Here is a 57,671-nt window from a genome sequence, read left to right on the forward strand (position 1 = left end):
ACTTTTATATAATAATTGAATTACTTGATAAGTTTACTTTTTTTATCTCAGGCTTAATTAATTTAGTTTTATATAGACAGGAAATCGATAGCCGGAAATCGTTTACATTATTTACTAAAACGAATAAAAGACAGCATATCTCAAAATTGTTCATAAGTTGTTTAGATGAATTTACATATATGAATAATTATTGCAATAGTTTATTGAACGTTATATCCGACTTCTAAAAAATTGTTTAGAAAAAAGATAGGTCTACCTTATAATTTTGCATATTTTTGAAACTGATATGGAACAACTAGAATCTAAATACAATAAAATTCCTAAATCCAACAAAATCATTAACTTAGAAAAAGGAAAGCTTCCCCCTCAAGCTATTGATTTAGAAGAAGCTGTACTAGGTGCCATGATGATCGATAAAAAAGGGTTAGATGAAATTATAGATATTTTATCTCCCGAAGTATTTTATAAAAGAGAGCACCAACTAATATATGAAGCCATTGAAGATCTTTTTAAGCAAACAGACCCTATTGATATTCTTACTATATCCAATAAATTACGATCTCAAGGTAATTTGGACGCTGCAGGAGGCGATTTTTATTTGATTCAACTTTCCAACAAAATATCTTCTTCGGCTCACATTGAATACCACTCAAGAATTATTCTTGAAAAATATATACTTAGGAAACTCATTGAAATATCATCTAATATGATTGAAAAATCGTATGATGAAACTTCAGATGTTTTCGATTTGTTGGATTATTCTGAAAGTCAGTTATACGAAATTACCAACGGTACTTTGAAACGAACATTCAATGAAGCGAAAAATTTAGTTTCCAATGCTTTAAAAAAGATTAAATCTTTAGAATCTAAACAAGGGATGAGCGGTATCCCTTCAGGATTTAAGCATGTGGATAAAATTACTGCCGGTTGGCAACCTTCGGATCTTATAATTATTGCAGCAAGACCCGGTATGGGTAAAACGGCTTTTATTCTTTCCATGGCCAGAAATATTGCCATAGGGGCTGAAACTCCTATCGGTGTATTTTCATTAGAAATGTCCGCAGAACAATTGATGATGCGTATGATATCCAGTGAAACAGGAATTGAATCTGAAAAGTTGAGAAAAGCCAATTTATCCGAATTAGAGTGGCAACAACTCTATTCCCGTGTTAATAAATTGGAAAATGCGCCGATATTTATAGATGATTCTCCCGGGATTTCTGTTTTCGATTTGAGGGCTAAAGCTCGTAGACTTGTTTCTCAGCATGGAGTAAAAATGATTATGATCGATTATCTTCAATTAATGTCGGCAGGAGGAAAAGGTATAGGAAATAGGGAGCAAGAGATCGCTACGATTTCTCGTTCATTAAAAGCTATTGCTAAAGAGCTTGAAATACCTGTTATAGCACTTTCGCAGTTATCCCGTTCTGTGGAAACTCGAGGAGGAAGTAAAAAACCTTTACTTTCGGACTTGAGGGAATCGGGGGCTATTGAACAGGATGCCGATATAGTAACCTTTATATATCGACCGGAATATTACAAATTAGATACTTGGGAAGATGGAACACCTTGTACAGGTCAAGCAGAATTTATTATTGCAAAGCATAGAAACGGTGCTCTGGAAGATGTTCGATTACGTTTTACGAGTTCTCAGGCTAAATTTTCGGATATAGATGAAGATTATTTTTCCGTACAGGAAAGTATAAGTTCTACCACTTTTGAAAGTAAAATCAATGATGAAACTTCATTTGACAGTTCCATAAATATTCCATCTATTAATCCTAGCGATTCGTTTGGAATTGATGATACTATTGATGATCAGGATTCTGATATGCCTTTTTAAAACTTTGGCAGCATCTTGTGAGTCTTCTGCGTATTTTGAGCATTTAAATAAAGTATACTAAAAATAAAAAACACTCACTATATAGTGAGTGTTTTTATTATGATAACGAAAATATTATTAAATTTATTTTTTTACAGTATCCACAACCGCTTTGAAAGCTTCTGGATGGTTCATAGCTAAATCTGCAAGAACCTTTCTATTTAAATCTATATTTTTTTCTTTTAGTAAACCTATAAATTTAGAATAAGAAAGACCGTATTGTCTGACACCTGCGTTAATTCTCTGTATCCATAAAGCTCTGAAATTTCTTTTCTTTTGCTTTCTACCTACATAGGCATATTGCAAACCTTTTTCAACAGCATTTTTCGCTACTGTCCAAACATTTTTTCTTCTCCCATAATAGCCTTTAGCTAATTTTAAGACTCTTTTTCTGCGCGCTCTTGACGCTACTGAATTGACTGATCTTGGCATACTTTTTTGTTTTTTTGAAGTGGGTGGAAGTATTTTTTATCTTCTCTTCTTTTACCCAATCCAGGGTTAAACTTTTAAATGATTTTTAAAAAACCGGAATATCTTTAAAAAGATATTCTCTCTTACTTAATTAATAATTGTCTTTTAACGCTTTTTTCGTCTGCAATATCTACTAAAGTAGAATACGTCAGATTACGTTTACGTTTTGTGCTTTTTTTAGTTAAAATGTGACTTTTAAATGCATGTTTTCTTTTAATTTTACCTGATCCGGTAATTGAAAAACGCTTTTTAGCACCTGATTTTGTTTTTAATTTTGGCATTTTCTTATTTATTTACCTCGTTATCAATGGTACAAAATTAGATATTTTTCAAAAAATAAACAAATCATTTAGACTTTAGCAAAATTTTTTGTTTAGACTATCCTTTTCTATTCTGATATTTTATTTTTAAAATTCCCGGATGATAAATTTATATCATTAAAAAAATACAATATAATATATTAATAAAACCAATGAATTTCCTTATCAATGGTTTAATTACAGTTATTTATGAGTAAAATAACCATATCTAAAAAAATTATGAAAATAAATTACGTATTCTTTGAACATGGAAAAAATAACATCCAAGTTAACTAACTAATTATTGTAAAAAATTATATAAGTCTATAGGTATCAATTTTAAATTTAAAATTGATGTTTTATCTTACTCAATTGATAAGTAATACAAATTTAGTTACTATCAAGATAAGAATAAAAAATAAAGAGCTCTTTTTATGTATACTTACTATAAAAGAATAAATAGCTATTTTTATAGCCATTTATTTTTATCTTATTTTTTGGGAGACATCATCATAATCATTCTTTTCCCTTCGAGCTTTGGCATTTGCTCTACTTTACCCCATTCTTCTAATTCTTGCGCTAATCTTAATAATAAAATTTGTCCTTGGTCTTTAAAAACAATGGAACGCCCTTTAAAGAAAACGTAAGCTTTTAATTTAGAACCTTCTTCCAAAAATTTTTGAGCATGTTTCTTTTTAAATTCGAAATCATGTTCGTCGGTTTGTGGTCCAAATCGAATTTCTTTAACCACTACTTTGGTTTGCTTGGATTTAAGTTCTTTTTGCTTCTTTTTCTGTTCGTACAGGAATTTTTTATAATCAACAACTCTACAAACAGGTGGATTTGCACTTTCTGTGATCATTACCAAATCCAACTCTAAATCTTCGGCAATAGCTAATGCTTCTTTTATAGGATAGATTCCTTGAGTAACATTATCTCCTACTAAACGAACTTCCGGAACATCAATTTTTCCGTTAATTTTGTGTTCTGGCTCTTGCTTCTTTGGGATATACTTCCCTCTTGAATTATTTCTGTTAAGTGCTATGGTATTTAAATTTTATTGATTATTTGTTGCTTTTTTCATCATCGTTACTACTTTTTCTAAAGAAAAAGTACCTAAATCTCCTTCTCCACGTTTACGAATCGACACAGTGTCGGAGGAAGCTTCCTTCTCTCCTACTACAAACATGTAAGGAATTTTATTGATCTCTGCATCTCGTATCTTTTTACCTGTCTTTTCGTTACGATCGTCTATTCGTCCGCAAATATCCGAATTTTCCATTAAATCCAAAACTTTTTTTGCATAATCTACATACTTTTCACTAATAGGAAGTATAATAAATGGTTCAGGACTTAACCATAAAGGTAAATCTCCGGCAGTGTGTTCTAACAGAATGGCTACAAAGCGTTCCAAAGAACCGAAAGGCGCTCTGTGTATCATTACAGGACGATGTTTTTCATTATCTGCTCCTATGTAATAAAGATCAAACCTTTCCGGCAAATTATAGTCTACTTGAATAGTACCTAATTGCCAGTTTCTACCTAAGGCATCTTTAACCATAAAATCGAGCTTTGGCCCATAAAAAGCTGCTTCGCCATATTCAACAACCGTTGGCAATCCTTTCTTTTCGGCTGCTTGTTTAATCGCATTTTCAGCTTTCTCCCAATTTTCATCACTTCCAATGTATTTTCCTTTATTTTCTTTATCTCGCAATGAAACTTGGGCTGTAAATTCGTTAAATCCTAAGGATTTAAATGTATATAATACGAGATCAATTACATTTTCAAACTCCCCGATCAATTGATCCGGAGTACAAAAGATATGGGCGTCATCCTGAGTGAATCCTCTTACTCGGGTAAGTCCATGCAACTCTCCACTTTGCTCATATCTATAAACGGTTCCAAATTCTGCGAATCGTTTCGGTAAATCTTTATACGACCAAGGGGAAGATCGATAAATTTCACAGTGGTGTGGACAATTCATCGGTTTTAATAAAAACTCTTCACCCGCATTAGGTGTTTTTATAGGTTGGAAGCTATCTGCTCCGTATTTTTCGTAATGTCCGCTGGTAACATACAAATCTTTATGCCCGATATGAGGGGTTGCTACAATTTCATATCCTGCTTTTCGCTGTGCCGCTCCTAAAAAGTCAATAAGTTTTTGTCTTAGTTTTGCTCCTTTTGGTAACCATAAAGGTAATCCTGCTCCAACTTTTTCAGAAAAAGTAAATAATTGAAGCTCTTTTCCTAATTTTCTATGATCACGCTTTTTTGCTTCTTCTATTCTTTCTAAGTATTCAGTTAATTCTTTTTGTTTTGGAAAAGAAATTCCATAGACACGAACCAACTGTTTATTTTTCTCATCGCCTCTCCAATAAGCTCCTGCTGCATTTAATACTTTTACGGCTTTAATTATTCCGGTAGAAGGAATATGTCCACCTCTACATAAATCAGTAAAATTATCGTGTGTTACAAATGTGATCGATCCATCTTCTAAATTTTCAATTAATTCAGTTTTAAACGGATTATCTTTATAGGCTTCTAATGCTTCATTTTTGGAAACAGAACGGATTGCGAATGTGGAGTCTTTTTTGGCATTTTCCAACATTTTCTTTTCAATTTTTTCAAAATCTTTTTCTGAAAAAACTTCATCTCCAAAATCAACATCATAATAAAATCCATTTTCAATGGCCGGACCAATAGTTAATTTGGCATTTGGATAATATTCCATAATCGCCTGTGCCAATAAGTGGGCAGAAGAATGCCAAAACGCTTTCTTTCCTAAATCATCATTCCATGTTAATAATTGTACCGTTGCATCCTCCGTAATAGGATCGTTAATTTCAACTTGTTTACCATTTACTATTGCAGAAATTGTATTTCTAGCCAAACCTTCAGATATGGATTTGGCAATGTCCAACGGTGTTACGGAATTTTCAAATTCTTTCACACTTCCATCAGGAAGAGTAATTTTTATCATTCTTCTAAAATTTTTAGGATACAAATTTACGAAAGTTTTATAAATGAAATTATTGCGTTTTTTAAATATATCGAAAATAATTTTTTATTTATTCTTGGATTGTAATTATCTCTTTACTAAATTGTTATCTTTATACTAAAACCTTTTTTTTTTATGAACACAAAAAATATTTATTGATTTTATTCAACTGTTTTTAAATATTTTTGCTTGAAGGAGTTTGATTAAATCTTGTGGATTTAGTTGAATTTGTAATCCTCTTTGTCCGGCACTAATGTAAATGGAATCGAAATTCAAGCAGGATTCTTCTATATAGGTTGGAAATAATTTTTTCATGCCTATGGGTGAGCATGCTCCTCTTATATAGCCCGTTAATCCTATTAGATTTTTCATCGGAATTAAGTCGCATTTTTTATTACCGGATAATAATGCTATCAGCTTTAAATTAATATCTTCATTTCCGGGAATTACACAAACAAAATAACCGTTTTTATCCCCTTCCAATACCAAAGTTTTAAATACCTGATTTATATTTTCACCTAAAGTCTCTGCTACATGTATGGCGCTTAGATCTTTTTCATTTACTTCATAGGGAATAAGATCATATGTAATTTTATGTAAATCTAGTAGTCTGGCCGCATTCGTTTTATGTATTTTCTTCTTACTCATGCAAATATTTCCCAGACTTTAATTCTTTACTTAATTTTTTATACAATTTTATCTTTCAAATTCTAATGCCATTCCTCTTACTTCTTTTACTTCCCCTTCACTGTAAGCCAATTTTCCGTTCAAAAAAGTTTTTTCAACGGATGAACTAAAAGTTATATTTTCTAACGGTGACCATCGACATTTGTAAAGAATGTTTTCTTGTGATACTTTATATGGCTTTTCAGGATTAATCAAAACTAAATCTGCATAATATCCTTTACGTATATAGCCTCTTTTTTTAATCTGATACAGTTGAGCCGGGGCATGACACATTTTAGTAATAACTTTTTCTTTGGTAATTTTCCCTTGTTTAACCAATTCTAACATCATCACTAAAGAATGTTGTACTAAAGGACCTCCTGAGGCAGCTTGCAAGCATCCGCCTTCTTTTTCACTCAATAAGTGCGGAGCGTGATCAGTTGCAACAACATCTAATCGATCTTCTACAACTGCTTTAAGTATAGAATCTCGGTCTTTTTTTGTTTTTACTGCGGGATTCCATTTAATTTTGGATCCTAATTTTTCATAATCTTCGTCGGTAAACCACAAATGGTGTACGCAAGCTTCTCCGGTAACTTTCTTTTCTTCTAATGGTTTATTTTCAAATAAACTTAATTCTTTTTCTGTGGATATATGTAAAACATGAAGACGAGTTCCATATTTATGGGCTAATTCAATTGCCTCAAATGAGGATTGATAGCAAGCTTCTACGCTTCTAATTAAAGGATGACAGGGTATGGGTATATATTCGCCATAAATAGCTTTATATTTTTCGATATTTTTCTTTATAATTTCTTCTTTTTCGCAATGAACCGCAATCAGCATATCAACCTCAGAAAAAATAGTCTCCAGGGCTTTTTTATTGTCAACCAGCATATTCCCTGTGGATGAACCCATAAATATTTTTATTCCGCAAACCTTCTTGGGATTAACTTTCATTAATTCTTCTCTATTATCATTGGTCGCTCCCAGGTAAAAAGAATAGTTCGCATAGGATTTTTGTGAAGCAAGGACAAACTTATTTTCCAAAGCTTCAATTGTTGTGGTCTGTGGATTGGTATTAGGCATTTCCATATAAGAAGTTACTCCACCGGCAAGAGCAGCACGGCTTTCACTATGAATATCTCCTTTATGGGTTAATCCCGGTTCTCTGAAATGTACTTGGTCATCAATAATTCCGGGAATAAGCCATAAACCTTCTGCATTTATTTTGGTTGATTGAGCGCTAATTTCCGCAGGAACCTCGCCTCTGTATATTTCGGAAATGATATCTTTTTCCAGTAAAACCGATCCTATAAACGATTGTCCTTCATTTATAATTGTAGCGTTTTCAATAAGTATCATTTGTTTTTTTATTTATTTGAAGTTAATGTCCTGCTGTTTTGGAAAATAGATTTATAATAAGTACTCCTATGATGATAAATACGATTCCAATAATAGCCGGAATATCTAATTTTTGTTTGTATAAAAAATAGCCTGAAAGACTTATTAATACAATTCCTATTCCTGACCAAATAGCATAGGCTATCCCAATAGGTATAACTCTAATGGCTTTAGTCAGGCTATATAAAGCTGCAAAAAAGAGAGCAAAAAAAAGGACTGTCGGTTTCCATTTGGTAAATTCTTTAGTCATCGGAAGTAAAGAGGTCCCCGCCGTCTCTAAGCATATAGCTATAAATAAATAGATATAGGATTTCATATTAAAATAGTTCTGATTGATTGCCCGGCATTTTTATTTTGCCTAAATGTTTATAGGCTTTTTCTGTTGCTTCTCTACCTCTGGGTGTTCGCATAAGATAGCCTTCTTGAATTAAAAAAGGTTCATATACTTCTTCTAAAGTTCCCGGATTTTCTCCTACTGCTGTTGCTATAGTTGTTAATCCTACCGGTCCTCCTTTAAATTTATCAATAATGGTACTTAAAATCTTGTTATCCATTTCATCTAGACCGTGTTTGTCTACTTTTAGCGCTTCTAAACCAATTTCAGAAATGGTAAGATCTATCTTTCCATTACCTTTAATTTGCGCAAAATCTCTGATTCTTCGTAGCAAAGCATTGGCAATACGCGGAGTTCCTCTGCTACGGGATGCAATTTCTATGGCAGCCTGCGTATCTATCGGCATATTCATTATGCGCGAACTTCTTTCTACAATACTGCTTAATAATTCTGTGTGATAGTATTCAAATCTAAAGTTAATTCCAAAACGTGCCCTAAGTGGAGCTGTTAATAATCCTGAGCGCGTCGTTGCTCCAATTAACGTAAAAGGATTTAAATTGATTTGAACTGATCGAGCATTGGGCCCGCTTTCAATCATTATGTCTATTTTATAATCTTCCATGGCTGAATATAAGTATTCTTCAACTATGGGAGAAAGCCTATGGATTTCATCAATGAACAGTACATCATTTTCTTCCAATCCGGTCAATAAACCTGCCAGATCACCGGGCTTATCTAATACGGGCCCTGAAGTGATTTTTATTCCAACATTTAATTCATTTGCAATGATATTAGCTAAGGTAGTTTTACCTAGCCCCGGAGGACCGTGTAGTAATACATGATCCAAAGATTCGCGTCTTAATTTGGCAGCCTTTACAAAAATCTCCAGATTATCCATAATATGAGATTGACCTACAAATTCGTAAAAACTTTTAGGACGCACCTGCTCTTCTTGAGCGATATCTTCTTTTGAATATTTATTCTTATCCGGATCTAATAAATCTGACATTTTGTAAATTTAAAACTTCTGGAGAAATATAAAAAGTAAACAACTTTAAAATTATTATTTACAATTTTTGAATTGTTTTCTTCCTTTTCTTAAAGATGATAGTTTCTTAATCTCTAATTTTAGATTAGAAATTGGAAATAAAAAAACATTTTAAGCTTTAATTAGCTAAATAATTTTGTAAATAATAAAATAAAAGGAAAATTAATTTCAACAACAATTGATATGAAAAATAAATGATTTATTTTTTGGAATAAACTTTTTCCAAATTTTTCACATTTATCACTCATTTACCTAGTAAAATTGTCAATTGAAATGAGCTGATACCATTAGTACTGTCTAATTTCAAAATGTTTAATGTTTTAAACTAACCCGAAAATACAACTATTAGAAAAATTGTTACTTATTGATCAAGTAACTTATTTAACTAAAAGGGATACTACGTGTTGAGCCGTTTCTGAAGATAATGATAATAGGGGTTGAGGATAAATTCCACAAACTATAATTAAAGCTGCTATTACGATCAATCCTAATTTGGTTTGTAAATTAATATCTTTCTGACCTTCTAAAAATTCTTGATTTCCTTTACCAAACATTGACATTCCGTACATTTTGGTAATATAAACGGCACATAAAATTAAGGTTAATCCGGCTATAATTGCTCCCCAAATACTTAATGTAAAAATACTTTTCAATAAAAGGAATTCACCTATAAATGCATTGGTTAACGGAACAGCCATAGTTCCAACAGAGATTATCATAAATAAAACAGCTAAAAATGGAGCTTTAGATGCTAATCCTCCCATTTTACTTAAATCTCTTGTACCGAATTTTTTAATTAAAACATCTGCTACATAAAATAAACCGACTACATTAACTCCGTGTGCCAACATTTGAATTGAGGCTCCTTCAATACCGGTTCTATCAATACCGCAATGCATGGATACGATTGCACTTGCAAATATACCGGCAGCAATAAGTCCCACGTGTGCCATTGAAGAGAAAGCAATTAGTCGCTTAATATCTTTTTGAACGATAGCGATTAAAGATGCATATACAATTCCAATAATTGATAAAATTAAGGCTATGGAACCGGAAGTTCCTCCTACAGCTTCAGGTGAAAGAGGTAATAAATATCTGATAATTCCAAATACTCCCATTTTAAGCATGATACCGGATAATAACATGGAGCCTTGGGTAGGTGCCATTGTATAGGTATCTGCTTGCCAAGTGTGGAAAGGAAATATAGGCAATTTGATTGCAAATGCTAAGAAAAACATCCAAAAAATGAATGTTTGTGCTTGTGCAGGAATTTTAACAGCATATAAGGCATTTAAGTCAAATGATCCCGCTTGCAAGTAAACATATATTAGTGCAACCAGCATAAATAAAGATCCAAAAAAAGTATAAATAAAAAATTTATAGTTTATTTTCAATCTGTTTTCACCTGTTCCAAAAATTCCACATATAAACCAAATAGGAATTAAAGTTACTTCCCAAAATATATAAAACATTAGACCATCTAAGGAAGAGAAAATACCCACTAATCCAAATTGCATTAATAAAATTAATGCATAAAAGTTGGAAGGGCGTTCATCGTTCCATGATGAATAGAGTATAATTGGCGTTAATACATTGGTTAATAGAAGCATTAGGACAGTTAATCCGTCAACTCCGAAATGTAACGTAGATTTAATCGGTGAAAAATACAACTCTTTTCCAATTTCAAACTGAATTCCTGAATCTGCTTTGAAGTTACACCATATAATAGCGGTTAATACCAATTCGGATATTGCAATTATAAATGCTATATATTTTGAAATATTCCCTTTTAAGGCAAATAATAAGCCTGATCCTATGATTGGTAAAAGTAGTACTGCTAAAGTTAACATTATATCTTTTTACTTTTTGTATTTTAATTAATGACTTAAAAATTCTGCAACTAATAGTAATATGAATATTCCCAAGGACATTGCAAATACATAAAATTCTACATTTCCATTTTGTATTAGTCTAAGGACACTTCCGCATCCCTTAACTGTTTTTGCTGTTCCTTCTACAATTCCGTTTACTATATATTTATCAACTATATTTTTCAGAAATTTTCCTAAGTTTAAAACCGGATTTACAATGACTTCATTATAAAATTCATTGATATAAGCAGCATGTGCTGAAAATTTTTCCCATCCGGTCATATTTTCTACAATAGTTGCCTGTACTTTTCGGGTAACATATTTGTTGTAGGTAACAAGGGCTACCATAACTATTACAGCTAAAGTTATTCCTAGTAACATCATTTCAGTACCTAAAGAAGGTTCTTGATGTATAGGTAAACCTACATAAATAGGATGCAACCAATGCGCCAATTTTTGAGAAATTCCTTCTCCTAAATAATGAGGTAAGTTTATTCCTCCGCCTACAACGGTTAATAAAGCTAAAACCAATAAAGGAATGGTCATTATAGCCGGACTTTCATGCAAATGTTTCTTTTGCTCCTCGGTACCTTTGAAATCTCCAAAGAATGTAAGGAATAGTAAGCGAAACATATATATACAGGTTAAAGCTGCTGAGAATAAGGTAAGTCCCCAAATAATTTTGTTTTTAGTCCAAAGTGCTACTAAAATTTCGTCTTTAGAGAACATCCCTGCTAAAGGTGGTATTCCGCAAATAGCTAATGTTCCAATTAGGAATGTCCAATAGGTTACCGGGATTTTTTTTCTTAATCCCCCCATGTATCTCATATCTTGTTCTCCACTCATCGCATGAATAACACTACCCGCACCTAAAAATAATAAAGCTTTAAAGAATGCGTGAGTGATTACATGGAATAAAGCAGTAGTGTAAGCTTCTGCTCCTAAAGCGGTAAACATAAGTCCCAATTGTGAAACTGTTGAATAAGCCAACACTTTCTTTATATCGTTCTGTCTTAATCCGATGAATGCTGCGAGTATAGAAGTAGCTAAACCAATATACATAATAAAGTCCAGAGTAATCGGCACTAAACTATAAATGGCATTGGATCTGATAATCATATAAATACCTGCTGTTACCATGGTAGCGGCGTGAATTAATGCAGAAACCGGTGTAGGCCCTGCCATTGCATCAGGTAACCATGTATAAAGTGGTATTTGAGCAGATTTACCCATAGCTCCTATGAATAGAAATACAGTAGCTGTAATTAATATAGGGTCATTTAATTTAAATAAATGGGCTTTAGCTGCTATGTCGGAGTATTCTACACTTCCAAAGTAATAAAATAACATGAATATTCCTATTAAGAGCCCTAAGTCTCCTATTCTATTCATTACAAATGCTTTTCTGGCAGCATATCCATATTCTTTATTGGTATACCAGAAGCCAATAAGTAAATAGGAACAAAATCCTACTCCTTCCCATCCTATAAATAGTATTAAGAAATTACTTCCCATTACTAACAAGAGCATGGAAAATATAAAGAGATTTAAATAAGAAAAGAATTTATAAAAGCCTTTATCTTCATGCATATATCCAATGGAATACAGATGAATTAAAGATCCGATTCCTGTAACAATCATCATCATCACTAAGGATAATTGATCTATTTGAAAGGAAAAGTTAACTTTTAAAGCGTCAACTGCAAACCAATTAAACAGGGATGCTTTAACGGGTTCTGTAAACGTGCAAAATAAATATACGGATAGAAAAAAAGGTATCCAAACAGCAAGATTAGCAATTGTTCCTACTGCCGTTTTAGGCATTTTACTTCCAAAAATTCCACAAATAATAAATCCTATAAGTGGTAAAATTGGTATTAAATATATTATATTCTCCATTTCTTATCCTTTTAATCTATTAAATAAGCTAACATCTACAGATCGTGTATTTCTATACATCATGGTTATGATGGCTAATCCTACTGCAACTTCGGCTGCTGCCACAACCATAATAAAAAATACTAATATTTGACCGTCTGCATCTCCTTTGTAGGCAGAAAATGCTGCCAACAATAGATTCACTGAATTCAACATCAGCTCCACACATCCTAAAATTATGATTGCATTTCTTCTTACTAATACTCCTGTTACTCCTATACAAAATAGTAATGCGGATAAGTATATAAAATAATCTACCGGTATACTTTGTAATAAACTGTTAACCATTTCTTTTTTGTTTCAAGAAAATAAATATTTTTTTATAAATCTCTTTTTCCTATCATAACTGCACCAACTAATGCACCTAAAAATAGAATCCCAGCTAATTCGAAGGGTAATACGTATTGACTAAATAATAAGTGTCCTAAATTTTTAGTTAATCCAATTTGACTGTCGGGATTAGTAGGAAAATCTATTTGTTGATATCCTCTTAATGCTCCAATAAATCCAATGAATACTAATCCTCCGCATATGGTTGCCAAAATTCGAAAAGCACTTCCTTTTAATGGCTCGTCTTTTTCTTTCAAATTCAACATCATGAGCACATAGAGGAATAATACCATAATGGCTCCGGAGTAAACTATAATTTGAACTACACTTAAAAATTGAGCATTTAACATTATATATAAACCTGATATGGAAAAAAAGGTTATGATCAATGAAATGATGCTGTACATAGGGTTTTTACTGAATACAACAAATAATGCGCTCACAATTGCACTAGCAGATATTAAATAAAACAAAATTGCTTCCATATTCTTTATTTTTCTACCGTATATTTTTTTATTTGCCTTTGTGAAACGTCTATTCTATTGTCCATGCTTTCTACAAGCTTATCTTTCTTGTATATAAATTCTTTGCGTAAATGTTCCGGCATTACTAAACGGTCAGTAAGAAATATGGCTTCTTTAGGGCATGCTTCTTCACACATTCCGCAAAATATGCATCGTAACATGTTTATTTCATAGTTTTCAGCATATTTTTCCTCTCTATATAAGTGTTCTTCTCCTCTCTTTCTTTCAGCGGCAACCATTGTAATGGCTTCAGCCGGACAGGCTAATGCACATAATCCACAAGCTGTACAACGCTCTCTTCCTTCATCGTCTCTTTTGAGTACATGTCTGCCTCTGTATACAGGACTAAACTCTCTTTTCTTTTCTGGATATGAAGTGGTAACCGGTTTTTTGAAAAAATGACTAAAAGTGATTTTCATTCCTCCTAATACTGCAGGAAGATATATCTTTTCTTTTAAGGTCATTTCTTTATTTGAAATTATCTTAGATTTATTGGTAAGCCTCTGCATAAATTTAATTTCTTTCTTTACTTTTTTCTTTATTTTAGCCAAATACTACTATAGTAGCAGTTATTAATAAATTGAGAATGGACAAAGGTATCATGACTCTCCAACCTAAACGCATTAATTGGTCGTATCTGAATCTAGGTAATGTCCATCTTACCCACATAAAACAGAATATACAAAAGACTATTTTTATTAAAAATGCTACTATACTTATAATTCCTATTGCATTTTCTCCGACTGTTCCGTTTTTGGCCAATTCATTCATAAACGGAAAGCTGTAACCTCCAAAAAATAGAGTGCTTATTAAAGCTGAACTAATAAACATGTTTATATATTCAGCAAAAAGGAATGTACCGAATTTCATGGATCCGTATTCTGTATGATAACCTCCGATCAGCTCGGATTCACACTCTGCCAAATCAAAAGGGGCTCTGTTTAGTTCTGCAAACGAACAGGTAACGAACAATACGAATGCTAAGGGTTGATAAAATACATTCCAAGCCATACCATTTAAAAATGATAATCCGTATAAGTTGGAAGCTTGTTGTTCTACCATGGCTCTTAAATCCAGTGTTCCTGTCATCATAATGATGGAAAGAAGGGATAATCCCATAGCCAACTCGTAAGAGATCATTTGTGAAGAAGCTCTTATAGCCCCTAACAATGAATATTTATTATTGGAAGCCCAACCTCCCAGCATGATTCCGTATACTCCGATGGATACAATACCCATTATATACAGAACTCCTACATCAATGTTTGCTACTTGAACTAAATGAGATTCTCCTGCTATAAATAAAGATTTTCCCCAAGGAATCACTGCTCCTGTGCTTAATGCTATTAGCATTAAAATTCCCGGTGATATGATAAACAACCATTTTTCTGCATTTTTTGGAACAAAATCTTCTTTGAAAAAAAGTTTTCCTCCGTCGCATAAAGGTTGCATTAAACCAAATATCCCTGCTCTATTGGGTCCTATTCTATCTTGTAAAAAGGCTGCTACTTTTCGCTCCATTAAGGTTTCATAAGCTGCAGCTCCTAAACACAACGCAAATAAAATAACTACCAATACTACTGTAAACCACATATTATATATATATTATTCTAATGTTTTAGCTTTAAATTTTTCGATTTTATAATGCGGATCATTTTTAGGTAATGGTAATTCGTAATGATTTACCGAAATTACAGAATGATCGCTGATATGGGCAGGACCTTCTATATTCCAATAATTCAGGTCTTTTCTTTCAAATCGACAATCATTGCATATAAATTCTTCTACTTCATTGTATGAATCTTTTCGCGCTGTTACCCGTATAATGGTATCTCCTTTCATCCATAATACCGCTTTGCCGCTGCATTTTTCACAAGTACAAGTTGCATTTACCGGTTCTGTAAACCAAACTCTACTTTTAAATCGAGCGGTTCTATCTGTTAAAGCTCCCACCGGACAAACATCGATCATGTTTCCTGAAAAATCATTTTCAATAGCTTTGCTTATGTATGTACTTATTTCCGCATGATCCCCTCTGAATAGTATCCCTTGATTTCTTTGGTCGGTAAGTTGATTGGCAACTAATACACATCTTGCACAAAGAATACATCGGTTCATGTTTAATTTTATGTACGGTCCTAAATCATCGGATTGAAAAGTTCTTCTTGGGAATTCAGAACGGGTTTTGTCCAACCCATGCTCATAAGCCAAATCTTGAAGTTTACATTCTCCTGCCTGGTCGCATATAGGACAATCTAAAGGATGGTTAATTAATAAAAATTCTGTAACTCCTTGTACGGCTTGTATTACTCTTTCAGAAGTAATAACTTTTACTTCCATACCATCCATTACATTGGTACGACAAGCCGGTACTAACTTAGGCATAGGACGTGGATCTTTTTCTGATCCTTTAGTCACTTCCACCAAACAAGTGCGGCAACGTCCCCCACTTCCTTCCAATTTACTATAATAGCACATAGTAGGCGGAACAGAGGCTCCTCCTATTTGTCGTGCTGCTTCTACAATTGGTATCCCTGGATTTACTTCTACAGTAATTCCATCTATTGTTACTTTTATTTTATTTGGTTCTTCGTTCATTAGATTTTAATATATCTTGGTGCATTAAAAATGCCAACTGAATCCGAATGTGTAATTCCATTGGAGATACAAAATATTTTGAGAAGCTTTATCTGAACTACTAGATGTTGTTCTAATATCCGGCATGGATATAACTCCTTCTTTTAATTCCGTTCTAAGGAAAAAAAGATCCCAGAACAGCAATTCTGCCCCTACTTTTGCATCTAACCCCCATCCTGCTAAATGAAATTTATCATGTCTTTCATTATTCATTATAGTTGCATTGGTTTTTGGGATTAGCAATCCTAAACCTCCTCCTGCTATACTATTAAATTTAAAAAAGCCGGAGCTTATGAAATTGTGATAATATTCTATTTCTGCATTCAAGTAATTTAGACCGTCAGTATGTTCTAAATGTAAAAAATCATCAGTTAAATAAATGTATTCTCCGTCAATGATTGCCTCCTCATATCCGGGAGTGTTAATTGTTCCTGTAGATTTAACCCATTGCCCCGGTCTAACTACATATTTCATATGATCCATACCTAAAGAAACCGCCCAGTTATCCTTGAAGAAATAACCAATTCTATAATTTACTTGAGGTATTGTTACTCTGGTTGGGTCTAAAAAATCGTGAAAATTCCAGCCAATCGGCTTATCATCGCCTTTTACTCCATGTAGGGTAAAATTATAATCATTACCTGTGAAATGGACGGATGACCTTCCATAATAGGCTCGGTTCCAACCCCAGTAGGCGTATACTTCACCTTTTCTGTGGGCTTTTCTTTTGTTCTTTTCTTGTTCTTGGGCATCCACTGCACCAATTGTAAATATTGCTAATAAAAACAATAAATTACTTTTGTTAAATAGTTGCATATTCAGCTATACCATAATTTTTTGTTAAACATTCTGGATTATTTATATGCCATTGGAACTCATCTCTAAAATGTCTAATAGCTGCTGCAACCGGCCAGGACGCTGCATCTCCTAAAGGACATATCGTATTACCGTCTATCTTACTTTGTATATTCCATAGCAAATCGATATCGTCGTATGTTCCCCGTCCTTCTTCTATTTTTTTTAGTATTCTGTACATCCACCCCGTCCCTTCGCGACAAGGTGTACATTGTCCACAACTTTCATGATTATAAAAACGTGCCAGAGTCATCGTATGTCTTACTATACACTGGTCTTCATCTAAAACTATAAATCCGCCTGAACCTAAGGCTGTTCCTGTAATAAACCCTCCATCTGCCATACTTTCGTAATTCATCAAGCGGGTTTCGCCGTTAGCTGTTTTTAGCAATAATTTAGCAGGTAAAATAGGAACTGATGATCCACCCGGTATACAGGCTTTCAATTTTTTACCTTTAGGTATTCCTCCGCAATATTCTTCACTGAAAATAAATTCTTCTATACTTAAATTAAAGTCAACTTCATATACTCCCGGTTTATTCAGGTTTCCACAAGCGGAAATTAATTTAGTCCCCGTAGATCTTCCTACTCCCATTTTAGCATATTCTGCTCCGGTTATGGAAATAATAGCCGGTACAGTTGCAATGGTTTCTACGTTATTAACCACGGTAGGGCATTGGTATAACCCTTTAACGGCCGGAAAAGGTGGTTTCAATCTAGGGTTACCTCGTTTTCCTTCTAAAGATTCCAACAAAGCTGTTTCTTCTCCGCATACATAAGCTCCTGCACCGCGTTGAACATAAATTTCCAGATCATATCCTGTATTTTTTATATTCTTCCCTAAAAAACCATTGGCTTTTGCTTCTTGTATTGCGTGTTCTAATATCTCGGGAATCCAAGAATATTCTCCTCGTATATATATATAGGAAACGTTGGCTCCTAAACAAAAAGATGAAATAAGTATACCTTCTATTAATTGATGAGGTATATATTCCATTAAATATCGGTCTTTAAAAGTTCCCGGCTCTGATTCATCAGCATTTACCACTAAATAGCGCGGCACTCCTTCCGGCTTAGCCAAAAAGCTCCATTTCAACCCCGTAGGAAACCCGGCACCTCCACGACCTCTAAGTCCGCTGGTCTTAACTTCTTCTAAAATTTCATCAGGAGTCATTTTAAGGGCTTTTTCCGCTGCAGTGTAGCCTCCATGCTTTCTAAAAACTTCAAAAGCTTTTATTCCTTCTACATCAATATTTTTAAGCAATAATTTTTTACTCATTATATTATAATATATGCTTCTAACTTATTGTTTAATCAATTGCAATATTTCCCGCCCTGCAAAGGTCAATGATTTCGTCTACTTTTTCTTTTGTCAGATGTTCATGATAAAATTTACCAATTTGCATCATAGGGGCATACCCGCAAGCGCCTAAGCATTCTGCCGGTTTTAGAGTAAACATACCATCTGCGGTTGTTTCTCCTTCTTTTATCTGCAATTTTTCTTTAATATGTTCTATGATTTGATCGCTTCCATTTAACATGCATGGACCGGTTCTACATACTTCCAACACATATTTTCCGACAGGCTGCATATTAAACATTGTATAAAAAGTAGCTACTTCATATACTTCTATTGGTGAAATATTTAATAAAGAAGCCACATAATCCATAACAGGGACATCTAGCCATCCTCCAAATTCTTTTTGAGCCAAATGCAATACAGGAATTAAAGCAGATTTTTGCTTACCTTCCGGATATCTTGCAATTATTTCATGTACTTTATTTAAGGATTCGCTGCTAAAAACTATCTCTTTATCAGGGCTTACACCGTTTTTAGTCATTTTTATTTTAATGTTAGGTTGCAAATATACAATAATGAATTTTACTTGAAAAGTTTAAGTAACTGTTTTTAATCTATATTTAACAATCTGGAATCATTATAAATAACAGAAAATAACTGTTTTATAGAGATTAAACCGTTTATAAGAACCTTTGCTTACCTTATTTCTGGTTAAATTTACTTTTTATACACTCCTTTTTCTTATAAGATTTGTTTTACAACGCATTATCTTTCTCTATTGAAATTTATTCTCATTCATTATTAGTATATTTAAATGAATAGTCCTTAATAAAATAGTTTGATTTTTAAAATATATTGAATCAATGTATTAATCAAAATCTCAAAAAATAATTAAAATATTATTTCCCGTTTTATAAAATAAATGTATATTTGCAGTCCAAAACCAGTAAGCGGATGTGGTGGAACTGGTAGACACGCTAGACTTAGGATCTAGTGCCGTGAGGCGTGGGGGTTCGATTCCCTTCATCCGTACAAAAATTAAAAGCAATTAACTGAATAAAGGTTAGTTGCTTTTTTATTTTATAGAATTTTCAAAACTATTGCACGATTATATTAACACTAAGAATGATTTCTAATACCATCTTTGTAAACATATTCAAAATATTTTAACGTCTCTTTATAAGAATATTCGCTTATGGATGTAAAAAGATCATATTTAGAGGCTGTTTATTTATTTCCTAAATAATTGTAAATTGTTCGTTCATGTTCAATTAAACATGATTTTTAAATAGCTTCAACCTATTTAGCATGATTCGATTCTTATCATTTGAAAATATGCCTAAACTAACTCCGACAGATATTTCAATAGAAGTACAACTTGTAATCATTCTTGACAGGTATTTTAATAAAGTATAAATACTGTTTTGAGAAAATTTATTTATAAACTGTTCCTCAACAATGATCTTATAAAGCTCTAGGGATGCTAAAAAGATAGCTTCCATAATTTTTTTTTTCAACAATTTACTGGATTTTCATTTATTTTTTTAAAAAAATTTAAAAGAGATATTCTTATTATAAATTTATGAAATAAAATTTAATGGTTCATTTGTTTTTTTACTTAAATTATAATCAATTAAAAATACTGTTAATACTGAAAAAAACATTAATAATCCAACAGGGCCAAATAAATCATTATAATCAATCTGTATAAAAGCTAACGTTTGTTCAACAGCATTAATTCCTCCGTGTAAAGCGCCAATGACAAATAGGCTTTGTGTTCTTTTTAAGGCAAAAGAAAAGTAGAATGATATAGCAATACATAATATAACCGACATAAGAATCCCCCAATAAGGGTGATTAGAATAATTATGTCCAGATATTATTATGGGTATGTGCCATACTCCCCAAATGATCCCGATTATTATATTTTTTTTAAAAAAAGAAAAATTTAAATTTTTCTCTAAAAAGCCTCTCCAACCAATTTCCTCCCCCAAAGCAATGAAACCATTTATAGATATTGAGGACATTAAACTTGCGATGAACATTATTGGAACCAATAGGAATAATAAATAGTCTATTTTTAATATAGATGGTATTTTTTGTAAAATTTCTGGACTTAGTTGTCGATAACTTGTAATTAGTTTTCCAAAGGGTTCAATTTCTAATACATTCCCAAATAAATACCCATAAAACATCACTAAAACCGGAAGTAACAAATTGGTTATCAGCAGATATTTAAAAGTTTGTTTCCAGTTAATATTTTTAAAATTTAATTGAAATTTTTCTGATGTTACCAAAAATTTCCTTTTTTCTACTTTAAATGCTACTAAAGCAGGAGTAATCATTAATAACAATGTGAATAGTAACTGAATGGGATTAACAGTATTTTGTGACTTCGGAATATTCCAGATAATTACCCCTATTATACCTGATATAAGATAACATATACTTATAAATGCAAGAATTTTCTTCATTTATAACAGGTTTTAATTTTCATATAAATATACTAATTTTCCTAATTTATAATACTTCTCTGATATTAAACCAAAATTTCCTATGTGAAATATAACCTGTATTAATAAAATAAATAGGTTTATTTCGTTCTTATAAATTAAGCGAAGTTTTATTGCTCCTGTTTCTTTTTTAGATTTGCTTCAATAGAGAAAATTAATATTAGCCTTAAATTTTGTAATTTAATATTACGCTAATATAAAGGCAAAAATATATACAATATTTACACGATTATATTGTATTTAATTAGATTATTTTACACCTATTTATATTTATACATTTTATATAAATATATTTAATAATAATCAAATATATAATTAATTATAGGGTTCAACTCCCTTCATATGCATCAAAATAAAAAGCAATTAACTAATTGAAAGTTAATTGCTTTTTTTGTTTTATAAAATTTAGCAGATTAAATCGATTGTAATTATGCATAAAAATTTTAAATAAATTCTTTTGTAAATTATAATAAACAATTAATTAATTGCTTTTAGTGATTTGATACAAATTTAAGACCTACTATGGAGCTAACCAGTGTAATAATAAAAAATATTCTCCAAAAAGTTGCCGGTTCTTTAAAAACAAATATTCCTAACAATACTGTACCCACTGCTCCTACACCGGTCCAAACTGCATAAGCTGTACCTAACGGAAGGGTTTGAGAAGCTTTAATCAACAACAACATGCTTGAAAGCATACAAATTAAAAAACTGATATACCAATAGTATACGACATTTCCTTGAGAATTTTTTGCTTGTCCTAAACTAAAGGTAAATCCGACTTCAAATAAACCGCCGATAATTAACAATATCCAATTCATATTATTCTCTAATAAGCCTTTTTTTTAACACAAAAATAAATAAAAACTTATTTTTTATTTAGTATGGTTTATATCTTATATATATTATGCGTTTATTTATAATTAACAATCTCTAGCTGTATGCAACTGTTAAATCATAAATGATTTTTTATCAAACATTGCATAAAATAACTGATCTTAAATTATGCATATATTTAATTCAAAGTTTTAACAACTTATCTGAATATACTTTATTCTATAAAAATATTTAAATGCATTTTCAAGTAATATTTTTTAATCCTATAAAATTTCACTAAAATTGTAACCAATTGATAGTAATCGTATGAAAATAGTAAAATTTGGAGGATCATCTGTCGGTTCCGGTCAAAGTATACAAAATGTACTTAATATTCTAAAGAACAAATATGCTTCAGGCGAAAAATTTATAGTAGTATCATCTGCCATGAGCGGAGTTACCAATATTTTAACGGAACTGGCACAAATTGCCTCTGAAGGAAAGGATTTTAAAAAAGGTCTTATTGAAATTGAACAAAGACATTTTACGGTTATTAAAGAAATGATTACGGTTAAAAATCAAAATCCTGCATTTACCCAGATTAAGATTTTTATAAACGAGATAGAAGATCTTTTGCAAGGAGTCTATAGCTTAAGGGAACTCAGCCTTCAAAGCAAAGATCTTATTTTAAGTTATGGAGAAAAATGCTCCACTTTTTTATTGAGTCAAATAGCCAAACAATATTTTTCAGAAAGTATTTATGTAGATACTTCAAACCTTATAAAAACAGACAGCAATTTTGGAAATGCCCGAGTACATACTCCCGTTACTGAACATTTATTGCAAGAATTTTACAAAGAGCATTCACATCAAATCCTGTTTTTTACAGGTTTTATTGCCTCCAATGAAAACAATCGAATTACAACATTAGGAAGAGGAGGCAGTGATTATACGGCGGCCATAATAGCTGCTGCTTTAGATGCTGAAGAAATTGAGCTTTGGTCTGATGTAGACGGTATGCTAACCGCAGATCCTCGTGTCGTAAAGAAGGCTTTTTCATTATCTGAACTTTCCTATACGGAAGCTATGGAATTATCTTATTTTGGAGCGAAAGTTATCTTTCCTCCTGCCATGATTCCGGCTTTTCGAAAAAAAATACCTATTGTATTGAAAAACACCTTTAATCCTTCTTTTAAAGGCACAAGGATTGAAGAACATACTCATAAAAATGCATACCCGATTCGGGGTATTTCTTCCATAGATGAAATCAGCCTGATCAATATTACGGGAAGCGGAATGATTGGCAAGATTGGTTTCAGCGGCAAACTTTTTTCTTTATTAGCACGCGAACATATTAATGTAATCCTTATTACCCAATCGTCTTCAGAACACAGCATTACATTTGCCATTGAGCCTAAAGATGTTCATAAAGCAAAACAGCTTTTCAACAGTGAATTTGAGTTGGAACTGGAAACCAATAAATTAAATCCGCCAACCATTGAAGAAAATTTATGTGTATTAGCCATAGTTGGCGAAAATATGAAACAAACCCCGGGGATATCGGGCAAGCTTTTCCAGGCTTTAGGACGTAATGGAATCAACATACATGCTATTGCACAAGGTTCATCCGAATACAATATTTCGGTAATAATAAAACGTAAAAATATATCTAAAGCTCTGAATGCTGTTCATGATGCTTTTTTCACTCAACTAACCAAAACACTTCATGTATTTAGTGTAGGTACAGGAAATATCGGGGCAACCTTGTTGCGACAAATCGATGCTCAAAGTGATTTTTTACGTGAAAACAATGGTATTGAAGTAAAGATAAACGGAATAGCTAATTCCAGAAAAATGATTATTGACGAAGAAGGCATTGATCTTACACAATGGCCAGAAAGAATAAATAAGGGAGAAACCTCTAATTTGGATGAATTCATCCAAAAAATTAAGTTGTTAAATCTTTCCAACTGTATTTTTGTCGATAATACCGCAAGTCCAATAACCGGAACGTATTACAAAGAACTTTTCGAATCTAATGTTTCGGTAGTTACCTGTAATAAAATAGCTAATTCTTCTTCATATAAAGATTATAAAGATTTAAAAGATACTGCCAGAAGAAGAGGCGTCGATTTCTTTTATGAAACAAATGTTGGAGCCGGATTACCCATCATACGAACTTTAAAAGATTTAATGACCAGCGGGGACAGGATCATCAAAATTGAGGCTATTTTAAGCGGTACTATTTCTTATATATTCAACAATTTTAGAGGCAATACTTCTTTTTATGAGGTTGTTAAAAAAGCTCATGAATTAGGCTATACGGAGCCGGATCCTCGAGAGGATTTGAGCGGAAAAGATTTTATGCGTAAAATGATGATTCTCGCACGTGATGCCGGATATCAAATTGAAGAAAAAGATGTTGAGTTAGGAGCTATCCTTCCTGAAACCTGTTTCAAAGCTCCCTCGATTGATGACTTTTATGAAGAATTAAAAAAATCTGATTCTTATTTCAACGAGCTGAAAGAAAAGGCTGAATATGAAAATAAAGTCTTACGATATATCGGAAAGTTGGAAGATGGAAAGGCTTCCGTAAATTTGGAACTCGTAGACGCTTCTCATCCTTTTTACAATTTAACGGGAAGTGATAATATTATCTCATTTACAACGGAACGATATAAATTTAATCCATTGGTAATAAAAGGTCCTGGAGCAGGTGCTGAAGTTACCGCAGCGGGGGTTTTTGCTGATCTTATTAATGTTGGAGCTAATTAATATTTTATAAAATCTAGATATTTATTAGATTAGGTTGAAAACTATTTTTTTAATTTAGGTATAGACTTTATTATAAAATAAGACATATAAAATTTTTAAATAAAAAGTACAATTTAATCGCATCGGAATATTTAAGAAAAGTATTAATTCTTATAGAATTATAAACTTGACACACCTATTGTTTAAAAAAGTTAGTCTTTTGAAATCACATATAATTAGCTTACATTTGTCTCACTAAAAATTGAACGTTTTCAAATTTCGATGAAAGAAAAAGATAGTGTGCATGTATTTGCTCCGGCGACTTCAGCTAATTTTATTTGTGGATATGATATTTTAGGATTAGCGTTGAATGAGCCGGGAGATGAAGTTTTTTTAAAACGCGTGGATGAACCCGGAATAAGAATTACTAAGATTACCGGAGATCAAGGGCTTTTACCTACCCATCCGGATAAGAATACGGTGAGTGCATGTGTAAAAATGATTCTCGATTTTTTGGGTAAAAAAAATTACGGAATTGAAATTGAACTTCATAAAAAAATGCCTATCGGTAGCGGTCTGGGCTCAAGTGCTGCAAGTACAATAGCGGGTTTGTTTGCTATTAATCAACTTTTAGGAGAACCATTATCTAAAAAAGAACTGTTGCCTTTTGCCTTAAAGGGTGAAGAACTGGCATGCGGGCATGGCCATGCCGATAATGTTGCCCCTTCTTTAATGGGCGGGATAACTTTAATTAGAAGCTATCAACCATTGGAAGTTATTAACCTTCCTGTGCCTACGGAACTTTGTTGTTCCATTATTTTTCCTCATGTAGAGGTTCAGACTCGCGCAGCCAGACAAATTTTAAAGAATAAAGTTGAACTAAAAGACGCCGTTTCCCAATGGGGAAATATCGCCGGATTGATAACGGGCTTATTTTCAGAGGATTACAGCTTACTATCCAGAAGTTTACAAGACCAATTAATTGAACCTACCCGTTCCATTCTTATACCCGAATTTGAAGCCATGAGAAGAATTGCTATGGAATGCGGGTCCTTAGGTTTCGGAATTTCTGGTTCCGGACCTTCAGTAGTTGCTTTTACCAAAGGAATTGAAACAGCAAAAACAATTACTGCAAAACTTAAAGAACATCTTAAAAATCACGAAATAGAAAGCAATGGTTATTCCTCACCTATAAATACTAAAGGAGCAACTGTGCTTTCATAATTCAGCCATATAATCTACTCTATCATGAAACTATACAGCACAAATAATAAAAATCTTTCTGTTTCTTTTAAAGAAGCCGTATTTACCAGCTTTCCTTCTGATAAAGGATTGTATATGCCTTGGCAAATCCCAAAATTATCAGAAAGTTTTATTCAGAATATTACGGATTATTCTTTTCCTGAAATGGCTTTAGAAATTGCCCATTCTTTTATTGGAGAAGATATCCCTATAAAAGACTTGGAAAAAATTATAAAGGAAACGATTAGTTTTGATGCTCCATTGGTATCACTAGAAGAAAATTTGGCTGTATTGGAATTATTTCACGGTCCTTCGTTAGCATTTAAAGATTTCGGAGCTCGTTTTATGAGTCGACTTATGGCTTATTTATCCGACAAAAACGATAAAACGTTGGATATTCTGGTGGCTACATCAGGAGATACAGGAGGTGCTGTCGCTTTAGGTTTTTTAGGGGTTGAAGGTACTCGGGTAACTATTTTATACCCAAAAGGTAAAATCAGTGAAATACAAAGAAAACAATTGACTACAAACGGTCAAAACATTAGAGCCTTGGAAGTAAATGGAACTTTTGATGACTGTCAGGCTTTAGTTAAAATGGCTTTTAATGATGCTGAACTTAATTCAAAATTACGATTAACTTCTGCTAATTCCATCAATATTTCAAGGTTATTGCCGCAAACATTCTATTACCTTTATGCTTATGCTCAAGCAGTCAAAAAGTATAAGAAAGATATAGTTTTTGTAGTTCCCAGTGGAAATTTCGGTAATATTGGTGCCGGGTTACTAGCCTATAAATCAGGTCTTCCCGTAAAACATTTTGTTGCTGCAACTAATGTAAATGATACTGTTCCCGTTTATTTACAAAAAGGCACTTATGAGCCTAAACCATCCATACAAACTTTATCTAATGCCATGGATGTAGGAAATCCAAGTAATTGGGTACGAATAACCGATTTATTTAATGAAAGCTTAGATTCCTTACGTAATCTTATATCTGCTTATTCATTTACTGATTCAGAAACGATGAACGGTATTAACGAATTATATGAAAAATACAACTATATCGCTTGTCCTCATACTGCAGTTGCTTATTTAGCTGCAAAGAAGTATAATCATCCACAAGATTTCACCATATTTTTATCTACTGCTCATCCTTGTAAATTTATGGATGTATATCCTGAAAACTTAAAAAATAAAATTATTATACCTGAACAAGTAAAAAAGTTGGATCATAAAATAAGTTCGGCTACGCCTCTTGAAAATAATTTTTCCGATTTGAAAACATTTTTAATGAATTCATAAATCGTAAAATATGTTTAATTCTTAAATGGAAGTGAGAACAGCACATTAAGGGAAAAATAAAAAGCAGTTACATTTTTTAAATATTCCTTATTATATTTGCATACAGAAATTTAACATAAATGATTTTATTACTATTTATAGTACTTTCTGTAACTATTTACTTTTTTTTAACTCTTCTATTTAAGTATATAGCATTACTATCCTTTTCGAATTCATTGTCAAAAAATAATAAATATACCCTAGTTAATCATGAAATATAAAAGAATACTTTTAAAGTTAAGTGGAGAAGCTTTAATGGGAAATCAACAATATGGAATAAGCTCCGAAATTCTTCAAAGTTACTCTAAACAGATAAAAGAAATTTCTGAAATGGGAGTAGAAATAGCAATTGTTATAGGAGGCGGAAACATATTCAGAGGAGTTGCGGGAGTTGCTACCGGTATTGACAGGGTTCAAGGCGACTATATGGGAATGCTTGCCACGGTTATTAATGGAATGGCTTTACAAAGTTCTTTGGAGGCAATGGGAGTACATACCCGATTGCAAACTTCCATAAAAATGGATCAAATTGCTGAACCTTTTATTAAGCGAAGAGCTGACAGACATTTGGAAAAAGGAAGAGTTGTAATTTTTGGTGCAGGAACCGGAAACCCTTATTTTACCACTGATACAGCCGCTACATTAAAAGCTATCGAAATTAACGCTGAAGTTATCTTAAAAGGGACTCGAGTGGACGGTATTTATGATACAGACCCGGAAAAAAATAAAAATGCAGTAAAATTCAACAGTATTTCTTTTGATGAAGTTTATAAAAAAGGACTTAAAATTATGGATATGACTGCTTTTACGTTAAGTCAAGAAAATGCGCTTCCTATCATTGTATTTGATATGAACAAAGAAGGGAATTTAAGAAAAATTATTGAAGGTAAAGAAGTAGGAACTTTAGTTTCTATTTAATTAATTAATAGTTTATATTTGCAAGGCAACTTATCTGAAAATTATGGAAGAAATAAATTTAATTATAGATACGACTAAGGAAAGCATGGAATCCTCTCTAAAACATTTAGAGTCAGCTTTTAATAAAATACGAGCAGGGCGGGCTAACCCACTCATGCTTCAAAACATTTTAGTGGAATATTATGGAACTCCTACTCCTTTATCTCAAGTTGCCAATATTTCCGTTCCCGATGGAATGACTCTAAGTATACAGCCATGGGAAAAATCTACTTTGGGCGCTATTGAAAAAGCTATTTTTCAGTCCAATTTAGGCTTTACTCCAAATAATAACGGGGAAAATATTATTATTAACATTCCTCCTTTAACAGAAGAAAGAAGAAAAGACTTAGTAAAACAAGCAAAAGCAGAATGCGAAAATTCTAAGGTTGGTATTCGAAAAGCCAGACAAGAAGCAAATGCCGATATAAAAAAGATAGAGAGTGCTTCAGAAGATGAAAAGAAGAATGGTGAAGAGCAAATACAATCGTTAACTGATAAATATGTTAAAATGGCAGAAGAACATCTTTCCGTTAAGGAGAAAGAGATCATGACAGTATAAGCCGTTCTTAACATACTTTTAAAATACCTAATCGGTTTCTTTTTTTAAGAACCGATTTTTTTTATCTTTGAATCTTTATATGTCAAAAACTATAAGTGTCATCGGATTAGGTTTGATTGGAGGTTCTATAGCCCTGGATCTTAAAAAAAGCGGATTTGCTTCAAAAGTTATAGGGACCGATAAGTCTAAACTTCACGAAAAAGAAGCCTTGGAATTATCCATTGTCGATGAAATTATGCCGATGGACGAGGCAATATGTTCTTCCGAATTAACCATTCTATCCACTCCGGTCGATGTAAGCATTATACTTCTACCTCATCTATTGGATATTCTCCCTGACGGTTCGGTACTTATGGATGTGGGAAGTACTAAATCCTCTTTGATTGAAAAGGTTAAAAATCATCCAAACAGAAAATCATTCGTCCCTTCTCATCCCATGGCAGGAACGGAATATAGCGGTCCATCTGCTGCCTTTCATGGGTTATTTAAAGATCGGGCTGCTATCCTATGCAACTCCAATGAATCTCATCAAAATGCTGTTCATCTGGTTTCTCAAGTTTATTATCATTTAGGATCGCGGCTTATTCTTATGGATGCGGAATCTCATGATGAACATGTGGGGTATGTTTCACATCTTTCTCATGCTATTTCCTATGCTTTGGCCGTTTCCGTTCTTGAAAAAGAAAAAGATGATGCTGCCATATTCAATTTAGCATCCGGTGGGTTTGCTTCTACCGTTCGACTGGCTAAAAGTTCCGTTGATATGTGGCTTCCTATTTTTGAACAAAATTCCAAATATATTCTACCTATTCTTACTACTTATTTGGAAAAGTTGACTGAATTTAAATCTTATTTGGAAAATGGAGAATCTGAACATTTATATGAATTCATTAAAGAAGCTAACCGAATAAAAAATAAGTTAGAGAAAAAATAATCGATGATTTATTAGCTTCAGTTTTCTAAATTTTATTTTTTCAAAAACTTTTATTAAGTTAATAATTTCATAGCCAATTACTAGTGAATGAAACAGTTAAATAACTAAATATTACTAACAATTTTTTATTCCAGTCAGTACTTTTTTGAAATTTTAAATTATAATTTTTTCTTTTTGAAAATAGGAACAGTACTACAAGCCTCTCCAAACATTAAGGAAGAAGCTATAGGCTTAAGTTTTTGTATAAGTTGTAAATAAGCATTTTGTGGTACAGGTTTACGTGAGCAGCCTTTAATAATAATTTTTTTATCTTTATAACTATCCACCTCCATTTTATCTATGATTTCAGTAAATATGTCTCTTTCCAAATCCTCTAAAGTGCCGAATGAAATCAACTTTGCCACACCTGTTAAATAATTAGCAATTAATAGATATGACCAGGAAGGCACAATAGCATCTGAAGTACAAGTTACTGCTACATAAGCATTTTCATACATTTTCCAATCCAATTTTGAAAGATTCTCACGAAACTCTTTTTCTCTTAAAACTAAACCTTCATATAAATAGTCTTTTAAATCAAACAGTATTCTGGGTTCTTTAGGATAAAAATCTTCTAAATCTAAAGTAATGAGTCCGCTTTTTTCGACTTTATTAATTATTTCATCCATAATTTTTAATTAATAGTGGTATTAATTTTCATTTAGTAAATCGGGTCTTCTCTCTTGTGTATGTTTGTAAGACATTTCCTGTCTCCATTCATCTATCTTTGCAAAATTACCACTTAAAAGTATATCCGGAACTTTCATATTTTTATATTCTTCCGGACGGGTATATACCGGAGGTGCAAGTAAATTATCTTGAAATGAATCGTATAAGGCAGATGTCTCATCACTTAAAACCCCGGGTATCAGCCTGACTATGGCATCAACCAGTACACAAGCTCCTAATTCTCCACCGCTTAATACATAATCACCAATAGATATTTCACGGGTAATATATAAATCTCGTACCCTTTGATCTACACCTTTATAATGCCCACAAAGTATAATTATATTTTCTTTTAGTGAAAGTGTATTGCAGGTTTTCTGATTTAAAGTATCTCCATCAGGAGTCATATAGATAATTTCGTCGTATGATCTCTGGGATAATAGTTGGGAAATACATTTATCAATCGGTTCTATCATTAAAACCATTCCTGCTCCTCCTCCATATTGTGTATCATCAATCTGCCTATAATTTCCCTGTCCATATTCCCGTAAATCATGGAAATATAGTTGTACTAATCCTTTGTCTTGAGCCCTTTTCATAATTGATTCCTCTAAAGGACTTTTTAGTAATTTGGGCACAGCACTTATAATATCTATTCTCATACATTTTTTATTAGACAATGATTGAAATACAAAAGTAACGCTTAATGATTAATTATATCAACCGGCGATGTTAACTAAGTCTTTATTATTCTAATTTAGTTATTAAAAAAATTCTCAGTATTTTATGGCTTTTTTATTTATTCGAATATCTGCATAGTTTAATTTCAGCCGATTATGACCTTTAGATCATTTGGAATTTTTGTATATATAGAAAAGAATTATATATTACAATTATAATTAATTTATAGGATTACCGAATATTAGAACTATATAGCTATAAATTAATTGAATTTGTTATATGGGCTAAATGATGATTTCCATGCCATGTAATTAAACCGATTACTTGCTCTATGGTAAATACTTTATTATATCCCGGATGTGTAAATTTCTTTTTTAAATCATCCTCAGTAAGATTTTCAAATAAATAGGCTAATCTTTCATGAATTCCTTCTAAAATTTTTAAAGAGGGCTCTATGGGATAATTCAAAGAATCCGATAATTCTACCCAAGCATCTTGTTGAAAAGGTTTAATAATGGGATGGTCTTCTGTTAAAGTCAGTTTTACTCTTATAAATATATTCATATGAGTATCTGCCAAATGATGAATTACCTGTCTAATAGTCCACCCTCCCGGTCTGTAAGGCGTATCTAACTGCGTGTCTGATAGTGGAAGTACTGCTTGTTTTAATCTTTCCGGAAAAGATTTTAATTGAGTAATCCATAAAGTTATATCTTCTTTAGAGATGTTTTCAGGAATTTTAAAAGTACCAATGGGATATTTTAATTTTTCAATATTTTGCATGACGTTTAATTTAGTTAAAAAATTTCCATCGAGGTATTATGGGAACTAAAGCAAAACCTATAAATAAATATAAGCCGTTAATTGCATCAAGCTCTTCAAATCCTAACGATAAATGAAATAAAATATCTATAAATAAGGTCAGGCCAAAAAGAAAAACTCCCCATTTTTTAAAATAATATGTACCGATCGATCCGATAATCATTACTATTCCTAAAATGATATTTAGAATAAAAAACCAAGCGGGAGCACCGGGAAAATAAATTTTCATAAAGCCAAGAATACCGAGAAAGATAGGTATAAATCCCATAAAGCCCATGTAAATACATGAAAGAATAAAAGGTATTGATTTTTTTTCTTTTACTTCAAAATATTCTTTTGGGCGCTTTCCGAAAATTTCTTCATCACTACTCATATATTTTTATTTAGTAACTTAAGTAAATATACAACATTTATAATGGTATATAAAAAATACAGGAGGAATAATATTCCTCCTGTTCATCTAATTTATGAAGTATTTTTTGATAATTTTAAAATAAAAAATCGTATCCTTTTAAGCTAAGTTTCTGATATTTTTCTTCATCAAATTTATACAATTTTGCTGATTTTCTTGACGAGGAATTATCTGTTAAACCTGTTTCTAAAATCAATTGAGAATTAACAATTTTTTTTCTAAAATTCCTTTTATCCATTTCTCGATTTAATGCGGTTTCATACAACTTTTGTAATTGCGAAATGGTAAAATGTTCCGGTAATAGATAAAAACCTATGGGTCTTCTTTTAACTCTCCGTTTCAACCGTTCTTTTGCATAATCAATGATTTCATTATGATCAAATGCTAAGTCCGGGATTTTTGAGTATTCAACCCATTCTTCACCTCTTTTTTTAGTGTATTGCAATAGTTCTTCATCTAATTTTACCGTTGCGTAGTAAGCAATGTTTACTACCCTTCCTAGTGGATTTCTAAAAACTTTTGCAAAAGCTTTTAGTTGTTCAACAAATATGTGGTCTTTTTGTGTATGTAAGAATAATAATTTTTCTACATTTGAATCAATGCCCTCATGGGCTTTCACATAAACTGAGGGAAGTCGCGGAGCTCCTTGAAAAGGTCCATTTTTTGTATCATTACTTAATAAAATACGCAGCATTTCCCCATCAAACCCAAATAAAACCAAAGATACAGAAATTGCTACTTTAAAATAAATTTCTTTTTCTTCAGGAAGCATTATTTTTATTTAAACAAAGCATCCATTAATCGGTTTTGATCATTGATGCTTTCTTCTAAAGAAATCATACTTTCTGTTCTTAAAACGTCATCAATATCATCTATTTTATAAATAACATTTTTTGCATCTTCAGCATCTTTTGCGCTGATTTTACAATAAATATTGTATTTACCTGAAATTACATTAGCGGTTGTTACGTTTGGTATTGCTGCTAATTTTTCTAAAACACTTTGAGTTTTGCTTGATTTAGTTAATAAAATCCCAACATAAGCTATAAAACTATAACCTAAAATATTATAATCAATATTTAAACATGTTCCTTTTATAACTCCTACATCTTCCATCTTTTTAACTCTTACGTGTATTGTTCCAGCGGATACATCCATTTTTTTTGCAATCTCGGTAAAAGGCATTCTGGTATTAATAGATAAAAATTGTAAAATTTTCTTATCAGTTTCATCTATATAAAATTTCTCTTTCATGGTAAAAAACTTTATTGTTTGTTAATTTAATTTATCTTTATTTTACAAATATATAAAATTAATCTTCAACCTATACATGTTTTTATATAAATTCTTTAAAATATAAACAAATTCGCTACTAAATGAACAATTCAGGGTATTCATTTTAAGTATAATTAATTTTATTTTTATCTTTGTTATCATATTAATTAATAATAAGATAATTTTTTTACTATTAATAATTTAGTTGTGAAAAAAATTGTAAAAGAAATAAAATTATTTTTTATAGGTAAGACACCGGAATGTAAAAAAGGAACTGCCATTTGGAAGGCTGAACTTCACGACATTATTTTTGAGTCTGATACGGTGAAAGGTAAAATATTTGACATCATTCTTCTCTTTTTCATCACTTTAAGCACTCTAATTATTATGTTGGAAAGTGTTCCTGGTATTAGTTCAAAAATCGGATTTTGGCTTTATATACTGGATTGGTGGGTTACTATTTCTTTTACCGTAGAGTATATTTTAAGAATATCCAGTGCCAAAAAAGCAAAAAAATATTCGACCAGCTTTTATGGAATTATTGATTTATTATCTATCATCCCAACCTATTTAAGTATTTTTTTCGTTCAATCGCATTATTTAGCCATCATACGTATACTAAGGCTTTTGCGAATTTTTAGGATTTTTAAAATGGGGACTTATATCGATGAAAGTAATTCTCTTCTAATATCATTACGACGTAGTAAACGTAAAATTTTTGTATTCTTATATTTTATCATAATTACTACGTTAATCTTAGGATCTTTAATGTATGTAATTGAAGGAGGAAGAAATCGAGAAAGTTTTTCCAGTATTCCTCAATCTATGTATTGGGCCGTAGTTACTTTGACAACTGTTGGTTATGGAGACGTAGCTCCTGTAACGGTCTTAGGGAAAATTATTGCATCAGGAATTATGATTTTAGGATATTCTATTATTTCCGTTCCGGCAGGTTTGTTATCTGCTGAATATACCAGACATAAAAAAAATCAATTAAACAGTAAAAAGTGTAATTTTTGTAATACCATAAATAATGAAGCGGATGCTATATACTGTAAGCATTGCGGTCATATTTTAAATTCTCCCACTAACAATAATGATTTAAGCAGCTGATTTAAAATTTTATAATTGATCATGTTTACCGATGAATACTATATGAAGATAGCCTTACAACAAGCTAAAGAAGCTATGTATAAGGATGAAGTACCGGTGGGTGCCATTATAGTCAATAATAACAAAATTTTAGCTAAATCATATAATTTAACTGAACTGTTAGTTGATGTTACGGCTCATGCCGAGATGCAAGCTATTACCGCTGCCAGTAATTTACTGGGTGCAAAATATCTTACTAACTGTACTTTGTATGTTACCTTAGAGCCTTGTACTATGTGCGCCGGAGCTTTGTATTGGTCTCAAATAAGCAGAGTAGTTGTAGGAGCATCAGATGAAAAAAGAGGCTTTCAGTCTAAAGGCTTATCTCTTCACCCTCAAACGGAATACGTATCGGGGATTTTAAAAGATGAATGTTCTTTATTGTTAAAAAATTTTTTTTCGTCTAAAAGATAGGGCTTATTAGTATTACATAAAGAGTTTAACTATAGAATAAACAATCATTGCTAATACTGCACTTACCGGAATAGTTAGAACCCATGCCCACAATAATTTAATGGTAATTCCCCAGCGTACGGCAGATACTCTTTTAACTAATCCTACTCCAATTATTGAACCTGTTATAGTATGGGTTGTACTAACCGGAATTCCCCAATGTTCACTAAGAAATAAAGTAATTGCACCGGATATTTCTGCTGTTACCCCTTCTAAAGGAGTTACTTTCGTAATACGAGTTCCCATTGTTTTAATAATTTTCCATCCTCCTGACATAGTTCCTAAAGCAATTGCTATAAAACTGCTTATGGGTACCCACCAATAATCGGTTGTAAAATGCTGAAATCTTTCGGCTGTCGTTAGATTAACATATTCTGCAGAATGGGCAATATTCACTTCATAGAAGATAAAGGCTGCACCAATAATTCCCATTACTTTTTGAGCATCATTACCTCCATGACCGATACTAAAAGCTGCAGAAGACACTAATTGTAATTTTTTAAACCATTTATCTGCTTTGTAAGGATTGGCATTTCTACAGATATTCATGATTATTATTGTAATAATGGAAGAGACGATCATTCCAATTATCGGAGCTATGAAAATAAATAAAATGATGGGGATAACTACGGGATAATTGACTACTGTTTCTCCTGCTTTGCTGAAACCGCCAACATGAGCAACAGCTGCTCCTATAAATCCTCCTATTAATGTATGGGATGAAGAAGAAGGAATACCCGCCCACCAGGTAAATAAATTCCATATGATTGCAGCTACCAGTCCTGAAAAGATAACTTCGAGAGTAATAAAATTCTCATGAACAGACTTTGCTATCGTATTTCCTATTTTAAATTCTCCTACGATATATAAAGAAACAAAATAGGCAACAAAATTAAAAAATGCTGCCCACAATACTGCCTGGAATGGCGTTAATACTTTTGTCGATACAATCGTGGCTATTGAATTTGCCGAATCGTGAAAACCATTAATATAATCAAATATTAATGCTAATATGACGATGGTTATAAGTAGAGTCATGAAAAAAGGTTATGAATATTTAACTAAAATAGATTCTATAATATTTGCGGAATCTTCACATTTATCTGTGACATCTTCTAAATATTCTAATACATTTTTCAGTTTTATAATATCTAATACATCTCTTTTGCTTTCAAATAAATCTCCAATTTCTTTGCTAAAAAAGTCATCGGCAACATTTTCAATTCTATTAATTTCAACACATGAAGCCAATACCTCTTTGGGTTTCTTAAAGTTTCTTAAATTATAAATTGCTTTTTGCAGCTCTAATACGCAATCATGTATCAAATTTGCAAAAGTAAAATATGCCGGTATATACGGAGATTTATACAGTAATATGTATTTACAGGATGCGAACAAGATATCAGCAATATCATCAAGTGCAGAAGTTAACTGATGTATATCTTCTCGATCAAAAGGGGTAATGAAATTTTTACCTAATTCTATAAAAATATGGTGAGACAACTTATCATTAGCATGTTCATAATCTTCCATTTTTTTATAAAATGCTTCTGTTATAGTTTCTTGTGATTTCATTCCTTCTACCATATCCTTGGACATGGCAGCCAGATTATCAACAACTTGTTCGAATAAAGTATAGAAAACCTTATCTTTTGGTTGAAATAATCTAAAAAATGCACTAATACCCATAGCTTGCTTTTTAGTTTACTTTATGTAAGCAAATATATCGAATTTTAAATTAACCTAAATATCTTTTTTTAAATTACCCGATTTTCCAGCTTATGTATTTGTTTTAGAAGCTTATCTAAGGTTATAATCTGATTAAAAATTTCTAATCTTCTTTCTTCTGATATATTCCCCGAACTTAATTCTTTAGCTAAATTTTTGTTCATTTCCGCAATTCTTATCGCTTTGTATTTAAGTATAACATCTTTTGTGTTTTTTGCAAGATTTTGCTCTAATGTTGGAACATATATTTCTTTGAGTTCCCAATTATTGCTAATCGAGTATTTTTTTAATAATTTTCCTACGGCAAATTCGGTGATGTCGACTTCTTTGGATTTAACAAAATATTCTCCGGTTCTCAATTGATTGTTTTCAATACCTTCCATGATTTCCAAATAAATTCTATTGTAAAAATCTACGGTAAATTGTAAATCATCTTCTTTTAAGCGATGAACAATTTCTTCTATTACAGTAGTTTTATAGGGTTCTTCTTCTTCCACATAGTTTATTAAAATTTCATGGTCTCCATAGGATAGCATTAATTCTAAAATATCTTCTTCAATTTTATAGGTAAAGTCAATTTCTTCTTGTTGAGATGTAGTTACAGGTTGTAAAGCAACTTGTTTTCTTGTATTCCGATCTCTAGAATGTATATTTTGTTGTGTTAATTGAGCCAATTCACTAAAAAGAACTTGCTCCGAGATATCCAATATTCTTGAACATTCTTTTACATAAATCTCTTTTTGAATAAGATTTTTTATTAAGGCTATACTCCCAACTATATCTCTAATTAAACCGGCCTTTTTTATGGGATCGCCGTTCGTTTCTTTTAATAAAACATCTGTTTTGAATTGAATAAAATCTTTACTGTTTTCTTTAAAAAATGCTTCTATTTCATCGGCAGTATGTTTTCTTGCAAAACTATCCGGATCTTCTCCATCCGGAAACAGCAATACTTTAACATTCATTTCTTGCTCAAGGATCATATCTATACTTCTGAATGAAGCTTTAATTCCTGCTTGATCCCCATCATATAAAACAGTAATGTTGTTGGTTAATCTTTTTATTAGTCTAATTTGCTCAACAGTTAATGAAGTTCCTGAAGAGGCTACAACATTTTTAATACCATTTTGATAAAGGGATATTACATCCATATATCCTTCTACCAAATAACAATTATCTTCTTTAATTATAAAAGATTTTGCATGAAATAAACCATATAAAACTTGGCTTTTATGATAGATTTCACTTTCAGGGGAATTAACATATTTAGCCGTTTTTGCATTATTTTGCAAAATTCGACCTCCAAATCCCAATACTCTTCCCGAAAAACTATGAATGGGAAATAGTACTCGCTCTCTAAATCGATCGAACCCTTTATCTGACCCTTCTTTAAAAATACTTAAACCGGATTGCTCTAGTATTTCTTTTTTATACCCTTTTTCAAATGCAAAATGTGTAAATGAATCCCACTCTTTCGGTGAATATCCTAATTGGAATTGTTTAATAATATCATCCCGTATGCTTCTTTCTCTAAAATAAGATATTCCTATGGTATTGCCTTCTTCAGTTTTCCAAAGTTGGTTTTGAAAATATTCATTGGCAACCTCAGATAATTGATATAGGCTTTCTTTATTTAATTGTAATTCTTTTTGACTTTCAGACAGTTCATTACTGTCTTCTTCAATTTCAATATTATACTTTTTTGCCAAATAGCGTAAGGCCTCCGGATAGGTATAATGTTCTTGTTCCATTATAAAAGTAACCACATTACCGCCTTTACCGGATGAAAAATCTTTCCAAATTTGTTTGGATGGGGAAACCATAAATGACGGCGTTTTTTCATCTACAAAAGGACTTAAGCCTTTATAATTACTCCCTGATTTTTTCAGATTTATAAAATCCGATATTACTTCTTCCACTCTTGCCGTAGAAAAAATCTTATCTATGGTCTCTTTAGAAATCATAAGTACAAAAATACGTTAATTTAAATTTCAATTTTTGAAAAAATCTTCACATGTTTCTTTTTAAATTTAATTATATATATCAGTACTCAGGAGTAAAATAGAATTTTAATGGTATAATAAAAACATTACCCTGCGCAATATCTTTAGAAATCTTATGTTTTGATGATTTTATACTATTAAATAAAGATCAATTTAGATTTTATAAAATAAAAAAACACCTGATTTACATCAGGTGCTTATTTAAACTATTTTTTCAAAACTACTTTTTTCTTGATGATTTATCTTCGTCTGAAGAATTCCATATTTTAATTTGATCTTTCAGTGAAATACCTTGAACTTCAACAAATATTCCGTCTGATAATCCTAGTTTTACATAAACTTTTTTGAATTTTCCATCAGGCTGTTGTACTTCAACGAAAGGTCTCTCTCCATCATATTGCATTAAAGCTTCTCTCATTGCTAAAATATTTTTCCTCTCACTTAATATTACTTCTGCATTGGCACTATATCCGGCGCGGATGGAAACCCCTTCCGGAATAATTATATCTGCTTTAATTTCATATTTAACAGCCCCGTTTTCTTCTTTACCTTGAGGAGAAATAAAGGTTAATATACCATTTATATCTTTGTCTTGAAGCGCTCCGATTATTATTTTTAATTTCATTCCCTCATGCATTTTCCCTGCATCTGACTCGTCCACTTTACCCTCAAATATCATTTTGCTGACATCGGCAATGCTTGCAATAGTTGTTCCTGCATTAAAAGTATTGGCTTCAATTACCTGATCCCCTACTTCTACGGGTACTTCCAGTGCCTGTCCATTTGCAGTAGAACGAACTTGAATACTCGCTAAATCTTCTAATCCTGAAGTAATACCTGTTTTAGCAATATCATAATCTTTCTGTGCTTGAATTAGATTTTGTTTTGCTATTTTATATTCCGTTTCAGCACTTTCATAATCCTGCTTAGAAATTACTCCTTGCTCATATAATAATTTTTGACGTTCAAAAATTCTTTTTTGATTATTTAACTTAATTTCTGCTGAATTTATATTCTGCATAGCAGTATTTACTGTAGAAACGACCGGAACCACTTTAATCGTAGCCAATAATTGTCCTACTTTTACTTCATCTCCTTCTTTAATATAAATCTCCTTGATAATCCCGGAAATATTAGGTTTGATTTCTATCTTTTCTTTTGGATTAATTTTACCGGTTGCCACAGCTTTTTGCTGAATAGTCATAGTAACCGGAGACTCTGTCTCAAACTTATCATTAGATCGTGTATTGGTTATAATTACGTACCATATACAATACAATAAAAGTGCAATAAAAGCAACAGATAAAACTATTTTAAGAACCTTATTATTCATGACAACTTATTTCACTATAATTTGTATTATCTTAACAAATTTTGTTACGTTAAAATCACTTTTTTTAAGTATTTTTTTTATTACTTGTTTATACTACCTGTAAATATATAATTCTTTTTTAATTTATCTTACATAAAATCAACACCAAACAATTGGGTCAATTCAAATTAGGATAATTTTTTCTTTTATATATTTGTTACATGCCAATAAAAATTCTAGTCTAAATGGACTTTTCATTACCAAATAAAATTCTTGAATCTTACTGGGGGTATAAAGAATTCAGACCTCTTCAAAAAGAGATCATTCTTACTATATTGGAAAGTAAAGATACTATTGCTCTTTTACCTACAGGAGCAGGAAAATCTATTTGCTATCAAGTCCCCGCTCTTTTGGTTCAAGGCACTTGTATCGTTATTTCTCCATTATTGGCTCTTATAAAGGATCAAGTGTATTCATTAAAAAAGAAATTAATTCCGGCCGAGTATATTTCTTCGGATCAAACAGCGGATCAACATCTTTCCGTATTTAATAAATTGCGAAATAATGAATTGAAATTATTATATGTATCTCCGGAACGATTGTTAAATAAAACTTTTCTAGAGATCATTAAAGATACTGAAATTTCGTTTATCGCAGTTGATGAAGCCCATTGTATTTCTGAATGGGGTAATGATTTTCGTCCATCGTATCAACAAATTATAAAATTTAGAGAATATATCGGGGTTCAAATTCCTTGCATGGCACTTACTGCAACCGCAACTGAAAAGGTCTTAATTGAAATAATAAAAAAACTCGACTTACATAATGTTCAGGTATTTAAAAGATCATTTAATAGAGAAAATCTTTATTTACAAGTTTTAAATGCCGGAGATAAATTTGGGGAAATTGAAAGAATTTTACATAGGTATAAAGGTTCGGGAATTATTTATTGTAGAACTCGAAATGAAACTAAAACTTTGTCTGAAACTTTAAAAAGAAAGGGATTTGAGGTTGAATTTTTTCATGCAGGATTATCCCCTAGTGAAAAAATACAAAGACAGAAAAATTGGACAGAAAGTACCAACCAAATTCTAATTTCAACTAATGCTTTTGGAATGGGAATAGATAAGAAAGACGTTCGTGTGATCATTCATCTTTCTCCTCCTTATTCATTAGAAAACTATTATCAGGAAGTTGGTCGTGCTGGAAGGGACGGACTTTTATCACATACATTTTTATTGTGGAATGAATCGGAACTTTCAGATATATACTCGTCACTCATACAAACTATATCTTCAAAATCTGAATATGAAAAAATTATCCGTTATTTATATTCAATGTTTTGTATTGTTCCTAATGAGTTACCTGATACAATTTTTGATTTCGACTTGAAATTATTTCAACAACGTACAAAAATTAATAAAAGTAAGATTATACCTATTTTAGAATTTCTTCATAATAGCTCAGTTCTTCAATGGAAATATGAGCCTTCAGATAGTCTGCTTAAAATTAACTTTCCTATAGAAAGACTTGACACTAATTTTTACGGCAATGATTCCTTTTTATTTGAAAAAATTGCCAGAAAAATAACAGGTGTTTTTTCTTATCAGATAAAATTTGATGAAAAAAAATTAGCCGATAGCCTTTTAATTCCTTTTTCCGTATTACATTCCAAATTCATTAAATATAACCAATCAGGTGATATTTCTTACGTTGATGGTAATAAGCAAAAAATTTACTTTTTAGAACCACGAAACGATCAAAAACTTTTAGGAAGCTTTTGGAATGAATTTCAACTTATACAACAAAATAAATTAGTTAAATATAAAGAGTTGGAATTTTTTATCAGAAATTCAAAATATTGCCGAATGAAATTAATCCTTGGATATTTTGGTGAAAAAACTAATCATACATGCGGTAAGTGTGATGTGTGTTGTAAATCCAAATTGGATGAACAATCTTATCTGAAAGATATATTATCTTACATAAAAGAACAGCCTAGAAGCAGAGAGGATATTTATGCCGAATTTAGGAATGTTTCTTTTGAAAAAATTCATGAATGCTTACAAGATCTAATTTCAGAAAATAAAATTAAAGCATTAAATTTCAACACATATTCTGCTTAATATTTGTCTTATTTCCAACTATTTTTATATTTATTTTTACCTTTACTAAATGAATATAAATATTGAAGAATCATGGAAAAATTTATTAAAGCCTGAATTTGAAAAGCCTTATTTTTCATCTTTAATAAATTTTGTTAAGCAAGAATATAAAGAACATACTTGCTATCCAAAAGGTAAAAATATTTTTAAGGCCTTTGAATTGACTCCCTTTGATCAAGTAAAAGTGGTTTTACTGGGACAGGATCCATATCATGGAGAAGGACAAGCTATGGGATTATGTTTTTCTGTTCCCAATGGAATAGTATATCCGCCTTCTTTAAGGAATATTATTATTGAATTAAAAAATGATACCGGCATTGAATTAAAGTCGGGGGATTTAACTCCGTGGGCAAAACAGGGTGTTTTTTTGCTCAATGCTACTTTAACGGTACGAGCGCATCAAGCGGGTTCTCACCAAAAAAAAGGATGGGAAACGTTCACTGATTCTGTAATCCATAAAATATCTGAAGAAAAAGAACATGTTGTATTTATTTTATGGGGAAGCTATGCACAACAAAAAATTAATTTAATAGATACTCGAAAACACTATATAATTAAATCGGTACACCCCTCTCCTTTATCCGCACATAGAGGCTTTTTCGGTTCAAAACCTTTTAGTCTTACAAATGAATACTTAACCTCAAAAAAAATTGAACCTATTCAGTGGTAGACCGAATAGGTTCATTTATTATATTAAATTTTATATCTATTAATTTTTAAGTTCTTTTTCTAATTGCTTCATTAATTTTTTTTCATTCTTTTTATATAATTTTTTTTCCTTTCTAGACATGTCTTCATAATTTTTTTCAAACATATTAGACACATCTCCTACTTCTCCATCAATCACTTGAATTTCTTCAATTCCATCATCTCCTATAGTAGAAATTATAGTTTTATCTTCCTCCGGGGCATCTTCTTCTAAAATAATTTTTTCTTCTGATGGTACTGAAACTTCTGAATTAGCTTCCTGACTAGGAATAGATTCGATTTCTACTGTTTCTGCTTCTTCAATTTGTGGAGTTGGGGTCGAAATTTCTTCTACATTTTTTGATTCATTTTCATCTATAACTATGCTAGAAGCACTAGGTACTGTTTCAACTTCTTCTGTTGCAGATGGAGTAGGAATAGCGATTGACTCTGCTTGTTCAGTCTCAGATACATCATCTGAATCTTGTTCATTTATAAATTGAGCTTCCGGTATTAGTGTTTCCTCTTCAGGTTTTTCTTCAGCTATGTCTGCCTCTTCAATTTCTATTTCTATTTCTTTTTCCGGTAAAGCATTTACTGTTTCCGGCGTTTCAATTACTTTTTCTTCAACAACTTCTATAGGAACTTCTTTAATTACTGTTTCAACCGGAACTTCATTTACTACTGCATTATTTTCTTCTTTTCTGATTACAGAAACTTCCTTAGCAGCCGCAGATTTTGATACTTCTCCCGCTAATTCTGTTTTTACAATAGTTCCATCAATCAATTTCCAATATCGATTTCCCGCAGCATCTTGAACTATTACCACATCATTGGGTGATTTAAATGTAGGAGCAGATGCTTTTCCTTTTACTTCTAATGTTCCATCTTTTCCATAAGTGAATGTATAGCTACTATTAGCTTTACCTTCCTTTGATCCCCTATAAACTAAAATCATTTCCCCATTCTGTTCAAAATAAACTCCTTTTTCAGAAGTTTCTTTTACTTTTCCTTCTTGAGCATAAACAGAAAGCGTAAGTATTAAAAGAAAAACAGTATACTTTTTTTTCATTGTTCGCTATTTTTATTAAAAATATAAATTTTGAAGCTACTAATATACATCTTTATTTAATAATTTCATATTTTATTTGTAAATAACATTTATATTATTTTTATTCAAAATAAAATTTATTTGCTATCTGTTTTTAAATCATTTGCATAGGGCAAAGTACCTGTGTTTTTTTTCAGTTTAAAATTCTTAAAGTCTTCTGAAGATTCGATTCCATGAACAGAAATATTCGTAGTTACCCCGTCTGCCCTGTAGATTTTAACGGTATCGTTTGAAAAAATTTTTCTTTCTTTCTTATTCCAAAAAATCTGATTGGTTTTTAATGTGTCTTTATCCGAATTAATAATAACTACATTTTTCCTTGCTTCATACCATCCTGCATTTTCAATTATCTTGGCATAATCTGCTTTCAAATGCCCGGGATCTTTACCTTTTTGGTAGAAATCCATATCTAAGCCTTTAGGAAAAACTGTATACGGTGTCTCTACAAATTCATATTCTTCCATAAGTGGAGTCCTTAATCTAATAATAGCATACACTGAATCTGTTAAAGTTATATTAGCATTATAGATTCTCCTGGAAGCAAAGTTGGTTTTTTTTTCTCCTAAATTATCCCCTTTTTCATCGGAACATGAAATGGAAATAATCGCAAAAAAAATAAGATATAAATAGATTTTTATTATTTTTATAGTCACCATCTTTCCATGGATAAAAAATGATAGTTATAAATTTTAATCGTACTGTCTCTTTCTAAACCAAAGATCATCAAAATTAAATCCAACTTTAAAATTTACAAAATTCTCTTTGATTAAACCGTTTGATTTTGAACCTCTTTGTCCTAATTCAATTCCTAAATTAAGCATGGAAGGATCATGTTTACCGGATTTACCCAAAGGCAGACCTAGACCGGCGGTTACCCCGTATTGGTCAATGGTTTTATTGTTCACATTAAGCCCTGTATTTTCATAATACAGCCCATATCGATAAATAATTTTTTCAAAATAAGATCTGAAACCGTTTATATTAGGCAAATACCAACCTCCTACGGCTACGCGATACTTATTTTTGTAATCAAAATTATCTTCCGGTATCTTTAGTTTAAATTGATCTGTAAATTTAAAATCTGCTCCTAAGGACCATTTATGCTCTTTTCCATAGGCTACTCCTATTGAGTATGATGAAGGTAATTTTGCATCATGCGTTCCCTTAACATAGTTTAAGGTATCCATTGAAACTTTTTCATTATTATTATTATAATAATAGGTTGAATACAAATAATTTACATCAGCATCTATGGTATGCCCTATATTATAAGTTGCTCCGATTTTAAGTAAATGATTATTAGTTAATTTTTTTCGATAGGCTACTCCTAAAGTATAATCGAAAAAACCATATTCTTGCTTATTAAATATACCGGAAATCAAATTAGCATTCTGTAAAGATGTTTCTTGATCTTTTTTCAAATCGCCCCAAACATATCCGATTTTTGCTCCTAAGGAAAACTCATTGGATATATTATATGAATACATACCGCTGAAAGCATTAAGTCCTCCCCTTCCCTTAAATAAAGATTTTTGATTTACAACATCTGAATTATCTGTATTTATATCATATCCTATGTTGGTGTAGGGTTGTAAATTTACTCCTACTCTGGACTTAGTTCCGATTGGAAAGGCTAATGACAAATTAGCTAAATAAGTAGTTGATCGATCACTGCTTACGTTAGAAGTTTTAGCATTGGTATAATCGGTATTGATCACGATGTTATAACTGGTATATCGCAAGTTTCTATTCGCTGCCGGATTTACAAAATTGGCTTCATTGGTAAAATCTGAAATATATGAAGTTCCCAATCCTCCCATAGAAGAAATTACTATATCGGAATTGGTTTTACTTTCTCCTAAGCCAAATGAAGAATAAGGAGAGGTAGAAGTTTGCTGGGCATAAGCTGCATTCAGAAATATGATAAATGATGATATTATGGAGAAAAATCTAATTTTCATTCAGTGTGTTTTATATACAAAGTACAAATATGTTAATAATGTACCGATTATAAAAATAATTATAAGTAAAAATTCTTAGTCAAATTTTATAGCCGAAAAAAAAATTCAATTTTTTTTTAAAAATATTTTGTGATTTAAAAATATGCCCTATATTTGCAATCCCAAACGAGGGTACCTTAGCTCAGTTGGTAGAGCAAAGGACTGAAAATCCTTGTGTCCTTGGTTCGATTCCAAGAGGTACCACTTCAAAAATCCATAATCAATTCAATAAGAAAAGATTGTGGATTTTTTGTTTTTTTTAAGTGATATATTCCTTAAGAATTCCTATAAAAAAGCATTTGATTTTATAAAATGAAATATTTTTTACTGTTGAAGTTTCTAATACATTAGCATTTTTTCCTTATATAATATTATATAATCCCATGTAAAAAATCAGAAAATTTTCTTTTTTCCTGCCGCAAAACATATACTTTCAAAAACTATCGTTGAATAAAGTCAATGCTTTTAGGCAGTGGTTCATGATTAATATTATCTTTTTTCATTGCTTTATAGGCATTTTTATCCAATAAACAAATGGTAAATTTAATTAATATGAAAGGGGGATTTATGTTTTATTCCAATTAAAACCCTGTATATATCTAGTTAGCATTTTTTAAAATCAATAAATTACTGTTGTTAAAAATCTTGATATAAAAAGCCTCTTTTGTCTCTTATTTACCTAGTAATATGCTTACATTAATTTACACAATTACATATTACCTCTATTTCTTAAACATCGAATATTTAATATTTTTTGTTTGATTGTTTAAATCTTGGAATAAAATTAGATTATTAAAAATGTAACACTATTAATTTCTTTTACTTAAATATATCATTTAGAAATTAAAGAAAACATCTTATACATAATAAGCATTTTTTAAATTTAATTTTAATAAATTATGAATAACGTCAGTATTTTCGTGTTTTTAGCAGGTATAGTTATTTTAAATCTAATAGCTTTCTTGCTTGGCAATTTATATTGTTTTGTACCTTCCTGGCTAAACTATACTATGGTCGGTGTTGAATTATTCTGTCTCCTGCTTAGTATCTATGCCCGTATTAAAGATTTTAAAAATATTGATGCTTCTGTAGGAGTTATACTCAATGTTTTTCTAACTATTTTGCTGGTTTGTCATATGATATTATATAAATCATCAAACTAATACCCAAATTGACTTTTTATAAAATAATTTAGAAAGCGTATTTTTGCTTTTCTATATATACCCTATGAATTATCTTTCAGTTGAAAACATCAGTAAGTCTTTTGGCATAAGAACTTTATTTTCCAATGTTTCTTTTCATATAAATGAAGGAGATCAAATTGCTTTAGTTGCTAAAAACGGTAGTGGAAAAAGTACTTTATTAAAAATCCTGTCCGGATTAGAATCTGCCGATTCCGGATCGGTTACGCTCAATAAAGACATAAAAGTAGTTATGTTTGAACAATCTGAAATATTTAATAATGATTTAACTGCTGAAGATTATATATTTACCCATACTAACCCTGTATTGGATATCGTTCATCAATACGATACCATGGTTCATAATGATCCTTCCAATCCTGAATTATTAGGATTAATAGAAAAAATGGATCAATGGGATGGATGGAAAGTTGAACCTGTAATTCAAGAAATTATCAATAAATTAAAAATTGATTTCCTTAATCAAAAGATAAAAAATTTATCGGGTGGACAACAAAAAAGAATTTCTCTTGCCAAATTCCTGATCGATATAAGCTTTGAAAAAGGCACTGTATTATTAATTTTGGATGAACCAACTAATCATTTAGATATTGAAATGGTTGAATGGTTGGAATTTTTTCTTAACAAAGAAAACAAAACCCTTATTTTAGTTACTCATGACCGTTATTTTTTAGATGCTATTTGCACTCGAATCTTAGAAATGGAAGACGGAACCTTATATTCGCATAATGGCGATTATGAGACCTATGTAACCAATAAATCTCTGAGAATTGAAAATCAGATAGCTCAAACCGATAAAGCTAAAAATTTATATCGAAAAGAGCTGGAATGGATGCGCAGACAACCTCAGGCTAGAACATCCAAGTCAAAAAGCAGAATTGAAAGTTTTTATAAAACGGAAGAGCTTGCTAAAAAAAGCATCTCTGATGCTCAAGTTCAATTGGACATGCAAATGACTCGTTTGGGAAAAAAAATCATTGAATTAGAACATGTTTCCAAAAATTTTGGAAATAAAATAATCTTGGACAACTTTTCTCATACTTTTGCCAGAGGATCAAAAATCGGGATCATCGGTAAAAATGGAGTAGGTAAAACAACTTTTTTGAAGATACTTGAAAGAAAGGAAGAATTTGATTCAGGAACTATTGAATGGGGCGAAACTTTACAAATAGGGCATTTTAAACAGGAAGGCCTCGCATACAAAGAAGATCAACGAGTTATTGATTTTGTAAAAGAAATAGCAGATTATTTTCCTCTATCCAATGGAAAACAAATTACTGCCGGTCAATTCTTAGAAATGTTTCTTTTTACGCCTGAATCTCAATATACTTATATATCTAAATTAAGCGGCGGAGAGAAAAAGAGATTACAATTGCTATCTATTTTATTTAGCAATCCCAATTTTTTAATACTTGATGAGCCTACAAATGACTTAGATTTACCAACCTTAACTGTTCTAGAAAATTTTTTAAATGAATATCAAGGCTGTGTTTTGATTGTAAGCCATGACCGATATTTTATGGACAAAGTGGTAGATGAATTGATGATTTTTGAGGGCAACGGTAAAATTTCCTGGTTTATAGGTAATTATACCGATTTTTATTTAAAATCAAAGGAAAAAGAAAATGAAATCATCAAAGACGTTTCTAAAAAGGAAATAAAAAATAATAATCCAACTAATGGAAACAAATCTCCTAAACTTTCTTTCAAGGAAAAAAGAGAATTAGAAATGCTAGAAAAAGAAATTCCTCAGTTAGAAGAAGAAAAAAATAAATTAACTGAACAATTATCCTCTTCGAATTTAAGTTTTGATGAAATACAAGAAATTAGCAATAAGCTGGAAAATCTTATTCAAAGTTTAGATTACAAAGAATCTAGATGGCTGGAACTCAGCGAGCTCAACGTTTAAATTTAAAATTTATAATTTTTATGACGTAATATGCCCTAGTCGGGACAATTTTTGATGATTAAGAATTTTTATTCTTCGTCCCTCCACTTCTATAAGCTCATCATTTTTAAATTCAGAAATTAATCGTATCGCACTTTCTGTTGCTGTACCGATTAAATTTGCCATTTCTTCACGAGTAAGAGTAATTTTAATGAAGCCTTCATGATCAACATCAAGTTTTTTCTCTAAAAGAAGTAAAACGGCAGCCAATCTTTCTCTCACCGTATTTTGAGCTAACCAAGTGATGGTTTTTCCTGCTTCTCCTAAGTCTTGGGATATTTTTTTTAATACATCAAAAGAAACTCTGGAACTTATTTCTAACAGTCGATGAAAAATAATTTCAGGGATATATACTGCAGTAATATCTTCTAGAACGGTACAAGAAGCACTAAAACTTTCTCCCCCTAATAAAGAACGGTATCCTACAATTTCTCCTTTTTTTACTAAACGCAGTATTTGATCTTTACCATTATATCCTTTTCTGTTAATTTTACCCGTACCGCTTATAACTCCAAATATTCCGGTAGGTTTATAACCTTCATGTATAATTTCTTGACCTCTTTCAAAACGAATCTCCTTCATTTCTTTATCCAATATACTATGTTCTTCTTTTGTAAATTGGCTTAAAACATCTTTATTTTTTAATTCTGATATTATTAAATCTACTGAATTTTTAGGCATGATATTACTCATATTTTTAATAATTTACGGACAAAAATAATACTTTAATTTTAAATAAAAGGATATAACTTTGCAGGTTTAGTGATAGTACAAATATATGAGTGAGCATTGTTATCATTGCGGACAGATCATTGAGGACACTCCAATTGATTTTGATAATAAATTATTTTGCTGTAACGGATGTAAATCTGTATACGAAATTTTAAATCAAAATAAATTGGAAAATTACTATAATTTAAACTCCAAAGCCGGAATAAAACCTGAAAAGGGGCAAAATTATTTTGAATTTTTAGACACCACTCAAATTTTTGATAAAATTATTGATTATTCGGAAGGGGGATTAACTCTTATAACTTTTAAAATACCCGTTATTCATTGTAGTGCTTGTATTTGGTTATTGGAAAGTTTAAAAAATATTAATACTAATATTACATATTCTACTGTTAATTTTTCTTCTAAAACGGTACAAATTGCCTACAAAAATGAATTCTATAAATTAAGTGAATTAGCTAATTTTCTAACAGATTTAGGCTATAAGCCGGTCATTAATTTTGAAACTACTGAAAAAAAACCTGAAAAAGTAGATCACACCCTACTTGTAAAAATAGGGATAGCCGGATTTGCTTTCGGAAACATTATGCTTTTTGCCTTTCCGGAATTTCTCGAAACTGAAAAAGACCCTTGGCTTCAACAATACAGTTATTTTTTCAGAATCCTTATGTTCCTTTTCTCATTACCCGTAGTTTTTTATTGCGCTTCAGATTATTATAAATCTGCATGGGGAGCTTTAAAACACGGAGTATTAAATATTGATTTGCCCATTGTTATCGGTATATTTGCCTTATTTTTCCGTAGTTGCTTTGAAGCGTATACGGGAATGAGTAACGGTTATTTCGATTCTCTAAGCGGACTTTTATTTTTTATGCTTTTAGGTAAGTATTTTCAGCAAAGAACTTATAAAACTTTAGCTTTTGATAGGGATTACAAATCCTTTTATCCCATAGCCGTAACTAAAATTACTTCCAATAAAACTCATGAAAATGTTCTGATCTCAAATTTAAAAATTGGTGACAGAATACTAATACGCAATCAAGAAATTATTCCTGCCGATTCTATTCTTATTCATGGGGATGCTTTTATTGATAACAGCTTTATTACCGGAGAATCCAAACTAATAGAAAAGACGACAGGAGAAAAAATATTTGCCGGAGGAAAACAATCCGGCACTACTATAGAACTCGAGATCATTAAAGAAGTTAATCAAAGCTATCTTACCCGACTATGGAATAATGAAGCATTTAAAAAAGATACTTCAACTATTGATTCAATCACCAATAATATAAGTAAATATTTTGTGATGGTAATACTGATCATCACAATTATAAGCGGATTATACTGGTATTTCATTGAAAAAAACACTTCGCAAATGTACCAAGTAATCACGGCTATATTAATTGTTGCCTGTCCCTGTGCATTAGCTCTTTCCGCACCTTTTACCATTGGAAATATCATGAGAATTTTCGGTAAAGAGAAATTTTACGTAAAAGATGCTCTCACAGTTGAAAAACTGGCAAAAATAGACCATATAGTTTTTGATAAAACCGGCACTTTGACGATTAATAAAGTCAACAAAATCAATTATGAAGGAGAAAAACTTTCTATTGAAGAGTTAAAAAACTTAAAAGCTATACTTCAAAATTCCAATCACCCTTTAAGCAGATCACTTTATGAATCTATATCCATACCTATTGATCATATACCTATTAAGGACTATGAAGAAATAATAGGTAAAGGAATAAAAGGGTTTATTAAAGGTATTGAATACAAAATAGGCTCATCCGACTTTGTAGGAAATAAAAAAAATATTAATTCCGAAACTTCTGTTTATATTTCCATCAATGGCATATACAAAGGGTTATATAAAATTAAAAATCAATACAGAAAAGATTTAAAAGAAATTATTAGATCACTTAACCATTATAAAATATCATTAGTAAGTGGAGATAATAATTCCGAAAAGCATAATTTAGAAAAAATATTTTCCACAGACACGGTTATTAAATTTAATCAGTCTCCTCAAGATAAGCTCGATTATATTAAAAATTTACAAGATCAAGGGCATACAGTTTTAATGCTTGGCGACGGACTCAATGATGCAGGAGCTTTAAAACAATCTAATGTGGGTATTGCAATTTCAGATGATATAAACAGTTTCACTCCTTCGTCAGATGCCATATTAGACGGAAATAATTTTGCTTATTTACCTAAATATTTAAAATTATCAAAAAAAGCCTTAGTTATAGTTTCCATTTGTTTCATTATTAGTTTTTGCTATAATATAATCGGATTAAGTTTTGCAGTTTCTAACAGGCTTTCCCCCTTAGTAGCAGCCATACTTATGCCTGTAAGTTCCATTTCAGTAGTACTATTCACCACCGTGGTAAGTAAAGTTATTGGATATGAAACATTTAAAAAAAGATAAGGTAATTTTTATACTAAAAAATACATCAATGAACCCAATTTATACCTCAATTTAGAAATATTCTAAATTAAAGATGCAATGTAAAAATATGTTACAAATCATTATCATTCATATCAAATAAAATGTATTTTTGTTCAGTCAGTATGGAAATATTATATTTAATGATATTATGCAGTGTTTCATTAGCTGTTATATTTTTGATCCTTTTTATCTATGGAATCAAGAAAGGACAATTTGATGATGATGAATCACCTGCGGTAAGAATTTTATTTGATTCCAACGATGGCAATTCAAAAGAATCCAAAAACGATAAGAAAGAAAAATAATAAAGTAACTACATAACACCAATGGAAACACAAAAATTTTCATATGATAATAAAATTACAAAAGCGTTTGCCTATGCCACTATACTTTGGGGTATTGTTGGTTTTATAGTCGGACTTACTGTAGCCTCATTATTATTCATACCGACATTACCTGAATTTTTCTTTGGTACTGAGGGAGCCGATTTAGCCAGATCTCAAGGCTTTTTAGGATATGGTAGATTGAGAATGCTTCACACCAGCGCCGTTATTTATGCGTTTGTAGGTAATGGTTTTTTTACAGGGTTTTATTATGCTACCCAGCGATTATTAAAATCTCGAACCAATGATCTGTTAAGTTGGATTCATTTTTGGGGATGGCAATTAATTATCGTTTCTGTAGTAATAACCTTCTTAATGGGAATAAATACATCCAAAGAATATGCAGAGCATGAATGGCCGATTGATATTATGGTAGCCGTTATCTGGATATTATTTGGATTGAACATGTTTATTACCATTGCCAAAAGAAGAATCAGCCATATGTATGTTGCCATTTGGTTTTTTATAGCTACTTGGGGTGGAATTACCCTGTTGTGGGTATTTAATAACTTGGCAATTCCGTTAGATTCAAATATTTTACGAGCAAAAAGTTATTCTATATATTCAGGAGTTCAAGATGCCATGGTGCAATGGTGGTTCGGCCACAATGCAGTAGCATTCTTCTTGACTACTCCTATCTTAGGATTAATGTATTATTATTTACCTAAAGCTGCCAATAGACCGGTGTTTTCTTACAAATTATCTATTATACACTTTTGGTCCTTAATATTTGTCTACATGTGGGCCGGTCCTCACCACCTACTATATACCTCTTTACCTGCATGGGCTCAAATGCTGGGAACCGCATTTTCCATTATGCTAATAGCTCCTTCTTGGGGAGGTATGCTTAACGGGTTATTAACCCTACGAGGTGCATGGGACAAAGTACGAGAAGATCCTATTCTTAAAATGTTTGTTGTGGCAGTAACCTGCTACGGTATGGCTACTTTTGAAGGTCCTTTATTAGCTACTAAAACATTAAACAAAATCGGACATTTTACAGATTGGGTTATAGGACACGTACATTTAGGAGCTTTAGGATGGAACGGTTTCATCATTTTTGGAGTTATTTATTATATCATCCCAAGAATATATAAAACCAATCTATATTCTGTAAAATTAGCCAACTGGCATTTTTGGTTAGGAACTATGGGAATCATCTTATATGTTATCCCAATGTACATGAGTGGTTTTACTCAAGGCTTAATGTGGAAACAATTTAATCCGGATGGAACTCTTGTTACGAAGAATTTCCTTGAAACCGTTACATCGCTTAGATATTTCTTTATATTTAGATTTATTGGAGGGATACTTTATCTTTCTGGAGCCATATTATTAGTTATAAACATTATTGCAACTGTTAGAAAAGGTACATTTGTAGCTAACGAAGAGGCAGAAGCCCCTGCTTTACATGTTTCTCCGGCAAAAGGCCCGAACGAAAAAACGCATTCCTGGTTAGAAAGAATGCCTCTTTTCTTCTCTGTTTTAGCAATAATTGCTTTGGCAGTTGGTGGAGCCGTGGAAATTTTACCAACCATTTTCGTTAAATCCAATATACCACAAATAACAAGTGTAAAACCTTATACACCTTTAGAATTGGAAGGAAGAGACTTATACATCCGTGAGGGTTGTAATGCCTGTCATTCCCAAATGATACGTCCATTTAGAGATGAAGTAGTTCGATACGGAGAATATTCTAAAGCAGGAGAATACGTATACGATAGACCTTTCCTTTGGGGATCTAAAAGAACCGGGCCTGATTTACACAGAGAAGGAGGAAAAAATCCGGATTCGTGGCATTTTACTCACTTATTCGACCCTAGAGAAACTTCTCCCGGATCCATTATGCCCAGATATCCGTGGTTAATTTATAACGAATTAAACGTCTCCAAAACTAAAGAAAAGTTAGAATTAATGAAAAATTGGTTCAATGTTCCTTACGAACAAAAGGATATTGACAATTATAAATCAAATATGGAGGCCCAAGCAAAAGAAATTGCAGCAAGTATATTTACAGACAGACCTGACTATAAGGCCGGTTTTGATGCCTCTGCAAAGGCTGAGGGTGCTAACTTTGTTCCATTGGAAAAAAGGGAAATTGTAGCTATAATTGCTTATTTACAAAGACTTGGTGTTGATATCAAAAAAACACAGGTAGAAACGGCAAATAATTAGAAAAATGCTCAAATTTTATAATAAAATAATTGCAGGAGTAGATAATGCCATAATTTATCAAAGCTTAGCTCTTCTGCTTTTTGTCTTATTTTTTCTTGGAGTAACTTTTATGGTAATGAACAAACCAAAAAATTACTATAACGAAATGAGCAATCTACCCTTGGATGATAATGAAAAAAGAACTAATAATATAAATACTAAATGATCATATGAAACCTAGAACACCCTTTGTCATAAATGCTATCTTATCGGTATTTTTAATTACCGGTGCATTTTACATGTTCTTGCAAAACTTTGATTTCATCACAAATCCTATATTTTTAGCCACTATTGCCATTTCTTTTGTGTTATTACTTATTAACAATTCTTTAAATGCTTTAATAGATGCTGAAAAATTTAAGTTACTTTCTGACAGTGAAAAAAAGGACTATTTAGATCTTTTAAAAACCCCTTATTTCACTAGACTTTGGAGAGATGCATTTAAACAAAGTAAAGCAGAAGAAACCGGTGAGATTAAATTAATAGATCATGGGTATGACAATATAAAAGAATTGGATAATCAATTGCCTAGATGGTATATAGGTTTATTTGCCGTAACTATTACATACGGTGTTGTATATCTTTTTTCCTATGCATTTACCAGTTTTGCGCATCCGTATGTTGAATATGAAGAAGAATATAAAACTCAGATGGCTGAAATTGCCGAATACGAAAAGATAGCTCCTCAAGCCACTATAGAAACCGCTCAATTTAATCCGGATGCTGTAGCAGATGGGAAGGTAATTTATGAACAAATTTGTAAAACTTGTCATGGAGAGGGAGCTAAAGGACTTTCCGGACCTAACCAAACGGATGATTATTGGATTAATATTCAAGAAGAATACAATAACGCAAAAGAAGACTCTGAATTTAAAAATATTTTTTATACAGTATGGAACGGTAGTAAAAATAATCCTACCATGAGAGCATTCGGAGCGACCGGAGAAATAAAAGGAAATGATATTGTTAAAGTGGCAAGTTACTTGTACCAACTTAACAAAAATTCTCCTAAAGATTCTGAAGGCCGTTCAGTTGATAAAACCGCCAAAGAACCTCAAGGTAATTTAGCCCCTTGGTCCAAAGCATATAAAGGGGGATCCGGTACAGCTGCAGCACCAACTGAAACTACTCCCCCGGCTGCAACTACGCAAAACTCATCAAACTCAGAGAAGTAAAATAAAAATTATATAAAAGTCTGTTTAGTTTCAATTGGAGATTAACAGACTTTTGCTTTTTAAATATAATTTTACTCTTTTTTATAAATGTAGAATTTAATAAAATAAAGTATAATTATAGATATCAAACTTAATAATTAACTAAATAAACAAAACATCATGTCTCAGGAAACGGAGGATAAAAATATTCCTGACCTTGAACAACAAAAGGAAGAATTCAGAGAGAACCTTGCTACTGCAGACGTATCAGGAGAAAGAAAATGGGTTTATGTCCGAAAGCCTCATGGCAAATTCACAAAATACAGAGATATAGTAAGTGCATTCCTTCTCATCATTTTGTTTATATTTCCATTTGTTAAAATCAATGGAAATCCTATTTTCCTATTTGATATATTAAACAGACAATTCTATATCTTCGGAGCTTATTTTTCCCCATCCGATTTTTATCTTTTTGGTATAGGTTTAGTTACAACCACGGTTTTCATCATTGTATTTACCGTGACTTATGGGAGAATTTTTTGCGGTTGGATATGTCCACAAACTATATTTATGGAACATGTTTTCAGGAAAATTGAATTTCTTATCGATGGAGACAGAAATATGCAAATTCGCCTCGACAAACAAGAATGGAACGGACAAAAAATTAAAAAGAGAATATTAAAATGGTCCATCTTTTTAATTGTTTCTTTACTAATATGTGCTGTATTATTTTCCTACGTTTTAGGCACTGATGAGATACTAAAAATTTTCAAAGAAGGTATTTCAAAAAATGTCACCGTATTTATAGTATATATCATATTTACCACTCTATTTTATTTTGTATTTGCTTGGTTCAGAGAACAGGCATGTACTTTTGTTTGTCCATACGGCAGACTTCAAGGGGTACTAATTGATAAAGACACGATAAATATTGCTTATGATTTCGTGAGAGGAGAAGGTACTGCCGGGAGAGCAAGTTGGAGGAAAAATGAAGACAGAAAAGCTTTAGGAAAAGGAGATTGTATAGATTGTAAACAATGTGTTGAAGTTTGTCCAACGGGTATTGATATAAGAAACGGAAGTCAATTGGAGTGCGTCAACTGTACCGCATGTATTGATGCTTGTGATATGGTAATGACCCGAATGAAAATGCCAACAGGTCTAATTAGGTACGCTTCGGAAAATATGATTGAAAAAAGAACGGATTTCAAATTTACTCCGAGACTAATTGCCTACACTATAGCTTTATTGGTTTTAACATCGGTTTGTATATCATTATTATTCATTAGATCAAGTGTGGAAACTAAATTTTTAAAAATTGTAGGTACTCAGTTTACTATAGAAGAACAATTGATTGTTGATGAATATCAATTTATATTTTCTAATAAAACTACCGAAAAGAAA

At 31.5% G+C, this 57,671-nt stretch carries 54 protein-coding genes and 2 tRNA genes (1 of these 56 cut by a window edge); 21 read left to right on the plus strand and 35 right to left on the minus strand.

Annotated features, from left to right (window positions below; translation table 11 throughout):
* The first annotated feature begins 286 nt into the window (after nucleotides 1-286).
* Nucleotides 287-1,843, plus strand: a complete 1,557-nt coding sequence (gene dnaB, locus C4S75_RS02430; RefSeq protein WP_105296738.1) for a replicative DNA helicase — start codon at nucleotides 287-289, stop codon at nucleotides 1,841-1,843.
* 123 nt (nucleotides 1,844-1,966) lie between these two features.
* Here the strand turns inward: dnaB and rplT are convergent, their stop codons facing one another.
* The 18 genes from rplT to nuoE form a co-directional block, all read right to left on the minus strand.
* Complete coding sequence (gene rplT, locus C4S75_RS02435; protein WP_105296739.1) at nucleotides 1,967-2,314, minus strand: 50S ribosomal protein L20; 348 nt, start codon at nucleotides 2,312-2,314, stop codon at nucleotides 1,967-1,969.
* 122 nt (nucleotides 2,315-2,436) lie between these two features.
* On the minus strand, nucleotides 2,437-2,634 hold the full coding sequence (gene rpmI, locus C4S75_RS02440; RefSeq protein ID WP_105296740.1) for a 50S ribosomal protein L35: 198 nt from the start codon (nucleotides 2,632-2,634) through the stop codon (nucleotides 2,437-2,439).
* Between the two features lie 508 nt (nucleotides 2,635-3,142).
* Entirely contained in the window at nucleotides 3,143-3,661 is a 519-nt protein-coding gene (gene infC, locus C4S75_RS02445; protein WP_255410571.1) for a translation initiation factor IF-3, read from the minus strand.
* Between the two features lie 48 nt (nucleotides 3,662-3,709).
* Nucleotides 3,710-5,632, minus strand: coding sequence for a threonine--tRNA ligase (gene thrS / locus C4S75_RS02450; RefSeq protein ID WP_105296742.1), 1,923 nt, complete (start codon nucleotides 5,630-5,632; stop codon nucleotides 3,710-3,712).
* Between the two features lie 183 nt (nucleotides 5,633-5,815).
* Nucleotides 5,816-6,298 carry a Cys-tRNA(Pro) deacylase gene (ybaK, locus tag C4S75_RS02455; protein ID WP_105296743.1) on the minus strand — a complete coding sequence of 161 codons (483 nt, stop codon included), beginning with the start codon at nucleotides 6,296-6,298 and terminating at the stop codon, nucleotides 5,816-5,818.
* Nucleotides 6,299-6,346: 48 nt separating this feature from the next.
* Entirely contained in the window at nucleotides 6,347-7,681 is a 1,335-nt protein-coding gene (locus C4S75_RS02460) for a dihydroorotase (RefSeq protein WP_105296744.1), read from the minus strand.
* A 22-nt stretch (nucleotides 7,682-7,703) separates the two neighbouring features.
* Complete coding sequence (locus C4S75_RS02465; RefSeq protein ID WP_105296745.1) at nucleotides 7,704-8,036, minus strand: multidrug efflux SMR transporter; 333 nt, start codon at nucleotides 8,034-8,036, stop codon at nucleotides 7,704-7,706.
* Between the two features lies 1 nt (nucleotide 8,037).
* The gene (gene ruvB / locus C4S75_RS02470) at nucleotides 8,038-9,063 is read right to left on the minus strand and encodes a Holliday junction branch migration DNA helicase RuvB (protein WP_105296746.1); all 1,026 of its coding nucleotides are present in this window, start codon (nucleotides 9,061-9,063) and stop codon (nucleotides 8,038-8,040) included.
* Between the two features lie 416 nt (nucleotides 9,064-9,479).
* The gene (locus tag C4S75_RS02475; RefSeq protein ID WP_105296747.1) at nucleotides 9,480-10,952 is read right to left on the minus strand and encodes a NuoM family protein; all 1,473 of its coding nucleotides are present in this window, start codon (nucleotides 10,950-10,952) and stop codon (nucleotides 9,480-9,482) included.
* Nucleotides 10,953-10,979: 27 nt separating this feature from the next.
* Entirely contained in the window at nucleotides 10,980-12,872 is a 1,893-nt protein-coding gene (nuoL, locus tag C4S75_RS02480; RefSeq protein WP_105296748.1) for an NADH-quinone oxidoreductase subunit L, read from the minus strand.
* A 3-nt stretch (nucleotides 12,873-12,875) separates the two neighbouring features.
* Nucleotides 12,876-13,199, minus strand: a complete 324-nt coding sequence (gene nuoK / locus C4S75_RS02485) for an NADH-quinone oxidoreductase subunit NuoK (protein ID WP_105296749.1) — start codon at nucleotides 13,197-13,199, stop codon at nucleotides 12,876-12,878.
* A gap of 32 nt (nucleotides 13,200-13,231) precedes the next feature.
* Nucleotides 13,232-13,726: an NADH-quinone oxidoreductase subunit J gene (locus C4S75_RS02490; RefSeq protein ID WP_105296750.1), complete on the minus strand. Its 495-nt coding sequence runs from the start codon at nucleotides 13,724-13,726 to the stop codon at nucleotides 13,232-13,234.
* A gap of 5 nt (nucleotides 13,727-13,731) precedes the next feature.
* Nucleotides 13,732-14,229, minus strand: coding sequence for an NADH-quinone oxidoreductase subunit I (locus C4S75_RS02495; protein WP_105296887.1), 498 nt, complete (start codon nucleotides 14,227-14,229; stop codon nucleotides 13,732-13,734).
* Nucleotides 14,230-14,308: 79 nt separating this feature from the next.
* The gene (gene nuoH / locus C4S75_RS02500) at nucleotides 14,309-15,358 is read right to left on the minus strand and encodes an NADH-quinone oxidoreductase subunit NuoH (RefSeq protein ID WP_185116730.1); all 1,050 of its coding nucleotides are present in this window, start codon (nucleotides 15,356-15,358) and stop codon (nucleotides 14,309-14,311) included.
* Nucleotides 15,359-15,370: 12 nt separating this feature from the next.
* On the minus strand, nucleotides 15,371-16,363 hold the full coding sequence (locus tag C4S75_RS02505; RefSeq protein WP_105296752.1) for a 2Fe-2S iron-sulfur cluster-binding protein: 993 nt from the start codon (nucleotides 16,361-16,363) through the stop codon (nucleotides 15,371-15,373).
* A 24-nt stretch (nucleotides 16,364-16,387) separates the two neighbouring features.
* A complete protein-coding gene (locus tag C4S75_RS02510; protein ID WP_105296753.1) occupies nucleotides 16,388-17,218 on the minus strand; it encodes a hypothetical protein in 831 nt (276 codons plus the stop codon).
* Nucleotides 17,205-18,536 carry an NADH-quinone oxidoreductase subunit NuoF gene (gene nuoF, locus C4S75_RS02515; RefSeq protein WP_105296754.1) on the minus strand — a complete coding sequence of 444 codons (1,332 nt, stop codon included), beginning with the start codon at nucleotides 18,534-18,536 and terminating at the stop codon, nucleotides 17,205-17,207. The genes C4S75_RS02510 and nuoF overlap by 14 nt, the downstream gene beginning before the upstream one ends.
* 31 nt (nucleotides 18,537-18,567) lie before the next feature.
* Entirely contained in the window at nucleotides 18,568-19,098 is a 531-nt protein-coding gene (nuoE, locus tag C4S75_RS02520) for an NADH-quinone oxidoreductase subunit NuoE (protein WP_105296755.1), read from the minus strand.
* A 409-nt stretch (nucleotides 19,099-19,507) separates the two neighbouring features.
* Between nuoE and C4S75_RS02525 the strand changes: the two genes are divergently transcribed.
* Nucleotides 19,508-19,589 (plus strand) — tRNA-Leu (locus C4S75_RS02525).
* A 239-nt stretch (nucleotides 19,590-19,828) separates the two neighbouring features.
* Here C4S75_RS02525 and C4S75_RS10010 read toward each other — a convergent pair.
* The 3 genes from C4S75_RS10010 to C4S75_RS02535 form a co-directional block, all read right to left on the minus strand.
* A complete protein-coding gene (locus C4S75_RS10010; RefSeq protein ID WP_146105548.1) occupies nucleotides 19,829-20,059 on the minus strand; it encodes a hypothetical protein in 231 nt (76 codons plus the stop codon).
* Nucleotides 20,060-20,137: 78 nt separating this feature from the next.
* Nucleotides 20,138-21,031, minus strand: a complete 894-nt coding sequence (locus C4S75_RS02530) for a type II CAAX prenyl endopeptidase Rce1 family protein (protein WP_105296756.1) — start codon at nucleotides 21,029-21,031, stop codon at nucleotides 20,138-20,140.
* A 530-nt stretch (nucleotides 21,032-21,561) separates the two neighbouring features.
* Entirely contained in the window at nucleotides 21,562-21,891 is a 330-nt protein-coding gene (locus tag C4S75_RS02535; protein WP_105296757.1) for a multidrug efflux SMR transporter, read from the minus strand.
* A 322-nt stretch (nucleotides 21,892-22,213) separates the two neighbouring features.
* On the opposite strand from C4S75_RS02535, the gene thrA reads away from it, so the two are divergent.
* From thrA to C4S75_RS02565, 6 genes are all read left to right on the plus strand, one after another.
* Nucleotides 22,214-24,661, plus strand: a complete 2,448-nt coding sequence (thrA, locus tag C4S75_RS02540; protein ID WP_105296758.1) for a bifunctional aspartate kinase/homoserine dehydrogenase I — start codon at nucleotides 22,214-22,216, stop codon at nucleotides 24,659-24,661.
* A 261-nt stretch (nucleotides 24,662-24,922) separates the two neighbouring features.
* On the plus strand, nucleotides 24,923-25,864 hold the full coding sequence (locus tag C4S75_RS02545; protein WP_105296759.1) for a homoserine kinase: 942 nt from the start codon (nucleotides 24,923-24,925) through the stop codon (nucleotides 25,862-25,864).
* A gap of 24 nt (nucleotides 25,865-25,888) precedes the next feature.
* Nucleotides 25,889-27,184 (plus strand): threonine synthase, encoded by a 1,296-nt coding sequence (thrC, locus tag C4S75_RS02550; RefSeq protein ID WP_105296760.1) that lies wholly within the window; start codon nucleotides 25,889-25,891, stop codon nucleotides 27,182-27,184.
* A 249-nt stretch (nucleotides 27,185-27,433) separates the two neighbouring features.
* The gene (pyrH, locus tag C4S75_RS02555; protein WP_105296761.1) at nucleotides 27,434-28,141 is read left to right on the plus strand and encodes a UMP kinase; all 708 of its coding nucleotides are present in this window, start codon (nucleotides 27,434-27,436) and stop codon (nucleotides 28,139-28,141) included.
* A gap of 43 nt (nucleotides 28,142-28,184) precedes the next feature.
* Nucleotides 28,185-28,739 (plus strand): ribosome recycling factor, encoded by a 555-nt coding sequence (gene frr / locus C4S75_RS02560; protein WP_105296762.1) that lies wholly within the window; start codon nucleotides 28,185-28,187, stop codon nucleotides 28,737-28,739.
* Nucleotides 28,740-28,818: 79 nt separating this feature from the next.
* Entirely contained in the window at nucleotides 28,819-29,673 is an 855-nt protein-coding gene (locus C4S75_RS02565; protein ID WP_105296763.1) for a prephenate dehydrogenase, read from the plus strand.
* 158 nt (nucleotides 29,674-29,831) lie between these two features.
* On the opposite strand, the gene C4S75_RS02570 is transcribed toward C4S75_RS02565, so the two are convergent.
* The 6 genes from C4S75_RS02570 to C4S75_RS02595 all read right to left on the minus strand — a co-directional run bounded on the left by C4S75_RS02570 (nucleotide 29,832) and on the right by C4S75_RS02595 (nucleotide 33,550).
* Complete coding sequence (locus C4S75_RS02570) at nucleotides 29,832-30,341, minus strand: DUF2480 family protein (protein ID WP_370431226.1); 510 nt, start codon at nucleotides 30,339-30,341, stop codon at nucleotides 29,832-29,834.
* 21 nt (nucleotides 30,342-30,362) lie between these two features.
* Nucleotides 30,363-31,043, minus strand: coding sequence for a tRNA (guanosine(37)-N1)-methyltransferase TrmD (gene trmD, locus C4S75_RS02575; protein WP_105296765.1), 681 nt, complete (start codon nucleotides 31,041-31,043; stop codon nucleotides 30,363-30,365).
* 274 nt (nucleotides 31,044-31,317) lie between these two features.
* Nucleotides 31,318-31,845, minus strand: coding sequence for a YfiT family bacillithiol transferase (locus tag C4S75_RS02580; RefSeq protein ID WP_221404042.1), 528 nt, complete (start codon nucleotides 31,843-31,845; stop codon nucleotides 31,318-31,320).
* Nucleotides 31,846-31,855: 10 nt separating this feature from the next.
* On the minus strand, nucleotides 31,856-32,257 hold the full coding sequence (locus tag C4S75_RS02585) for a hypothetical protein (RefSeq protein WP_105296766.1): 402 nt from the start codon (nucleotides 32,255-32,257) through the stop codon (nucleotides 31,856-31,858).
* Nucleotides 32,258-32,372: 115 nt separating this feature from the next.
* Nucleotides 32,373-33,068, minus strand: a complete 696-nt coding sequence (locus C4S75_RS02590) for an NUDIX hydrolase (protein WP_105296767.1) — start codon at nucleotides 33,066-33,068, stop codon at nucleotides 32,373-32,375.
* Between the two features lie 5 nt (nucleotides 33,069-33,073).
* Nucleotides 33,074-33,550: an Lrp/AsnC family transcriptional regulator gene (locus C4S75_RS02595; RefSeq protein WP_105296768.1), complete on the minus strand. Its 477-nt coding sequence runs from the start codon at nucleotides 33,548-33,550 to the stop codon at nucleotides 33,074-33,076.
* 228 nt (nucleotides 33,551-33,778) lie between these two features.
* Between C4S75_RS02595 and C4S75_RS02600 the strand changes: the two genes are divergently transcribed.
* A complete protein-coding gene (locus tag C4S75_RS02600) occupies nucleotides 33,779-34,684 on the plus strand; it encodes an ion transporter (RefSeq protein WP_255410566.1) in 906 nt (301 codons plus the stop codon).
* A 21-nt stretch (nucleotides 34,685-34,705) separates the two neighbouring features.
* A complete protein-coding gene (locus C4S75_RS02605; protein ID WP_105296769.1) occupies nucleotides 34,706-35,137 on the plus strand; it encodes a nucleoside deaminase in 432 nt (143 codons plus the stop codon).
* Nucleotides 35,138-35,149: 12 nt separating this feature from the next.
* Here C4S75_RS02605 and C4S75_RS02610 read toward each other — a convergent pair whose 3' ends face one another.
* The 4 genes from C4S75_RS02610 to C4S75_RS02625 form a co-directional block, all read right to left on the minus strand.
* A complete protein-coding gene (locus tag C4S75_RS02610) occupies nucleotides 35,150-36,214 on the minus strand; it encodes an inorganic phosphate transporter (protein ID WP_105296770.1) in 1,065 nt (354 codons plus the stop codon).
* Nucleotides 36,215-36,223: 9 nt separating this feature from the next.
* Nucleotides 36,224-36,865 (minus strand): DUF47 domain-containing protein, encoded by a 642-nt coding sequence (locus tag C4S75_RS02615; RefSeq protein ID WP_105296771.1) that lies wholly within the window; start codon nucleotides 36,863-36,865, stop codon nucleotides 36,224-36,226.
* Nucleotides 36,866-36,933: 68 nt separating this feature from the next.
* Entirely contained in the window at nucleotides 36,934-38,868 is a 1,935-nt protein-coding gene (gene dnaG / locus C4S75_RS02620) for a DNA primase (RefSeq protein ID WP_105296772.1), read from the minus strand.
* Nucleotides 38,869-39,127: 259 nt separating this feature from the next.
* The gene (locus tag C4S75_RS02625) at nucleotides 39,128-40,240 is read right to left on the minus strand and encodes an efflux RND transporter periplasmic adaptor subunit (RefSeq protein WP_105296773.1); all 1,113 of its coding nucleotides are present in this window, start codon (nucleotides 40,238-40,240) and stop codon (nucleotides 39,128-39,130) included.
* A gap of 224 nt (nucleotides 40,241-40,464) precedes the next feature.
* Here C4S75_RS02625 and C4S75_RS02630 point away from each other — a divergent pair, with 224 nt between their 5' ends.
* A complete protein-coding gene (locus tag C4S75_RS02630) occupies nucleotides 40,465-42,345 on the plus strand; it encodes an ATP-dependent DNA helicase RecQ (RefSeq protein ID WP_105296774.1) in 1,881 nt (626 codons plus the stop codon).
* A gap of 49 nt (nucleotides 42,346-42,394) precedes the next feature.
* Nucleotides 42,395-43,054 carry a uracil-DNA glycosylase gene (locus tag C4S75_RS02635; protein WP_105296775.1) on the plus strand — a complete coding sequence of 220 codons (660 nt, stop codon included), beginning with the start codon at nucleotides 42,395-42,397 and terminating at the stop codon, nucleotides 43,052-43,054.
* Nucleotides 43,055-43,093: 39 nt separating this feature from the next.
* Here C4S75_RS02635 and C4S75_RS02640 read toward each other — a convergent pair whose 3' ends face one another.
* From C4S75_RS02640 to C4S75_RS02650, 3 genes are all read right to left on the minus strand, one after another.
* Entirely contained in the window at nucleotides 43,094-44,143 is a 1,050-nt protein-coding gene (locus tag C4S75_RS02640) for a hypothetical protein (protein WP_105296776.1), read from the minus strand.
* Between the two features lie 116 nt (nucleotides 44,144-44,259).
* A complete protein-coding gene (gene lptC, locus C4S75_RS02645) occupies nucleotides 44,260-44,838 on the minus strand; it encodes an LPS export ABC transporter periplasmic protein LptC (RefSeq protein WP_105296777.1) in 579 nt (192 codons plus the stop codon).
* A 33-nt stretch (nucleotides 44,839-44,871) separates the two neighbouring features.
* Nucleotides 44,872-46,143: an OmpP1/FadL family transporter gene (locus C4S75_RS02650; RefSeq protein WP_105296778.1), complete on the minus strand. Its 1,272-nt coding sequence runs from the start codon at nucleotides 46,141-46,143 to the stop codon at nucleotides 44,872-44,874.
* Between the two features lie 170 nt (nucleotides 46,144-46,313).
* Here C4S75_RS02650 and C4S75_RS02655 point away from each other — a divergent pair.
* The 3 genes from C4S75_RS02655 to C4S75_RS02660 all read left to right on the plus strand — a co-directional run bounded on the left by C4S75_RS02655 (nucleotide 46,314) and on the right by C4S75_RS02660 (nucleotide 49,293).
* Nucleotides 46,314-46,386, plus strand: a tRNA-Phe gene (locus C4S75_RS02655).
* 695 nt (nucleotides 46,387-47,081) lie between these two features.
* Nucleotides 47,082-47,345, plus strand: a complete 264-nt coding sequence (locus C4S75_RS10015; protein ID WP_146105549.1) for a hypothetical protein — start codon at nucleotides 47,082-47,084, stop codon at nucleotides 47,343-47,345.
* Nucleotides 47,346-47,409: 64 nt separating this feature from the next.
* Nucleotides 47,410-49,293 carry an ABC-F family ATP-binding cassette domain-containing protein gene (locus C4S75_RS02660; RefSeq protein ID WP_105296779.1) on the plus strand — a complete coding sequence of 628 codons (1,884 nt, stop codon included), beginning with the start codon at nucleotides 47,410-47,412 and terminating at the stop codon, nucleotides 49,291-49,293.
* Between the two features lie 18 nt (nucleotides 49,294-49,311).
* Here the strand turns inward: C4S75_RS02660 and C4S75_RS02665 are convergent, their stop codons facing one another.
* Nucleotides 49,312-50,025 (minus strand): Crp/Fnr family transcriptional regulator, encoded by a 714-nt coding sequence (locus tag C4S75_RS02665; protein ID WP_255410567.1) that lies wholly within the window; start codon nucleotides 50,023-50,025, stop codon nucleotides 49,312-49,314.
* Nucleotides 50,026-50,110: 85 nt separating this feature from the next.
* Here C4S75_RS02665 and C4S75_RS02670 point away from each other — a divergent pair, with 85 nt between their 5' ends.
* The 6 genes from C4S75_RS02670 to ccoG form a co-directional block, all read left to right on the plus strand.
* Entirely contained in the window at nucleotides 50,111-52,495 is a 2,385-nt protein-coding gene (locus C4S75_RS02670) for a heavy metal translocating P-type ATPase metal-binding domain-containing protein (RefSeq protein WP_105296781.1), read from the plus strand.
* Nucleotides 52,496-52,638: 143 nt separating this feature from the next.
* Nucleotides 52,639-52,821, plus strand: a complete 183-nt coding sequence (gene ccoS, locus C4S75_RS02675) for a cbb3-type cytochrome oxidase assembly protein CcoS (protein ID WP_105296782.1) — start codon at nucleotides 52,639-52,641, stop codon at nucleotides 52,819-52,821.
* Between the two features lie 21 nt (nucleotides 52,822-52,842).
* Complete coding sequence (ccoN, locus tag C4S75_RS02680; RefSeq protein ID WP_105296783.1) at nucleotides 52,843-55,074, plus strand: cytochrome-c oxidase, cbb3-type subunit I; 2,232 nt, start codon at nucleotides 52,843-52,845, stop codon at nucleotides 55,072-55,074.
* Nucleotides 55,075-55,078: 4 nt separating this feature from the next.
* The gene (locus tag C4S75_RS02685) at nucleotides 55,079-55,279 is read left to right on the plus strand and encodes a CcoQ/FixQ family Cbb3-type cytochrome c oxidase assembly chaperone (protein WP_105296784.1); all 201 of its coding nucleotides are present in this window, start codon (nucleotides 55,079-55,081) and stop codon (nucleotides 55,277-55,279) included.
* Between the two features lie 4 nt (nucleotides 55,280-55,283).
* Nucleotides 55,284-56,288 carry a cbb3-type cytochrome c oxidase N-terminal domain-containing protein gene (locus C4S75_RS02690; RefSeq protein WP_105296785.1) on the plus strand — a complete coding sequence of 335 codons (1,005 nt, stop codon included), beginning with the start codon at nucleotides 55,284-55,286 and terminating at the stop codon, nucleotides 56,286-56,288.
* A gap of 159 nt (nucleotides 56,289-56,447) precedes the next feature.
* Nucleotides 56,448-57,671 carry the 5' portion of a cytochrome c oxidase accessory protein CcoG gene (gene ccoG, locus C4S75_RS02695; RefSeq protein ID WP_105296786.1) on the plus strand. Its footprint extends 237 nt past the window's final position, so 1,224 of the gene's 1,461 nt are visible here — the first part of the coding sequence; the start codon lies at nucleotides 56,448-56,450; its stop codon lies beyond the right edge, outside the window.

The organism is Apibacter sp. wkB309 (assembly GCF_002964915.1).
Lineage (GTDB): Bacteria > Bacteroidota > Bacteroidia > Flavobacteriales > Weeksellaceae > Apibacter.

What these genes read in the sequence shown, in the direction of transcription:
- dnaB (WP_105296738.1), top strand. Translation starts at nt 287, where the DNA reads ATGGAACAACTAGAATCTAAATACAATAAAATTCCTAAATCCAACAAA.
- rplT (WP_105296739.1), bottom strand. Translation starts at nt 2,314, where the DNA reads ATGCCAAGATCAGTCAATTCAGTAGCGTCAAGAGCGCGCAGAAAAAGA.
- rpmI (WP_105296740.1), bottom strand. Translation starts at nt 2,634, where the DNA reads ATGCCAAAATTAAAAACAAAATCAGGTGCTAAAAAGCGTTTTTCAATT.
- thrS (WP_105296742.1), bottom strand. Translation starts at nt 5,632, where the DNA reads ATGATAAAAATTACTCTTCCTGATGGAAGTGTGAAAGAATTTGAAAAT.
- ybaK (WP_105296743.1), bottom strand. Translation starts at nt 6,298, where the DNA reads ATGAGTAAGAAGAAAATACATAAAACGAATGCGGCCAGACTACTAGAT.
- C4S75_RS02460 (WP_105296744.1), bottom strand. Translation starts at nt 7,681, where the DNA reads ATGATACTTATTGAAAACGCTACAATTATAAATGAAGGACAATCGTTT.
- C4S75_RS02465 (WP_105296745.1), bottom strand. Translation starts at nt 8,036, where the DNA reads ATGAAATCCTATATCTATTTATTTATAGCTATATGCTTAGAGACGGCG.
- ruvB (WP_105296746.1), bottom strand. Translation starts at nt 9,063, where the DNA reads ATGTCAGATTTATTAGATCCGGATAAGAATAAATATTCAAAAGAAGAT.
- C4S75_RS02475 (WP_105296747.1), bottom strand. Translation starts at nt 10,952, where the DNA reads ATGTTAACTTTAGCAGTACTACTTTTACCAATCATAGGATCAGGCTTA.
- nuoL (WP_105296748.1), bottom strand. Translation starts at nt 12,872, where the DNA reads ATGGAGAATATAATATATTTAATACCAATTTTACCACTTATAGGATTT.
- nuoK (WP_105296749.1), bottom strand. Translation starts at nt 13,199, where the DNA reads ATGGTTAACAGTTTATTACAAAGTATACCGGTAGATTATTTTATATAC.
- C4S75_RS02490 (WP_105296750.1), bottom strand. Translation starts at nt 13,726, where the DNA reads ATGGAAGCAATTTTGTTTTATTTAATATCTGCTAGTGCAATTGTGAGC.
- C4S75_RS02495 (WP_105296887.1), bottom strand. Translation starts at nt 14,229, where the DNA reads ATGACCTTAAAAGAAAAGATATATCTTCCTGCAGTATTAGGAGGAATG.
- nuoH (WP_185116730.1), bottom strand. Translation starts at nt 15,358, where the DNA reads ATGTGGTTTACAGTAGTATTGGTAGTTATTTTATTTGCGTTGTGTTTA.
- C4S75_RS02505 (WP_105296752.1), bottom strand. Translation starts at nt 16,363, where the DNA reads ATGAACGAAGAACCAAATAAAATAAAAGTAACAATAGATGGAATTACT.
- C4S75_RS02510 (WP_105296753.1), bottom strand. Translation starts at nt 17,218, where the DNA reads ATGCAACTATTTAACAAAAGTAATTTATTGTTTTTATTAGCAATATTT.
- nuoF (WP_105296754.1), bottom strand. Translation starts at nt 18,536, where the DNA reads ATGAGTAAAAAATTATTGCTTAAAAATATTGATGTAGAAGGAATAAAA.
- nuoE (WP_105296755.1), bottom strand. Translation starts at nt 19,098, where the DNA reads ATGACTAAAAACGGTGTAAGCCCTGATAAAGAGATAGTTTTTAGCAGC.
- C4S75_RS10010 (WP_146105548.1), bottom strand. Translation starts at nt 20,059, where the DNA reads ATGGAAGCTATCTTTTTAGCATCCCTAGAGCTTTATAAGATCATTGTT.
- C4S75_RS02530 (WP_105296756.1), bottom strand. Translation starts at nt 21,031, where the DNA reads ATGAAGAAAATTCTTGCATTTATAAGTATATGTTATCTTATATCAGGT.
- C4S75_RS02535 (WP_105296757.1), bottom strand. Translation starts at nt 21,891, where the DNA reads ATGAATTGGATATTGTTAATTATCGGCGGTTTATTTGAAGTCGGATTT.
- thrA (WP_105296758.1), top strand. Translation starts at nt 22,214, where the DNA reads ATGAAAATAGTAAAATTTGGAGGATCATCTGTCGGTTCCGGTCAAAGT.
- C4S75_RS02545 (WP_105296759.1), top strand. Translation starts at nt 24,923, where the DNA reads ATGAAAGAAAAAGATAGTGTGCATGTATTTGCTCCGGCGACTTCAGCT.
- thrC (WP_105296760.1), top strand. Translation starts at nt 25,889, where the DNA reads ATGAAACTATACAGCACAAATAATAAAAATCTTTCTGTTTCTTTTAAA.
- pyrH (WP_105296761.1), top strand. Translation starts at nt 27,434, where the DNA reads ATGAAATATAAAAGAATACTTTTAAAGTTAAGTGGAGAAGCTTTAATG.
- frr (WP_105296762.1), top strand. Translation starts at nt 28,185, where the DNA reads ATGGAAGAAATAAATTTAATTATAGATACGACTAAGGAAAGCATGGAA.
- C4S75_RS02565 (WP_105296763.1), top strand. Translation starts at nt 28,819, where the DNA reads ATGTCAAAAACTATAAGTGTCATCGGATTAGGTTTGATTGGAGGTTCT.
- C4S75_RS02570 (WP_370431226.1), bottom strand. Translation starts at nt 30,341, where the DNA reads ATGGATGAAATAATTAATAAAGTCGAAAAAAGCGGACTCATTACTTTA.
- trmD (WP_105296765.1), bottom strand. Translation starts at nt 31,043, where the DNA reads ATGAGAATAGATATTATAAGTGCTGTGCCCAAATTACTAAAAAGTCCT.
- C4S75_RS02580 (WP_221404042.1), bottom strand. Translation starts at nt 31,845, where the DNA reads ATGCAAAATATTGAAAAATTAAAATATCCCATTGGTACTTTTAAAATT.
- C4S75_RS02585 (WP_105296766.1), bottom strand. Translation starts at nt 32,257, where the DNA reads ATGAGTAGTGATGAAGAAATTTTCGGAAAGCGCCCAAAAGAATATTTT.
- C4S75_RS02590 (WP_105296767.1), bottom strand. Translation starts at nt 33,068, where the DNA reads ATGCTTCCTGAAGAAAAAGAAATTTATTTTAAAGTAGCAATTTCTGTA.
- C4S75_RS02595 (WP_105296768.1), bottom strand. Translation starts at nt 33,550, where the DNA reads ATGAAAGAGAAATTTTATATAGATGAAACTGATAAGAAAATTTTACAA.
- C4S75_RS02605 (WP_105296769.1), top strand. Translation starts at nt 34,706, where the DNA reads ATGTTTACCGATGAATACTATATGAAGATAGCCTTACAACAAGCTAAA.
- C4S75_RS02610 (WP_105296770.1), bottom strand. Translation starts at nt 36,214, where the DNA reads ATGACTCTACTTATAACCATCGTCATATTAGCATTAATATTTGATTAT.
- C4S75_RS02615 (WP_105296771.1), bottom strand. Translation starts at nt 36,865, where the DNA reads ATGGGTATTAGTGCATTTTTTAGATTATTTCAACCAAAAGATAAGGTT.
- dnaG (WP_105296772.1), bottom strand. Translation starts at nt 38,868, where the DNA reads ATGATTTCTAAAGAGACCATAGATAAGATTTTTTCTACGGCAAGAGTG.
- C4S75_RS02625 (WP_105296773.1), bottom strand. Translation starts at nt 40,240, where the DNA reads ATGAATAATAAGGTTCTTAAAATAGTTTTATCTGTTGCTTTTATTGCA.
- C4S75_RS02630 (WP_105296774.1), top strand. Translation starts at nt 40,465, where the DNA reads ATGGACTTTTCATTACCAAATAAAATTCTTGAATCTTACTGGGGGTAT.
- C4S75_RS02635 (WP_105296775.1), top strand. Translation starts at nt 42,395, where the DNA reads ATGAATATAAATATTGAAGAATCATGGAAAAATTTATTAAAGCCTGAA.
- C4S75_RS02640 (WP_105296776.1), bottom strand. Translation starts at nt 44,143, where the DNA reads ATGAAAAAAAAGTATACTGTTTTTCTTTTAATACTTACGCTTTCTGTT.
- lptC (WP_105296777.1), bottom strand. Translation starts at nt 44,838, where the DNA reads ATGGTGACTATAAAAATAATAAAAATCTATTTATATCTTATTTTTTTT.
- C4S75_RS02650 (WP_105296778.1), bottom strand. Translation starts at nt 46,143, where the DNA reads ATGAAAATTAGATTTTTCTCCATAATATCATCATTTATCATATTTCTG.
- C4S75_RS10015 (WP_146105549.1), top strand. Translation starts at nt 47,082, where the DNA reads ATGAATAACGTCAGTATTTTCGTGTTTTTAGCAGGTATAGTTATTTTA.
- C4S75_RS02660 (WP_105296779.1), top strand. Translation starts at nt 47,410, where the DNA reads ATGAATTATCTTTCAGTTGAAAACATCAGTAAGTCTTTTGGCATAAGA.
- C4S75_RS02665 (WP_255410567.1), bottom strand. Translation starts at nt 50,025, where the DNA reads ATGAGTAATATCATGCCTAAAAATTCAGTAGATTTAATAATATCAGAA.
- C4S75_RS02670 (WP_105296781.1), top strand. Translation starts at nt 50,111, where the DNA reads ATGAGTGAGCATTGTTATCATTGCGGACAGATCATTGAGGACACTCCA.
- ccoS (WP_105296782.1), top strand. Translation starts at nt 52,639, where the DNA reads ATGGAAATATTATATTTAATGATATTATGCAGTGTTTCATTAGCTGTT.
- ccoN (WP_105296783.1), top strand. Translation starts at nt 52,843, where the DNA reads ATGGAAACACAAAAATTTTCATATGATAATAAAATTACAAAAGCGTTT.
- C4S75_RS02685 (WP_105296784.1), top strand. Translation starts at nt 55,079, where the DNA reads ATGCTCAAATTTTATAATAAAATAATTGCAGGAGTAGATAATGCCATA.
- C4S75_RS02690 (WP_105296785.1), top strand. Translation starts at nt 55,284, where the DNA reads ATGAAACCTAGAACACCCTTTGTCATAAATGCTATCTTATCGGTATTT.